General features: G+C 71.9%; 52 protein-coding genes and 1 pseudogene (2 of these 53 only partly in view). 26 read left to right on the top strand and 27 right to left on the bottom strand.

What is annotated here, in order from left to right:
- The 7 genes from PKE85_RS14155 to PKE85_RS14125 form a co-directional block, all read right to left on the bottom strand.
- Window positions 1-816, bottom strand: partial view of an alpha/beta hydrolase family protein gene (locus PKE85_RS14155; protein WP_271205410.1) — the 5' portion only. The gene continues 87 nt to the left of window position 1, outside the view; the window shows 816 of its 903 coding nt (coding positions 1-816); the start codon lies at window positions 814-816; the stop codon falls past the left edge of the window.
- A 254-nt stretch (window positions 817-1,070) separates the two neighbouring features.
- Window positions 1,071-2,669 (bottom strand): histidine kinase famiy protein, encoded by a 1,599-nt coding sequence (locus PKE85_RS14150; RefSeq protein WP_428981357.1) that lies wholly within the window; start codon window positions 2,667-2,669, stop codon window positions 1,071-1,073.
- A gap of 118 nt (window positions 2,670-2,787) precedes the next feature.
- Window positions 2,788-2,970, bottom strand: a complete 183-nt coding sequence (locus PKE85_RS14145; protein WP_271205409.1) for a hypothetical protein — start codon at window positions 2,968-2,970, stop codon at window positions 2,788-2,790.
- Window positions 2,971-3,063: 93 nt separating this feature from the next.
- Window positions 3,064-3,741 (bottom strand): alpha/beta hydrolase, encoded by a 678-nt coding sequence (locus PKE85_RS14140; protein ID WP_271205408.1) that lies wholly within the window; start codon window positions 3,739-3,741, stop codon window positions 3,064-3,066.
- 113 nt (window positions 3,742-3,854) lie between these two features.
- Window positions 3,855-5,105: a formyl-CoA transferase gene (gene frc / locus PKE85_RS14135; protein WP_271205407.1), complete on the bottom strand. Its 1,251-nt coding sequence runs from the start codon at window positions 5,103-5,105 to the stop codon at window positions 3,855-3,857.
- 85 nt (window positions 5,106-5,190) lie between these two features.
- Complete coding sequence (locus tag PKE85_RS14130) at window positions 5,191-5,634, bottom strand: PAS domain-containing protein (RefSeq protein ID WP_271205406.1); 444 nt, start codon at window positions 5,632-5,634, stop codon at window positions 5,191-5,193.
- A gap of 523 nt (window positions 5,635-6,157) precedes the next feature.
- Complete coding sequence (locus PKE85_RS14125; RefSeq protein ID WP_271205405.1) at window positions 6,158-8,047, bottom strand: propionyl-CoA synthetase; 1,890 nt, start codon at window positions 8,045-8,047, stop codon at window positions 6,158-6,160.
- 501 nt (window positions 8,048-8,548) lie between these two features.
- On the opposite strand from PKE85_RS14125, the gene cysD reads away from it, so the two are divergent.
- The 4 genes from cysD (at window position 8,549) to pgm (ending at window position 13,783) form a co-directional block, all read left to right on the top strand.
- A complete protein-coding gene (cysD, locus tag PKE85_RS14120; RefSeq protein ID WP_271205404.1) occupies window positions 8,549-9,457 on the top strand; it encodes a sulfate adenylyltransferase subunit CysD in 909 nt (302 codons plus the stop codon).
- Window positions 9,457-11,349 (top strand): sulfate adenylyltransferase subunit CysN, encoded by a 1,893-nt coding sequence (gene cysN / locus PKE85_RS14115; RefSeq protein ID WP_271205403.1) that lies wholly within the window; start codon window positions 9,457-9,459, stop codon window positions 11,347-11,349. The genes cysD and cysN overlap by 1 nt, the downstream gene beginning before the upstream one ends.
- Before the next feature lie 175 nt (window positions 11,350-11,524).
- Window positions 11,525-12,034 (top strand): retropepsin-like aspartic protease family protein, encoded by a 510-nt coding sequence (locus PKE85_RS14110; protein ID WP_271205402.1) that lies wholly within the window; start codon window positions 11,525-11,527, stop codon window positions 12,032-12,034.
- A gap of 99 nt (window positions 12,035-12,133) precedes the next feature.
- Window positions 12,134-13,783 carry a phosphoglucomutase (alpha-D-glucose-1,6-bisphosphate-dependent) gene (pgm, locus tag PKE85_RS14105; protein ID WP_271205401.1) on the top strand — a complete coding sequence of 550 codons (1,650 nt, stop codon included), beginning with the start codon at window positions 12,134-12,136 and terminating at the stop codon, window positions 13,781-13,783.
- Between the two features lie 150 nt (window positions 13,784-13,933).
- Here pgm and PKE85_RS14100 read toward each other — a convergent pair whose 3' ends face one another.
- Window positions 13,934-14,098 (bottom strand): hypothetical protein, encoded by a 165-nt coding sequence (locus PKE85_RS14100; protein ID WP_271205400.1) that lies wholly within the window; start codon window positions 14,096-14,098, stop codon window positions 13,934-13,936.
- Between the two features lie 66 nt (window positions 14,099-14,164).
- Here PKE85_RS14100 and PKE85_RS14095 point away from each other — a divergent pair, with 66 nt between their 5' ends.
- From PKE85_RS14095 to PKE85_RS14085, 3 genes are all read left to right on the top strand, one after another.
- Window positions 14,165-16,831 carry a GNAT family N-acetyltransferase gene (locus PKE85_RS14095; protein ID WP_271205399.1) on the top strand — a complete coding sequence of 889 codons (2,667 nt, stop codon included), beginning with the start codon at window positions 14,165-14,167 and terminating at the stop codon, window positions 16,829-16,831.
- Entirely contained in the window at window positions 16,828-17,781 is a 954-nt protein-coding gene (locus tag PKE85_RS14090) for a cupin-like domain-containing protein (RefSeq protein WP_271205398.1), read from the top strand. The genes PKE85_RS14095 and PKE85_RS14090 overlap by 4 nt, the downstream gene beginning before the upstream one ends.
- Window positions 17,782-17,862: 81 nt before the next feature.
- Complete coding sequence (locus PKE85_RS14085; protein WP_271205397.1) at window positions 17,863-19,512, top strand: cisplatin damage response ATP-dependent DNA ligase; 1,650 nt, start codon at window positions 17,863-17,865, stop codon at window positions 19,510-19,512.
- A gap of 6 nt (window positions 19,513-19,518) precedes the next feature.
- Here the strand turns inward: PKE85_RS14085 and PKE85_RS14080 are convergent, their stop codons facing one another.
- Window positions 19,519-20,148, bottom strand: coding sequence for a S24 family peptidase (locus tag PKE85_RS14080; RefSeq protein ID WP_271205396.1), 630 nt, complete (start codon window positions 20,146-20,148; stop codon window positions 19,519-19,521).
- Window positions 20,149-20,362: 214 nt separating this feature from the next.
- Here PKE85_RS14080 and PKE85_RS14075 point away from each other — a divergent pair, with 214 nt between their 5' ends.
- Window positions 20,363-20,728 (top strand): DUF952 domain-containing protein, encoded by a 366-nt coding sequence (locus PKE85_RS14075; RefSeq protein WP_271205395.1) that lies wholly within the window; start codon window positions 20,363-20,365, stop codon window positions 20,726-20,728.
- The gene (locus PKE85_RS14070) at window positions 20,725-21,816 is read left to right on the top strand and encodes a quinone-dependent dihydroorotate dehydrogenase (RefSeq protein ID WP_271205394.1); all 1,092 of its coding nucleotides are present in this window, start codon (window positions 20,725-20,727) and stop codon (window positions 21,814-21,816) included. The genes PKE85_RS14075 and PKE85_RS14070 overlap by 4 nt, the downstream gene beginning before the upstream one ends.
- Window positions 21,817-21,820: 4 nt before the next feature.
- Here the strand turns inward: PKE85_RS14070 and PKE85_RS14065 are convergent, their stop codons facing one another.
- From PKE85_RS14065 to PKE85_RS14045, 5 genes are all read right to left on the bottom strand, one after another.
- Window positions 21,821-22,237: a periplasmic heavy metal sensor gene (locus PKE85_RS14065; RefSeq protein WP_271205393.1), complete on the bottom strand. Its 417-nt coding sequence runs from the start codon at window positions 22,235-22,237 to the stop codon at window positions 21,821-21,823.
- Entirely contained in the window at window positions 22,237-22,662 is a 426-nt protein-coding gene (locus tag PKE85_RS14060; RefSeq protein ID WP_271205392.1) for a hypothetical protein, read from the bottom strand. Before PKE85_RS14060 ends, PKE85_RS14065 begins: the two co-directional genes overlap by 1 nt.
- Complete coding sequence (locus tag PKE85_RS14055; protein WP_271205391.1) at window positions 22,659-23,306, bottom strand: sigma-70 family RNA polymerase sigma factor; 648 nt, start codon at window positions 23,304-23,306, stop codon at window positions 22,659-22,661. Before PKE85_RS14055 ends, PKE85_RS14060 begins: the two co-directional genes overlap by 4 nt.
- Before the next feature lie 21 nt (window positions 23,307-23,327).
- Window positions 23,328-23,939, bottom strand: a complete 612-nt coding sequence (locus tag PKE85_RS14050) for an EF-hand domain-containing protein (protein ID WP_271205390.1) — start codon at window positions 23,937-23,939, stop codon at window positions 23,328-23,330.
- 86 nt (window positions 23,940-24,025) lie between these two features.
- The gene (locus PKE85_RS14045; protein WP_271205389.1) at window positions 24,026-24,679 is read right to left on the bottom strand and encodes a uracil-DNA glycosylase family protein; all 654 of its coding nucleotides are present in this window, start codon (window positions 24,677-24,679) and stop codon (window positions 24,026-24,028) included.
- Between the two features lie 71 nt (window positions 24,680-24,750).
- Between PKE85_RS14045 and PKE85_RS14040 the strand changes: the two genes are divergently transcribed.
- A complete protein-coding gene (locus PKE85_RS14040) occupies window positions 24,751-26,298 on the top strand; it encodes a sensor histidine kinase (RefSeq protein ID WP_271205388.1) in 1,548 nt (515 codons plus the stop codon).
- A 59-nt stretch (window positions 26,299-26,357) separates the two neighbouring features.
- Here PKE85_RS14040 and PKE85_RS14035 read toward each other — a convergent pair whose 3' ends face one another.
- Window positions 26,358-27,455 carry an extracellular catalytic domain type 1 short-chain-length polyhydroxyalkanoate depolymerase gene (locus PKE85_RS14035; RefSeq protein WP_271205387.1) on the bottom strand — a complete coding sequence of 366 codons (1,098 nt, stop codon included), beginning with the start codon at window positions 27,453-27,455 and terminating at the stop codon, window positions 26,358-26,360.
- Window positions 27,456-27,623: 168 nt separating this feature from the next.
- Here PKE85_RS14035 and PKE85_RS14030 point away from each other — a divergent pair, with 168 nt between their 5' ends.
- Entirely contained in the window at window positions 27,624-27,869 is a 246-nt protein-coding gene (locus PKE85_RS14030; RefSeq protein WP_271205386.1) for a DUF3297 family protein, read from the top strand.
- A 92-nt stretch (window positions 27,870-27,961) separates the two neighbouring features.
- On the opposite strand, the gene PKE85_RS14025 is transcribed toward PKE85_RS14030, so the two are convergent.
- Both PKE85_RS14025 and PKE85_RS14020 read right to left on the bottom strand, forming a co-directional pair.
- Entirely contained in the window at window positions 27,962-29,599 is a 1,638-nt protein-coding gene (locus PKE85_RS14025) for a glycoside hydrolase family 44 protein (protein WP_271205385.1), read from the bottom strand.
- Window positions 29,596-30,528 (bottom strand): glycosyltransferase family 2 protein, encoded by a 933-nt coding sequence (locus tag PKE85_RS14020; RefSeq protein ID WP_271205384.1) that lies wholly within the window; start codon window positions 30,526-30,528, stop codon window positions 29,596-29,598. Before PKE85_RS14020 ends, PKE85_RS14025 begins: the two co-directional genes overlap by 4 nt.
- Before the next feature lie 139 nt (window positions 30,529-30,667).
- Here PKE85_RS14020 and PKE85_RS14015 point away from each other — a divergent pair, with 139 nt between their 5' ends.
- The 6 genes from PKE85_RS14015 to queC all read left to right on the top strand — a co-directional run bounded on the left by PKE85_RS14015 (window position 30,668) and on the right by queC (window position 35,572).
- Entirely contained in the window at window positions 30,668-32,011 is a 1,344-nt protein-coding gene (locus tag PKE85_RS14015) for an O-antigen ligase family protein (RefSeq protein WP_271205383.1), read from the top strand.
- Window positions 32,004-32,780, top strand: a complete 777-nt coding sequence (locus PKE85_RS14010; protein WP_271205382.1) for a WecB/TagA/CpsF family glycosyltransferase — start codon at window positions 32,004-32,006, stop codon at window positions 32,778-32,780. Before PKE85_RS14015 ends, PKE85_RS14010 begins: the two co-directional genes overlap by 8 nt.
- Complete coding sequence (locus tag PKE85_RS14005) at window positions 32,777-33,745, top strand: glycosyltransferase family 2 protein (RefSeq protein ID WP_271205381.1); 969 nt, start codon at window positions 32,777-32,779, stop codon at window positions 33,743-33,745. The genes PKE85_RS14010 and PKE85_RS14005 overlap by 4 nt, the downstream gene beginning before the upstream one ends.
- Before the next feature lie 117 nt (window positions 33,746-33,862).
- Entirely contained in the window at window positions 33,863-34,495 is a 633-nt protein-coding gene (gene queE, locus PKE85_RS14000; RefSeq protein WP_271206067.1) for a 7-carboxy-7-deazaguanine synthase, read from the top strand.
- A 13-nt stretch (window positions 34,496-34,508) separates the two neighbouring features.
- The gene (gene queD, locus PKE85_RS13995; RefSeq protein WP_271205380.1) at window positions 34,509-34,865 is read left to right on the top strand and encodes a 6-carboxytetrahydropterin synthase QueD; all 357 of its coding nucleotides are present in this window, start codon (window positions 34,509-34,511) and stop codon (window positions 34,863-34,865) included.
- Window positions 34,862-35,572, top strand: a complete 711-nt coding sequence (gene queC, locus PKE85_RS13990; RefSeq protein WP_271205379.1) for a 7-cyano-7-deazaguanine synthase QueC — start codon at window positions 34,862-34,864, stop codon at window positions 35,570-35,572. Before queD ends, queC begins: the two co-directional genes overlap by 4 nt.
- 41 nt (window positions 35,573-35,613) lie before the next feature.
- Here queC and PKE85_RS13985 read toward each other — a convergent pair whose 3' ends face one another.
- The 4 genes from PKE85_RS13985 to PKE85_RS13970 all read right to left on the bottom strand — a co-directional run bounded on the left by PKE85_RS13985 (window position 35,614) and on the right by PKE85_RS13970 (window position 39,072).
- Window positions 35,614-36,417 carry an exodeoxyribonuclease III gene (locus PKE85_RS13985; RefSeq protein WP_271205378.1) on the bottom strand — a complete coding sequence of 268 codons (804 nt, stop codon included), beginning with the start codon at window positions 36,415-36,417 and terminating at the stop codon, window positions 35,614-35,616.
- 107 nt (window positions 36,418-36,524) lie between these two features.
- Complete coding sequence (locus PKE85_RS13980) at window positions 36,525-37,220, bottom strand: transglycosylase SLT domain-containing protein (protein ID WP_271205377.1); 696 nt, start codon at window positions 37,218-37,220, stop codon at window positions 36,525-36,527.
- 92 nt (window positions 37,221-37,312) lie between these two features.
- Window positions 37,313-38,449 carry a 3-dehydroquinate synthase gene (aroB, locus tag PKE85_RS13975; RefSeq protein ID WP_271205376.1) on the bottom strand — a complete coding sequence of 379 codons (1,137 nt, stop codon included), beginning with the start codon at window positions 38,447-38,449 and terminating at the stop codon, window positions 37,313-37,315.
- A complete protein-coding gene (locus PKE85_RS13970; RefSeq protein ID WP_271205375.1) occupies window positions 38,446-39,072 on the bottom strand; it encodes a shikimate kinase in 627 nt (208 codons plus the stop codon). The genes aroB and PKE85_RS13970 overlap by 4 nt, the downstream gene beginning before the upstream one ends.
- A 200-nt stretch (window positions 39,073-39,272) precedes the next feature.
- Here PKE85_RS13970 and PKE85_RS17720 point away from each other — a divergent pair.
- The 7 genes and pseudogenes from PKE85_RS17720 to PKE85_RS13935 all read left to right on the top strand — a co-directional run.
- Window positions 39,273-39,404 (top strand): annotated as a pseudogene (locus tag PKE85_RS17720) (histidine kinase); the annotation flags it as partial.
- A gap of 89 nt (window positions 39,405-39,493) precedes the next feature.
- On the top strand, window positions 39,494-40,429 hold the full coding sequence (locus PKE85_RS13960; protein WP_271205373.1) for a site-specific tyrosine recombinase XerD: 936 nt from the start codon (window positions 39,494-39,496) through the stop codon (window positions 40,427-40,429).
- 529 nt (window positions 40,430-40,958) lie between these two features.
- Window positions 40,959-41,912: an acetyl-CoA carboxylase carboxyltransferase subunit alpha gene (locus tag PKE85_RS13955; RefSeq protein ID WP_271205372.1), complete on the top strand. Its 954-nt coding sequence runs from the start codon at window positions 40,959-40,961 to the stop codon at window positions 41,910-41,912.
- 120 nt (window positions 41,913-42,032) lie between these two features.
- Entirely contained in the window at window positions 42,033-43,502 is a 1,470-nt protein-coding gene (locus tag PKE85_RS13950; RefSeq protein ID WP_271205371.1) for a L,D-transpeptidase family protein, read from the top strand.
- 237 nt (window positions 43,503-43,739) lie between these two features.
- Window positions 43,740-45,518, top strand: coding sequence for a GGDEF domain-containing protein (locus tag PKE85_RS13945; protein WP_271205370.1), 1,779 nt, complete (start codon window positions 43,740-43,742; stop codon window positions 45,516-45,518).
- Window positions 45,519-45,561: 43 nt separating this feature from the next.
- Window positions 45,562-46,257 (top strand): Crp/Fnr family transcriptional regulator, encoded by a 696-nt coding sequence (locus PKE85_RS13940; protein WP_271205369.1) that lies wholly within the window; start codon window positions 45,562-45,564, stop codon window positions 46,255-46,257.
- On the top strand, window positions 46,254-48,173 hold the full coding sequence (locus tag PKE85_RS13935) for a CHASE2 domain-containing protein (RefSeq protein WP_271205368.1): 1,920 nt from the start codon (window positions 46,254-46,256) through the stop codon (window positions 48,171-48,173). The genes PKE85_RS13940 and PKE85_RS13935 overlap by 4 nt, the downstream gene beginning before the upstream one ends.
- Before the next feature lie 4 nt (window positions 48,174-48,177).
- Here the strand turns inward: PKE85_RS13935 and PKE85_RS13930 are convergent, their stop codons facing one another.
- The 6 genes from PKE85_RS13930 to PKE85_RS13905 form a co-directional block, all read right to left on the bottom strand.
- Entirely contained in the window at window positions 48,178-48,807 is a 630-nt protein-coding gene (locus PKE85_RS13930; protein WP_271205367.1) for a FecR family protein, read from the bottom strand.
- A 33-nt stretch (window positions 48,808-48,840) separates the two neighbouring features.
- Window positions 48,841-49,653 (bottom strand): MBL fold metallo-hydrolase, encoded by an 813-nt coding sequence (locus PKE85_RS13925; RefSeq protein WP_271205366.1) that lies wholly within the window; start codon window positions 49,651-49,653, stop codon window positions 48,841-48,843.
- A gap of 144 nt (window positions 49,654-49,797) precedes the next feature.
- Complete coding sequence (locus PKE85_RS13920) at window positions 49,798-50,586, bottom strand: fumarylacetoacetate hydrolase family protein (RefSeq protein ID WP_271205365.1); 789 nt, start codon at window positions 50,584-50,586, stop codon at window positions 49,798-49,800.
- Window positions 50,579-51,610 carry a 2-dehydropantoate 2-reductase gene (locus tag PKE85_RS13915; RefSeq protein WP_271205364.1) on the bottom strand — a complete coding sequence of 344 codons (1,032 nt, stop codon included), beginning with the start codon at window positions 51,608-51,610 and terminating at the stop codon, window positions 50,579-50,581. The genes PKE85_RS13920 and PKE85_RS13915 overlap by 8 nt, the downstream gene beginning before the upstream one ends.
- A gap of 154 nt (window positions 51,611-51,764) precedes the next feature.
- Window positions 51,765-52,646, bottom strand: coding sequence for a succinate--CoA ligase subunit alpha (gene sucD / locus PKE85_RS13910; protein ID WP_271205363.1), 882 nt, complete (start codon window positions 52,644-52,646; stop codon window positions 51,765-51,767).
- A gap of 4 nt (window positions 52,647-52,650) precedes the next feature.
- A complete protein-coding gene (locus PKE85_RS13905) occupies window positions 52,651-53,823 on the bottom strand; it encodes a succinate--CoA ligase subunit beta (RefSeq protein WP_271205362.1) in 1,173 nt (390 codons plus the stop codon).
- 215 nt (window positions 53,824-54,038) lie between these two features.
- Between PKE85_RS13905 and dapD the strand changes: the two genes are divergently transcribed.
- Both dapD and dapE read left to right on the top strand, forming a co-directional pair.
- Window positions 54,039-54,881, top strand: coding sequence for a 2,3,4,5-tetrahydropyridine-2,6-dicarboxylate N-succinyltransferase (gene dapD / locus PKE85_RS13900; RefSeq protein WP_271205361.1), 843 nt, complete (start codon window positions 54,039-54,041; stop codon window positions 54,879-54,881).
- 158 nt (window positions 54,882-55,039) lie between these two features.
- A protein-coding gene (gene dapE, locus PKE85_RS13895) for a succinyl-diaminopimelate desuccinylase (protein ID WP_271206066.1) crosses the window boundary here: on the top strand, window positions 55,040-55,590 show its start. The gene runs 586 nt beyond the window's last position; the window shows 551 of its 1,137 coding nt (coding positions 1-551); the start codon lies at window positions 55,040-55,042; its stop codon lies beyond the right edge, outside the window.

Below are 55,590 nucleotides of genomic sequence, written 5' to 3'. Positions count from 1 at the left end.
CCAGAGCCTGTCCCGGAACCGGTCGTGGAAGAAGGCGAAATGGCCGATGGCGGCCGCGCCTGCGTCTTCCGGCGCGACGCGCAGATGCGCGCGCGGGCTGCGGCTGAAGTAGCCGAGCGCGCGCTCGATCGCCGCCGGCGTCCCGAATGGATCGTCCGTCAGGCTGATGGCGAGGATCGGGGCCGTGACCTCAGCGAAGCGGCCGGGCAGGTCCGAAGCGCCGGCGGGGTCGAGCCGGCGCTCGATCCGCGGCCCCATGCGCGCCCAGTCCAGCGCCACGCCCCGGGGCGTGTCCTCCATCCAGCCGAGCCGCCGCGCCGGCACATAACCGAGCGCCAGCGCCAGCGCCGGCATGGCCGCGTGCCAGCGGCGGACCATCGCGGCCCGCTCGCCCGCGGCGTAGTCGCGCCAGTAGGCGTATTGCGCGCCCACCGTCACGATGCGGCGGACGGCGCGGGCGCGGGGCGCAAGACCGATGGCGACGCCGCCGAAGGAGTGCCCGACCACATGGACCGGCCGGCCCGGCCCGAGCGCCATGGCGTGGCCGAGCGCGGCGTCCAGATCGAGCTCGCCCCACTCGCGCCAGCCGGCGCGGAAGCCCCGCAGGCGCGCCGGGCGCGACTGGCCCACGCCCCGATAATCGAAGGTCAGGACGTCGAAGCCGTGGTGGTGGAGATGGGCCGCGAAGCGCGCGTAGTAGCGGCAGCGCACGGAGGTCGCCGCGCTGACCACCACGATCGGGCGGTCCGCATCGGGGCCTGCCCGCCGCCACAGAAAGCCGCCGAGCTCCACGCCGTCCGCGGCTTCGAACCGCACGGCCTCTCCAGCCGCGGGCGCGCTCGCATCGTCAGGTCGGTCCATGAGGGGCGCGCGGTCTCCAGCGGCGTTTCGCAGGCCGCCGCGCCTCACAGCCTGTTTGGAAACTCGCGTTTGGCGTCATGCCCGAGCTTGCCTCGGGCATCCACGACTTGAACGCTCAAGAGCTTGCTCGGCGAAAAGTCATGCATACTCGCCTTCGGCGGGCCTGACGTGAGCTTCAACCCGCGTCGCGGCAATCTACAAACAGGCACTTAGCTCACGCCGGTGGGGCCGTCCAGAATCATGCGCACGCGCCGGGCGAGATCCGAGCGGCGGTAGGGCTTGTTGATGATCTCGAACTCCGGGCCGCCAACGTCGAGGCGCTCCAGCGACGCCTCGGCGTAGCCGGTGGTCAGCAGCACCTTGAGCTTCGGCTGCCGCTTGCGGGCCTCGCGGGCCAGCATGACGCCGTTCATGCCGCCGGGCATGATCAGGTCCGAGAACAGCAGGTCGAACCGGGGACCGCCGTCGATCAGCTCCAGCGCCTCGCGCCCGTTGCGGGCGGAATGCACCTCGTAGCCGAAATCCTCGAGGATCGAACGCGCCAGCTCCGACACGTCGTCCCGGTCCTCCACCAGAAGCACGCTCTCGCCGCCGGCGCGGTCCAAGGCCATGGGCGGCGCCGCGCGCTCCGGCGCCGCGATCTGGTCGGTGGCGGGAAAGAACAGCCGCACCGTGGTGCCGTGTCCGACCTCGCTGTAGATGCGCATGCCGCCGCCGGTCTGGCGCACGAAGCCATAGACCATGGAGAGGCCCAGTCCCGTCCCCTTGCCCTCGTCCTTGGTGGTGAAGAACGGCTCCATCACCTTCGACATCACGTCCGGCGCCATGCCGCAGCCGGTGTCGGTCACCGAGACGCACACATAGGCGCCCGGCTTCGGCAGCGAGAACACCGCCACGTCCTCCTGGGCGATCACGCGGTTTTCGGTCTCGATCACCAGACTGCCGCCGTCGGGCATGGCGTCGCGGGCGTTGATGAAGATGTTCAGCAGCGCCACCTCGGCCTGGGTCTGGTCGACCCGGCAGTTCTTGAGGTCGTCGGCGAGCCGTGTCGCGATCTCCACCGGTTCGCCCAAGGTCCGGCGGGCGAGATCGGTCAGGGTCTCGATCATGTTGTTGAAGTTGACCGGCCGCGCGTCCAGCCTCTGCTTGCGGGCGAAGGCCAGCAGCTGCTGGGTCAGCGTCGTCGCCCGGTCCGCGGCGGTGCGGATGTTGTTGAGCGCCCTGTCGAGGCGCGGATCGCCGTTGTCCCTGACCCGGTTCTCCGCCACGTCGAGATAGCCGACGATCACCTGCAGCAGGTTGTTGAAGTCGTGGGCGATGCCGCCGGTGAGCTGGCCCAACGCCTCCATCCGCTGCCCCTGCCGGAGCGCGTCCTCGGCGTCGCGCCGGCGCGACACGTCGAGCTGGGAGCCGAAGAAATACAGCAGCTCCCCGGATTTGCCGTAGACCGGGCTCACGAACAGCGCGTTCCAGAACGCGGAGCCGTCCTTGCGGTAGTTCAGGATCTCGACCGCCACGTTGCGGCGCTCGGCGATGGCGCGGCGCACCTCCGTCACCGTGTCGGGATTCGTGTCCGGCCCCTGCAGGAACCGGCAGTTGAAGCCCAGCAGGTCCTCCGACAGATAGCCCGTCATCTCGAGGAAGGCGGGATTGGCGAAGATGATCGGATTGTCAGGCTGGCGCGGGTCGGTGACGATCATCGGCATGCGGGTCGTCTTGACCGCCGCGAAGAAGATGTCGTCGTCGGCGTGGGCGAGGCCGGCGTGGTCGCTGGCCTGAGCGGCGTCGATCGGGAGCTTGGAGGGCAAAAGCTTAGGGTCCGGACTGTCACGGGCGGAACGGGCGAGGCGATGTCGGTCCGGGTCGTCCGCCGGCCGCGCGGAAGGTCCGCGGCCGGCGTTTCCGTCCCTCGCCTTCTGACGCGCGTCAGGCGCGCGCGAGCTCCTCCAGTTCGTCGACGGTCAGCTCCCAGCCGTCGTCCGCGGCGATGCGGATCGCGGCCGGATCGGCCCCGGACAGGGCCTGCGCCACGAAGAGGGCGTCGATCACGGAGGGCGCGGTCGTCGTCACCGGCCCGTCTTCAGCCTCAGAAATCACCGTGTAGGGCATCTGGCGTCTCCCATGCTGTCCCGCGGCGACGGCGAAGATCGCCCGCTGCGGCGAGGGGTAAAACCGCCAATGACGCCAGAAGGTTCCGGCGGCTCACTCGCCGAAGAACGCCGCCGCCCGCTCGGCCATGTCCTCGCGCCAGGCGTGGGGGCCGTCATGCTCCACATAGGTCAGGTCGTAGCCCGCCTCGCGCAGCCTGGCGGCGTGGACGCGGGCGCTGCGGTCGATGGGGATCTGCTCGTCCCGTGTTCCGTGCGACAGGAAGATGCGCGGCGCGCCGGCCTGGAGCTGCACCGACATGAAGCCGGCCGAGGACACGACCATGTGCGTCACGATGTGGCCGTTGGTCAGCCCGAGCGAGAGCGTGTAGCTGCCGCCGTCCGAATGGCCGGCGAAGGCCATGCGGCTCGGGTCCAGCATGAAGCGGCAGGCGACCTCGGTCAGCGCCCGGTCGAGCCGCTCCCGGTCGGGGCCGTTGCCGGCGATCACGATGTCCCAGGTGGGGAACAGCGACTGGGGGACCAGCAGCAGGAAGCCGCGCTCCAGCGCGCGCCGCTCCATCATGGGCAGGATCTTCTCCGCCGAGCCGCCGCCGCCGTGGAACAGCGTCATCAGCGGGGTCGGCCGGCGCGGGTCCACCTGCGGCGGGACCACGAGCAGGGCGTCGCGCTGCTCGAACAGGCCGAGCGGATGGCGGCCGGGCGGCAAGGGCGCAAGCGTCGGCAGGCGATGCTGGAAGTCGAGCCGGCCGGCGAGATGCGGATCGATCACGGCGATCCTCCTTGGGCCTTGGAAGACGGGGCGCCCCCCGAAACGCAGACGGCGCGCCACGAGGGCGCGCCGTCCACGGATCTCGGAAGGCTGTCGGGGGCTTCCGGGAAGGATCAGACGGCGCGCGCCTGATGCAGCCGCTCGATCTGCTGGTCGGTGTAGCCGAGGTCCTTGAGCACCTCGTCGGTGTGCTCGCCGAGCAGCGGCGAGGCCTTCACGTCCACCTTCAGGTCCGAGAACTTGATCGGGCTGCCGACGGTCAGATACTTGCCGAGCTTCGGATGATCGACCTCGACCACGGTGCCGCTCTTGCGGAGCGACTCGTCGTTCGCGATCTCCTTCATGGACAGCACCGGCGAGCACGGGATGTCGAACTTGCGCAGGATGTCCACCGCCTCGAACTTGGTCTTGTCCTTCAGCCAGTCCTCGATCGTGGCGAAGATGTCCATGATCTTGTCCTGGCGGGCGCGGGCGGTGTTGTAGGCGGGATCGTCGATCCACTCCTCCTTGCCGAGCGCCTTGCAGATCGGGGCCCAGGCGTGGCCCTGGATGGTGAAGTAGATGTAGGCGTTGGGATCGGTCTCCCAGCCCTTGCACTTCAGCACCCAGCCCGGCTGGCCGCCGCCGCCGGCGTTGCCGCCGCGGGGCACCACGTCCGAGAACTCGCCATGCGGGTACTGCGGGTACTCCTCCAGATAGCCGAGGGCGTCGAGGCGCTGCTGGTCGCGCAGCTTGACGCGGCAGAGGTTCAGCACCGAATCCTGCATGGACACGGCCACCTTCTGGCCCTTGCCGGTCTTGTTCTTCTGGTGCAGCGCCGTGAGGATGCCGATCGCGAGATGCATGCCGGTGTTGCTGTCGCCGAGCGCCGCCGCGGAGACGGTGGGGGGGCCGTCCCAGAAGCCGGTGGTGGAGGCCGCGCCGCCGGCGCACTGGGCCACGTTCTCGTAGACCTTCAGGTCTTCGTAGTGATGGCCGTCCGAGAAGCCCTTCACCGAGGCGAGGATCATGCCCGGGTTGAGCTCCTGGATGCGCGCCCAGGAGAAGCCCATGCGGTCCAGCGCGCCGGGGCCGAAGTTCTCGACCATGACGTCGGATTCCTTGATCAGCTTCTCAAGGACTTCCTTGCCTTCCGGGGTCTTGGTGTCGAGCGTCAGCGAGCGCTTGTTGGAGTTCAGCATCGTGAAGTACAGCGCGTCGGCGTCGTCCACATGGCGAAGCTGCGAGCGGGTCACGTCGCCGGCGCCGGGGCGTTCGACCTTGATCACGTCGGCGCCGAACCAGGCGAGAAGCTGCGTGCACGCCGGGCCAGCCTGCACATGCGTGAAGTCGATGATCTTGATGCCTTCGAGCGGCTGGGTCATGTGAGCTTCCTTCCCTTAAAAGGATGTCTTGTTTTTCTTCATCCCGCGCCGCGTTTGTTTTTTTGTGCGACGGAGACGTATGCGTTCAGCTCGCCGTTTCGCGGGCGACCTGAGATTCCAGCTCCGCCAACCGGCGGCGAAGCGCGATCTGTTCGTTCCAGTTCTCGGTCTCGTCCCGGATGACGGCGGAGACGCCGGCGACCTTGCGGGCTTCGTCGAACAGAAGCCCGACGGTGAACGAAATCGACAGCTTGCGGCCGTCCTTGTGCAGCGCGGGCACCTTCAGCACGTCCGCGCCGTAGCGGGTGACGCCCGTGCGCATGGTCTCGGCGTAGCCCGCCCAGTGCCGCGCCCGGTGACGCTCCGGCGTGATCAGGTCCAGCGACCGACCCAGCGCCTCGGCCGCGCTGAAGCCGAAGATGCGCTCCGCCGCGTGGTTCCACACGGTGATCGCGCCCTCCGGATCGGAGACCACGATGGCGTCGCCGGCGCTGGCGACGATCTGGGCGTAGTCGACGGGATGCGGCATGGATGGACGACTTCGGTGACGCGCCGGAAAGCGCGGACGACGTTCGGCGATCGGCGGTGAAGCGCGTGTCGCCTGCGGAACGAAGGTTCGTTGCTCCTCTCAAGGCTTCGCAGTGGACGTCGGCTCCGGCTGCGGAAGGCGGTGAAGCCCAAGCGCCGGAGGCTAGTGGCATTTGGTATGCCACATTCCGGCGCACGTCAAGACAGAACGTCGCAGGGGGCGCGACCATCCGTCTCTGGCCGCGCGGCCGTTCCGCCGCCGGAAAACCTGCCCTGAACCGGAAAACCAGACCGTCGACGCCGCGGCGTCCACCGGCTCGCGGGCACGGCCCGGCGCCAAAAAAAGAACCCGCCGCCGCGAGATGCGGCCGGCGGGTTTCAGGTGATGATCGAGGGGATCGATCTGCGGGGCACCCTAGCACCCGCTTATTTGCAGTGCACCATGCCAAAATAACGCACGCTGCCATGCCTTATTCGTGGGCACAAAATGGGGATGCCCGCTCGGCAGTCCGCGAAACGTGCGCTCACCGCCGGGCGGCGATGGCCTCGCCGATCTCGTCGAGGGCGGCGGGGTCCTCGATGGTGGCGGGCATGGTCCAGCTTTCGCCGTCGGCGATCTTCTGGATGGTGCCGCGCAGGATCTTGCCGGAGCGGGTCTTGGGCAGGCGCTTCACGGTCAGAGCCAGCTTGAACGCCGCCACCGGGCCGATGCGGTCCCGCACCAGCTGCACGATCTCGCGCTCGATCTCCGCCGTCGGGCGCTCAACGCCGCTCTTCAGCACCACGAAGCCGGTGGGCGACTGGCCTTTAAGCTTGTCGGCGACGCCGACCACGGCGCATTCGGCCACGTCCGGATGGCTCGCGATCACCTCCTCCATGCCGCCGGTGGAGAGCCGGTGGCCGGCGACGTTGATGATGTCGTCGGTGCGGGCCATGAAGAACACATAGCCGTCCTCGTCCATGTAGCCGGCGTCCGAGGTCTGGTAGTAGCCGGGGAAGCCCGAGAGGTAGCTCTCGCGGAAGCGCTCGTCGGCGTTCCACAGCGTGGGCAGGCAGCCGGGCGGCAGCGGCAGCCTGATGACGATGTTGCCGAGTTCGCCGGGCCCGGCCTCATGGCCCTCGTCGCTCAGCACCCGCACGTCGTAGCCGGGCATGGGCACGGTCGGCGAGCCGAGCTTCACCGGAAGCCGCTCGATCCCGATCGGGTTGGCCACGATCGGCCAGCCGGTCTCGGTCTGCCAGCAGTTGTCGATCACCGGCACGCCGAGCAGCTTCGCCGCCCATTCGATGCTGGGCGGGTCCGCCCGCTCGCCGGCGAGGAACAGCGCCCTCAGGCTGGAGAGGTCGTAATTCGCGGCCTCCCGGCCCTCCGGGTCCTCCTTGCGGATGGCGCGCAGCGCGGTCGGCGCGGTGAACAGCGTCACCACGCCATAATCCGCGATCACCCGCCAGAACGCGCCCGCGTCCGGCGTGCCCACCGGCTTGCCCTCGTAGAGCACGGTGGTCGCGCCGATGAGGAGCGGCGCATAGACGATGTAGGAGTGCCCCACCACCCAGCCGATGTCGGAGGCGCAGAAGAAGGCCTCGCCGGGCTTCACGCCGTAGACCGCGGTCATGGACCAGGCGAGAGCCGTGAGGTAGCCGCCGGTGTCGCGCACCACGCCCTTCGGCGTGCCGGTGGTGCCGGAGGTGTAGAGGATGTAGAGCGGATCTGTGGCGGCGACGGGCGCGCAGTCCGTGGTCCGGCCGTCCGCCGCGGCGCGCAGGGCCGCCCAGTCATGGTCGCGGCCGGGCGTCATCTCCGCTGCAAGCTCCGGCCGCTGCAGCAGGATGACCGCCTCGGGCTTGTGGGAGGAGGAGTCGATCGCCTGATCCAGCAGCGGCTTGTAGGCCACCTTGCGGGAGGGCTCCACGCCGCAGGAGGCGGCGAGCACCACCTTCGGTCGGGCGTCGTCGATGCGCTTGGCGAGTTCGTTGGCCGCAAAGCCGCCGAACACCACCGAATGGATCGCCCCGAGCCGCGCGCAGGCGTACATGCCCACCACCGCCTCCGGGATCATGGGCATGTAGATGACGACGCGGTCGCCCTTCGCCACGCCGAAATCCTGCAGCACGGCGGCGAAGGCGGAGACCTCGTCGCGCAGGGCCGCATAGCTGTAGCTGCGCTTCGATCCGGTGACCGGGCTGTCGTAGATCAGCGCCGTGCGGTCGCCGAGGCCCGCCGCCACATGCCGGTCGAGCGCGTTGTGGCAGGCGTTGACCACGCCGTCCGGGAACCAGCGGCCATAGGCGCCCTGCTCGGGATCGAAGGCGCGGGTGGGCGGCTCGAACCAGTCCACGGCCCTGGCGGCGTCGAGCCAGAAGGCCTCCCGGTCTTCGAGCGAGGCGGCGTGAAGATCGCGGTAGCGGGTCATGAGCGAGCGTCTCCCTCGACGGCTTTTCGGGGCGGCTTCTCGCGGCCGCTCCTGTTTCGCCACATGTAGCGCCGCTGAAGGCGCGCGTCACCGCTCGTGAAACCCCGGAGGCGCATCCTGAAAAAACAGAAGGGCCGCCCTCACGGACGGCCCTTCCCATCACCCAGCGCGGTCACTGAGACCGCGACCCCCTGAAATCAGGCGCGCAGTCCAGCCGAAGCAGGGATGCAGGTCGCGGCGCTCTCCGAGCGCTGATCATGATGATGAGACACTGGATCACCTCCTTTCGGTTCGTTGACGACGACTCAGAGTATGGGGCCGCCGCGCGGGCGCCGCAAGATGAGGCGCGCCCACGAAACGGGCTTTTCACGTCCGCCGGCTCTGAACCGGCGCCAGGCGCGCGCAGGCCGCCCTTGCGGCGGGACCGCAAAAGGTTTATCGCCTCCGGACTGTAACTCACGAGATATAACAATAGTATCTCGTTGAATATGGACGAACATCATGTCCAACGGTCTGTTGACCCATCTCCGCCGCCTTGAGGCGGAGTCGATCCAGATCATCCGCGAGGTCGCCTCCGAGTTCCGCAATCCGGTCATGCTCTATTCGATCGGCAAGGACTCCTCGGTGATGCTGCATCTGGCGATGAAGGCGTTCTATCCGGCCAAGCCGCCGTTCCCGCTGCTCCATGTGGACACCACCTGGAAGTTCCGGGAGATGATCCAGTTCCGCGACGAGACCGCGAAGCGGCTCGGCCTCGACCTGATCGTGCATGTGAACGAGGACGGCGTGCGCCGCGGCGTGTCGCCGGTGGCCTCAGGCTCCAGCGTCCACACCCAGGTGATGAAGACCGAGGGACTGCGGCAGGCGCTCGACAAATACGGTTTCGACGCGGCCTTCGGCGGCGCCCGGCGCGACGAGGAGAAGAGCCGCGCCAAGGAGCGCGTGTTCTCCTTCCGCACGGCGAACCACGGCTGGGATCCGCGCAACCAGCGCCCGGAGCTCTGGCGGCTCTACAACACCCGCGTGAAGGCCGGCGAGTCGATCCGCGTCTTCCCGCTGTCGAACTGGACCGAACTCGACGTGTGGCAGTACGTGGCGGCGGAGAACATCCCCGTGGTGCCGCTCTACTTCGCAAAGGACCGCCCGGTGCTGCGCCGCGACGGCGCGCTGATCATGCGCGACGACGAGCGGCTGCCGCTCCTTCCGGGCGAAGTCCCGGAGCTGCGCCGGGTGCGCTTCCGCACGCTCGGCTGCTACCCGCTGACCGGCGCCATCGACAGCGACGCCGAGACGCTGGACGACATCATCTCGGAGATGCTGGCCTCCACCACCTCCGAACGCCAGGGCCGCCTGATCGACAGCGACGAGGCCGGCTCCATGGAGAAGAAGAAACGCGAGGGGTACTTCTGATGCACGCGCCCCTGACCACAGCGGAACTGGCCGGCGCCGCCGCCGAGAAGACGCTGCTGCGCTTCCTCACCTGCGGCTCCGTGGACGACGGCAAGTCGACCCTGATCGGCCGCCTGCTCTACGACACCAAGCTGGTGTTCGACGACCAGCTCGCCGCGCTCGAGAAGGACAGCCGCAAGCACGGCACCACCGGCGAGGCCATCGACCTCGCCCTGCTGGTGGACGGGCTGGAGGCCGAGCGCGAGCAGGGCATCACCATCGACGTGGCCTACCGCTACTTCGCCACCGCGAAGCGCACCTTCATCGTGGCCGACACCCCCGGCCACGAGCAGTACACCCGCAACATGGCCACCGGCGCCTCCAACGCCGACCTCGCCGTCATCCTGATCGACGCCCGCAAGGGCGTGCTGACCCAGACCAAGCGCCACAGCTTCATCTGCTCGCTGCTCGGCATCCGCCACGTGGCGCTGGCGGTGAACAAGATCGATCTGGTGGACTACTCGGAAAGCCGTTTCCGGGAGATCGAGGCGGAGTACCGCGCCTTCGCCGCCCCGCTCGGCTTCGAGACCATCACGCCGATCCCGCTGTCCGCCCGCGACGGCGACAACGTCACCGCCCCCTCCCCCCGCCTCGCCTGGCACAAAGGCCCGACCCTGCTCGCCCATCTCGAAGAGATCGACGTGGAGACGGATCTGGAGGCGAAGCCGTTCCGCTTCCCCGTGCAGTGGGTGAACCGGCCGAACCTCGACTTCCGCGGCTTCGCCGGCACCATCGCCAGCGGCACGGTGCGCCCCGGCGACGAAGTGGTGGTGGCCGCCTCCGGCAAGACCAGCCGGGTGGCGCGCATCGTCACCATGGACGGGGATCTCGCCTCCGCCTCCGCCGGCGACAGCGTGACGCTGACGCTCGAGGACGAGGTGGACATCGCCCGCGGCGACCTGCTGGCGCGGCCCGCCGAGCGCCCGGAAGTCTCCAACCAGTTCGCCGCCCGGCTGATCTGGATGCAGGACGAGCGCCTGCTGCCCGGCCGCTCCTACCTGATCAAGCTCGCGACCCGCACCGTCCCGGCGACGGTGACCTCGCTCAAGCACAAGATCGACGTCAACACGCTGGAGAAGCTCGCCGCCCGGACGCTCGGCCTCAACGAGATCGCCGAGGTCAATGTGGAGACCGGCGCGCCCATCGCCTTCGACCCTTACGCGGACAACCGCGAGACCGGCGCCTTCATCGTCATCGACCGCGAGACCAACGCCACCGCCGGCGCCGGCATGGTGCAGCATGGGCTGCGCCGCGCCACCAACATCCACCGCCACGCCTCCGCCGTGGACCGGGCGGCGCGGGCGCGGCTGAAGAACCAGAAGCCGGCCATCGTGTGGTTCACGGGCCTGTCGGCGTCGGGCAAGTCCACCATCGCGAACCTCGTCGAGGCGAAGCTCGCGGCGCGGGGGCAGCACACCATGCTGCTCGACGGCGACAACGTGCGCTTCGGCCTGAACAAGGACCTCGGCTTCACCGACGCCGACCGGGTGGAGAACGTGCGCCGCATCGGCGAGGTGGCCAAGCTGTTCACAGACGCCGGCGTGATCGCGCTGTGCTCGTTCATCTCGCCGTTCGAATCCGAGCGCCGCATGGTGCGCGACCTGGTGGGCGCCGGCGAGTTCATCGAGGCGTTCGTGGACACGCCGCTCGAAACCTGCATCGCCCGCGACCCGAAGGGGCTCTACAAGCGGGCGCTCGCCGGCGAGATCCCGAACTTCACCGGCGTGTCCTCGCCCTACGAGGCGCCGCAGGCGGCGGAGCTGGTTCTTCCGACCACGGACGCCTCGGTGGACGAGCTCGCCGACCGGGTGATCGCGGAGCTGGAGAGGCGCGGGCTGATCGACGCCGTCTGACCCTGCCGGGGCCGGGGCCGCTCGCGCGCCGGCCCCGGCCTCCCTCCCGAACCATGGTGACGCGGCGTTCACCATGCCGCGCGACGGCGCACGGCGGAGCGCCGGGCCTTAACGCCGCCGTCACCCGACGGGCGCCATGCTGCGCGGCGAACGGGGCGCAGGAGGCGGGGCGAAGGTGCTGAAGACGCTTGTGGTCGTCGCCGCGGCCGTCATCGGCGCGGCTGCGCTCGCGCCGCAGCTGCTGCAGCGCGCGGTCGAGCGCGAGGCGCCGCCCGCCCTCGCGGCCAAGACGCTGAAGCCCTCCCCGGACGCCGGCCGCACGGTCACTCTTCTCGCAGGGCCGGACGGCCATTTCCGCACCGAGGCCATGATCGGCGGCCGGCGCGCGCCCATGCTGGTGGACACCGGCGCCACCGTGGTCGCGTTCTCCTACGAGACCGGCCGCGACCTGGGTCTGATCTCCGGCGGCGACCGCTTCGACCTCCCGGTCGCGACCGCCAACGGATCGGTCGGCGCGCGGCAGGTGACGGCGCCCGAAATCCGCATCGGCTCCATCAGCGTGACGAACGTCCCGGCCGTGGTGCTCGCCCCCGGCGCCATGGACGGCAACCTGCTCGGCATGAGCTTCCTCAGCCGGCTGAAGCGGATGGAATCCACCCGCGACCGGCTGGTGCTGGAGCGCTGACCGTCATCATACCGCAGCGCAATGGCTGACCGGCACGGATCGCGCGCTATACTCCGCGCGCCTCATTCCCGGCGATTGCGGGTTCAACCGGAGAGTTTCATGGCTGACGTGAGCGAGTTCGCAGGCAAGCTGGCCGATCCTTCGCGCCTGACGAACATTCCCCGGCTGCTGACCGAGTATTTCACCAGCCGCCCGGACATGTCGGTCCCGGCGCAGCGCGTCGCCTTCGGCACCTCGGGCCATCGCGGCACCGCCTTCGACTCCGTCTTCACCGAGACCCACATCCTCGCCATCGCGCAGGCGATCTGCCTCTACCGCGCCAAGGCGGGAATCGACGGACCGCTGTTTCTCGGCAAGGACACCCACGCGCTGTCGGAGGCCGCCTTCGCCACCGCGGTGGAGGTGTTCGCCGCCAACGGCGTCGAGCTGGTGATCGACGACAAGCTCGGCTACACGCCGACCCCGGTCATCAGCCACGCCATCCTCACCTACAACCGGGGCCGGACGGGCGGCTTCGCGGACGGCATCGCCATCACGCCGTCGCACAACCCCGCCGAGGACGGCGGCTTCAAGTACAACCCGCCGAACGGCGGCCCGGCGGACACCGACGTCACCGGCTGGATGGAGAAGACCGCCAACGCCCTGATCGAGGACGGCCTCAGGGACGTGAAACGGATCCCGCTGCAGCGGGCGATGAAGGCGCCGAACGTGCGCCGCTACGACTTCACCACGCCTTACGTGGCCGATCTCGAAAACGTGCTCGACCTGGAGGCGATCCGGTCGTCCGGCCTGCGCATCGGCGTCGATCCGCTCGGCGGCGCCGGCCTGCCCTACTGGGCGCCGATCGCCGAGCGCTACGGGCTCGACCTCACGGTGCTGAACACGGCGGTGGACCCCACCTTCCGCTTCATGACCGCGGACTGGGACGGCAAGCTGCGCATGGACTGCTCCTCGCCCTGGGCCATGGCGCCGCTGATCGGGCTGAAGGACCGGTTCGACATCGCCTTCGCCAACGACCCGGACGCCGACCGCCACGGCATCGTCACCCCCACCGCCGGGCTGATGAACCCGAACCACTACCTCACCGCCTCCATCGCCTATCTCTACAGGCACCGGCCGGGCTGGAAGGGGACGCCCGCCATCGGCAAGACCATCGTGTCGAGCTCCAGCGTGGACCGGGTGGCGGCGAAGCTCGGCCTCAGCGTCATGGAGGTGCCGGTCGGCTTCAAATGGTTCGTGGACGGGCTGATCGCGGGCGATCTCGGCTTCGTGGGCGAGGAGAGCGCCGGCGCGAGCTTCCTGCGCAAGACCGGCGAGGTCTGGACCACGGACAAGGACGGCGTCATCCCCGCGCTGCTCGCCGCCGAAATGACGGCGGTGACGGGCAAGGACCCCGGCGAACTCTACGCCGACCTGACCGCCGAGATCGGCGCGCCGATCTACGCCCGCGTGGACGCGGCGGCGACGCCCGAGCAGAAGGCGGTGCTGAAGAAGCTTTCCGCCGACCAGATCCCCGGCGACACGCTGGCCGGCGAGCCGATCCTTGACCGGCTGACCCACGCCCCCGGCAACGGCGCAGCCTTCGGCGGCGTCAAGGTGACCACCGAGAACGGCTGGTTCGCCGCCCGGCCGTCCGGCACGGAGAACGTCTACAAGATCTATGCCGAGAGCTTCATCGACGAGGCCCACCTGCAGCGCATCCAGGCGGAGGCGAAGGAGATCGTCTCGGCGGCTCTGGGCGCGGGCTGAACCGGCGTCTTTCGTCGAGCGGGCGGAACCAGGTCCTATTCCCCATCGTTTCCATGCTGAACGACAACGATTGGGAGGCGATCTCGATGCTTAAGGGCGGACTGTTGTGGCTGATCGGCATTCCGATCCCGATCATCCTGATCCTCTGGCTCACCGGCTTCCTGAGCTGACCGTAGTCGCCGCCGTACAGCCGGCGGCGATGGGAAGCGGATCAAAGCGCGCGGCGTTGGAGCGTTCGGCTCCGGCGCCGCGCGCTTCGCGTTTGCGCGGCGCGACGAACGACGTCGAAATGCTGTGATCGACGCCATTCTTCATTTACGATCTTCCCGAACCCATCTTTAAAGGCGCGCAGGTTACATCCCCGATCCGACAGGATGGGACATGACCAAGATGCCGACTGACGCCAGCGCGCCTTTTGATCAGGCGTCGTCCGCCCGGCCCCAGGCCGCGGGGTCGGCGGCGGCGCACGTCTCGGCCCGGCTGAAAAAGCTGCTGGCCGACCGCTCCGACACCGCCGTGGCCCAGAAGGTGGCCGGCGGCGCGTTCCTGTTCCGGGTCGGCAACGCCGGCATCGCCTTCGCGTCGCAGATCCTGCTGGCGCGCTGGATGGGCGAGAACGAGTACGGCGTCTACGTCTATGTCTGGACCTGGGTGCTGCTGCTCGGCGGCGTCACCAGCCTCGGCCTCGCCTCCTCGCCCCAGCGCTTCATTCCCGAATACGCCGACGCCGGCCGCCTGGCGCTGCTGCGCGGCTTCCTGCTCGGCAGCCGGCTGCTGTCGATCCTGTTCGCGACCACGGTCACCGCCATCGGGCTGCTGGGCCTGTGGCTGTTCGGCGACCATCTCGCCAACTGGGCGGTGGTGCCGCTCTATCTGGCGCTGATCTGCGTGCCCATGTACGTGCTGACCGACGTGCAGGACGGCATCGCGCGCTCCTACAACTGGATCGACGTGGCGCTGGCCCCCGCCTATCTGGTGCGGCCGCTGCTGATCCTGCTGCTGCTCGGAATCCTGAGCTACGCCCACTACGAGGCGACGGCCGTCACCGCCATGGCGGCCACCATCATCGCCACCTGGCTCACCGCCATCGCCCAGCTCGTGATGCTGGAGCGCCGGCTCGCCCGCAAGGCGCCCGCCGGCCCCCGCGCCTACGACATGTCCGGCTGGATGAAGGTGTCGCTGCCGATCTTCATGGTGGAGGGCTTCTACCTGCTGCTGGCCTACACCGACGTGCTGGTGCTGTCGGTGTTCGTGGAGCCGCACCATGTGGGCGTCTACTACGCGGCGGTGAAGGTGATGTCGCTGGTCGCCTTCGTGTCGTTCTCGGTCTCGGCGGCGGTGGCGCACCGCTTCACGGAATATTCCGTCACCGGCGACCGCGAACGGCTGGAGAAGATGGTGCGCGACGCCGCGCGCTGGACCTTCTGGCCCTCGCTGTTCGGCTGCGCGGCGCTGCTCGCGCTCGGCTGGCCGATCCTGTGGCTGTTCGGCGCGGCCTTCACCGAGGGCTATCCGCTGCTGTTCGTGATCGCGATCGGCCTGCTCGCCCGCGCCACCGTCGGCCCGCTGGAGCGCCTGCTGAACATGCTCGGCCAGCAGAACATCTGCGCGGCGGTCTATGGCGGCGCTTTCCTTCTGAATCTCTGCCTCGCCTTCGCGCTGATCCCGCACTTCGGCGTCATGGGCGCCGCCATGGCGACCTCCGCCACGCTGACGATCGAATCCGTCATCCTGTTCATCGTCACCCGCCGCCGGCTCGGCCTCGGCGCGCTGCCCTGGGGCCGCGGTCCCGGCGGCGCGCCCCGGCCGGAGCATCTGACCAGCGACGCCGTGACCGACGCGGTGGCGCTGCCCTTCGGGGCCGGCCTCGGCGGCGCCGGCGCCCTACCCGCGGCCGACGACGACGCGCCGCTGGTGGAGCTGCTCGACGCCGACGGCATGGAGGCGCGGCTGCCTGAATGGCGCGCGCTGGTGGCGCGGTCGCTGGAGCCGAACCCGTTCTGCGAGCCGGACTTCGCGCTCGCCGCCATGCGCCGCTGCGGGCCCCTGTCCAAGACCCGCTTCGTCGCCGCCTGGGCTGCGGACGAACATGGCGACCACCGTCTGGTGGCGCTCGCCGCCGTGGAGCCCCGGCTCGCGCCGGCGCCCTTCACGCTGTGGAGCTCGACCCACTGGGGCTTCTTCGGCGCGCTCGGGCTGCCGCTGCTGGACCGCGACCGCCCGGTCGAGGCGGCGGACGCCCTGTTCCGGGGCCTCGCGGCCTCCGGCCATCGCCTGTTCCAGTTCCGCTTCCTGCCGGAGGGGGGCCCCACCGCCGCCGCCCTCCGCTCGACGCTCGCGACCTCGGGACGCGCCATGGCGCGCGTCGACCACCACGCCCGGGCGCTGCTGGAGACGGAGCTGACCGCCGAGGCCTATCTCACCCAGTCGCTGTCGGCGAAGAAGCTGAAGGAGCTGCGCCGCCAGTTCCGCCGCCTGTCCGACGAGGCCCCGGCGAGCTACGTCGAAAGCCGCGGCGCGGACGCCGCCGACGCCTTCGACCGCTTCGTGGAGCTGGAGGCCTCCGGCTGGAAGGGCGAGCGCCGCAGCGCGCTGCGCGACAACCCGGAGCAGCTCGCCTTCGTGCGGGAGATGCTGCTGGCGCGGGCCCTGACCGGCGGCGCGCGGGTGCTGGAGCTGCGCGTCGGCGAGCGGACCATCGCCTGCGGCCTGATCCTGATCAGCGGCGGCCGCGCCTGGTTCTACAAGGTGGCCTATGACGAGGGCTTCGCCCGCTGCTCCCCCGGCGTTCAGCTCACCCTCGAGCTGACCCGACGCATGATCGAGGACCCGGAGATCCGCTCCGTGGACAGCACCTCGGTCGCCAACCATCCCATGATCGACCACATCTGGCGCGAGCGTCTCGTCGTCGCCGACTGGGTGGTCGCCACACGGCCGGGCCCCGCGACGATCCATCTCGCCGCGGCCGTGCGCGCCGAACGTCTCCGCGACCAGGCCCATGTCGCGCTCCGCAAGCTGTACCACCGCGTGAAGGGAACCTCACGATGACCGCTACGCTTCGCGCCTCCGCGACCGACATCGCCACGCGCTATCCTCTCCGCCACTTCCCCATCGAGCACGACCTCGCCGGCCACCCGCTGCTGCAGCTTCCGCGCCTGATCGAGCTGACGAAGCAGCTCGAGAAGGACCGGATCGAATACAATTCCGGCAAGCTGCAGCCGAACCAGAAGCCCGAGACCACGCCGCTGGTCGACCTGCCGCCGGAAGAGGTGGTGGCCAAGATCGAGTCCGCCGGGGCCTGGATCGTGCTGAAGCGCGTGGAGAGCGTGCCGGAGTACAAGGCCATGCTGGAGCAGGCGCTGGGCTCGATCGCCAGGCAGTTCGGCTTCGACAGCCTCGACAGCGCCAACTTCAGGGACATCGAAGGCTACATCTTCGTGTCCTCGGCCAATTCCGTGACGCCGTTCCACTGCGACAACGAAGACAATTTCTTCGTGCAGCTGCGCGGGCCGAAGTTCTTCCACCTGTTCGACAACGAGGACCGGTCGCTGGTGTCCGAGGAGGCGCTGGAGAGCGCGCCCTCCAAGCACCGCAACCTGCCCTACGAGCCCCGTTTCGAGGAGCGCGCCACCGTCTACGACCTGAAGCCGGGACAGGGTGTGTTCGTGCCCTATCAGGTCCCCCACTGGGTCCGCACCGGCGACGACTACTCCATCTCCATGGCCATCACCTGGCGCTCCAAGGCGGTGGTGCGGCAGAACAAGCTGATCTTCATGAACGCCTGGCTGCGGGAGAAGGGCTTCCCCCAGGCCGCGCCCGGCCGGAAGCCGGCGCTCGACGGGCTGAAGGTGGCCGCCTACACCGCCATGCGCTCGGCGCTGGAGCCTCTGCGCCGCAGCGAGCGCATGCGCCGCCTGCTGCGCTCGGTCGTGTTCGGCAAGAAGGCCAACTACTACTACGAGGCCCAGAAGGCGGCCGAGCAGAAGAAGGCGGCCTGAGGCGGCCCTTCCGCCGGGGGCCCTGCGCCCCATGTTGAAGCCTGCGGCGCGTCGATCGCCCCGCAGGCTTCAAGGGCCCGCATGAACCGCTTCGCCTTCCTGCTCGACCGCCTGTCCTACGAGCCGCGCCGCAACGCCAAGCTGCGGCTGATGACGGAGTATTTCCGCGCCGCGCCGGACCCCGAGCGCGGCTACGCGCTGGCGGCGCTGACCGGGGCGCTGACCTTCCGCCACGCCAAGGCCGGGCTGATCCGCGGCCTGATCGCCGAGCGCGCCGACCCGGTGCTGTTCGGCCTGTCCTACGACTATGTGGGCGATCTGGCCGAGACCGTCGCCCTGATGTGGCCCGGCGACCAGCGCGCCAACCGGACGCCGCCGCTGTCGGAGATCGTCGAGGGGCTGGCGGGCGCCGCCAAGCTCGACCTGCCCAAGCGGCTGGCGCTGTGGCTCGACGCGCTGGACGAGACCGGCCGCTGGGCCCTGCTCAAGCTCATCACCGGCTCGCTGCGCATCGGCGCCTCCGCCCGGCTCGCCAAGACCGCGGTGGCGGCGCTGGGCGACCATGCGACGCCGGACGACGTGGAGCAGGTCTGGCCCGGCCTCGCGCCGCCCTATGAGGCGCTGTTCGCCTGGGCGGAAGGAACCGGCCCCCGCCCCGCCGCCACCGACCCGGCGCCGTTCCGCCCGCCCATGCTGGCCCACCCGCTGGAGGACGCCGATTTCCGCGCCTTCGATCCCGCCGCGTTCGTCGCCGAATGGAAATGGGACGGCATCCGGGTGCAGGCCTCCGCCGGCCGCGACGGCGACGGCCGCCACGTGGCGCGGCTGTGGAGCCGCTCGGGCGAGGACGTCTCCGCCGCCTTCCCCGACCTGATCGAGGCGCTGACCTTCGACGGCGCGGTGGACGGGGAGCTGCTGATCCTGCGCGACGGCCGGGTGCAGAGCTTCAACGTGCTGCAGCAGCGGCTGAACCGCAAAAGCGTCACTCCGAAGCTCACCGCCGAGTTCCCGGCCCACATCCGCGTCTACGACCTGCTGGCGGAGAACGGCGAGGACCTGCGCGAGCTGCCCTTCGCGGAGCGTCGCCGCAGGCTGGAGGCGTTCGTGGTCCGCCAGGCCAGCCCGCGCATGGACCTGTCGCCGCTGGTCGCCTTCGGGGACTGGGACGGGCTCGCCGCGGCGCGGCTCGACCCGGCCGCCGCCGGCGCCGGCGCGGACGCCGCCGCGGTGGAGGGCCTGATGGTGAAGCGGCGCGACAGCCCTTACGTGGTCGGTCGCCCCAAGGGCCTGTGGTTCAAGTGGAAGCACGACCCCATGACCGTGGACGCGGTGCTGATGTACGCCCAGCGCGGCCACGGCAAGCGCTCGTCGTTCTATTCGGACTACACCTTCGGAGTCTGGACCGAGGACGCGGAGGGGCCGCGGCTCACCCCCGTCGGCAAGGCCTATTTCGGCTTCACCGACGAGGAGTTGGCCCAGCTCGACCGCTTCGTGCGCAAGAACACCGTCAACCGCTTCGGCCCGGTGCGCGAGGTGGCGCACACGGAGACCGTCGGCCTCGTGCTGGAGATCGCCTTCGAGGGCATCGCCCGTTCGGCCCGGCACAAGTCCGGCGTCGCCATGCGGTTTCCGCGCGTGGCCCGCATCCGCTGGGACAAGCCGCCGGGCGAGGCCGACCGGCTGGAGGCGCTGGAGAGGCTGATCGCCGAGCGCGAAGCGGCGGCGGGATGAGCGCCGCTACTGGCTGGCCCAGACGATGCGCGCCATCCACGCCACATGGGCGGTGGGAATGGAGCGGTCGGGGTGCGCCGGGTTGAGCGAGCGCAGCTCCACATGCTTGGCGGTGCTGCGGGCGAGCTCCTTGGCCAGCACCTCGCCCTCGGTGGTGCGCACCACCACCCGGTCGCCGCGCCGCACGGCGGCCCCCGGCGTCACCAGCACCACGTCGCCGTCGCGGAACACCGGCTCCATGCTGTCGCCCTGGATTTCCAGCGCGTAGACGCTTTCGCCGTCCACGTCCGGAAACTCGATCTCGTCCCAGCCCTGCCCCGTGGGCAGGCCGGCGTCGTCGAAATAGCCGCCCTCGCCGGCCTGCGCGAGGCCGATCAGCGGAATGTGCTTCTGGCGGCGGGGAGCGCCGTCGGTCAGGATGGTCATGAAGCTGTCGAGGTCGGTCGCGGTGGCGTCCAGCGCCTTGGCGAGCGACTCCGTCGAGGGCCAGCGGGGCCGTCCGTCCGCCGCCACGCGCTTGGAGCGGTTGAACGTCGTCGGGTCGAGCCCCGCCTTGCGCGCGAGCCCGGACGCCGACAGGCCGTTCCTGGCCGCCAGCGCATCGATCGCGGACCAGATCTGTCCGTGGCCGAGCATCCCATGTCTCCCGCTATCCGGAGGGCGAGGAAAGCGCCCAATTAGGAATTAGTACCTCATGGCGGTTTTGTCCATGGGCTTGAGGCCGTCAGCTCGCCGGCTCTTGCCCCGGACGCTCCGGACACGTAAGCCGGCTTGCGGGCCACATGCCAGAAACGCGGCGATTAGGCATGCGTTCCGCGCAACGCCGCTCGACGAACGGACGAAGGATCGGATGGGCTCGACGCTGATCTACAAGATCGTGGATGCGGACGCCTGGTCGGAGGCCGAGCGCGCCGGCCGCTTCGATGGCGCGCCGGTGGACCTGAGCGACGGCTACATCCACTTCTCCACCGCCCCCCAGGCGGCGGAGACCGCCGCGAAGCATTTCGCCGGACGGACGAACCTGCTGCTGGTCGCGATCGAGGCGGGGGCGCTGGGCGAGGCGCTGCGCTGGGAGCCCTCCCGCGGAGGCGCGCTGTTCCCGCACCTCTACGCCCCGCTTCCGCTGACCGCCGTGCGCTGGACCGCGCCGCTGCCGCTCGGGCCGGACGGCGCGCATGTCTTCCCCTCAGACTTTTCCGCCGGAGACGCCCCGTGATCCAGCCGTTCTGGCCGCTGATCCGCGGCGCGCTCTCCGTTCTTGACGCCGAGACCGCCCATCTCGCCACCCTGAAGGCGCTGGAGATGGCGCCGCCGCCGCGCGCGCCTGCGCCCGACCCGCGCCTCGCCACCCGCGCCTTCGGGCTCGACTTTCCGAACCCCGTCGGCCTCGCCGCCGGCTTCGACAAGGACGCCCGCGTGCCGGACGCCATGCTCGGCCTCGGCTTCGGCTTCGTGGAGATCGGTTCGGTCACGCCGCGCCCCCAGGCGGGCAATCCCCGCCCCCGGGTGTTCCGGCTGCCCGAGAACCGCGGCGTCATCAACCGCATGGGCTTCAACAACGACGGCCACGCCGCCGCGCTCGAGCGGCTGACGCGCCGCGCGGGACGGCCGGGGCTGGTGGCCGTGAACGTGGGCGCCAACAAGGACGCCGCCGACCGCGCGGCGGACTACGCCCAAGGCATCTCGACCTTCGCGGCCCACGCCGCCTTCTTCGTCATCAACGTGTCCTCGCCCAACACGCCGGGCCTGCGCGACCTGCAGGCCAAGGCGGCGCTGGACGACCTCGCCGCCCGCGCGCTCGACGCCCGCGACGCCGCCACGGCGGGCGGCATGCCGCGCCGCCCGGTGCTGCTGAAGATCGCGCCCGATCTCGACCTCGCCGGCCTCGACGACGTGGTCGCGGTGGCGGAGGCCCGCGGGCTCGACGGGCTGGTGGTCTCCAACACCACGCTCGCCCGCCCGCCGCATCTGAAGGGCGCGGCCAGAGCCGAGAGCGGCGGCCTCAGCGGCGCGCCGCTGTTCCGCCGCGCCACCTGGATGCTGGCGGAGACGCGGCTGCGGGTCGGCGACCGGCTGCCGCTGGTGGGCGTCGGCGGGATCGCCTCGGGCGAGGACGCGGTGGCGAAGATCCGGGCCGGCGCCACGCTGGTGGAGCTTTACAGCGCGCTCGCCTTCGAGGGGCCGGGTCTGCTGACCCGCATCCTGTCGGCGCTGTCGGCGGCGGCCGCCGCGGAAGGCGGCTCGCTCGCGCCGCTGAAAGGCCGGGACGCTGAAGCCATCGCGGCCGCGGGGCCCGGCGTCTGACCGTTCAGTCCCGGTCGTTCTTGATCACCTTGGCCCGCTCCTCCGCCGGCACGTCGGGCATGGCGTCCGCGATCGCGCCGTGCAGCACGCTCTGGAACGCGTCGGCCTTGGCGCGGGCGACGCGGAACGCCTCCGCCACCACGGCGGGATCCACCGGATCGGCGGCCATGGCGGCGCGGGACGCCTTGCGGGCGCCCTGCATCTCGGCCAGCGCCGCGCCGAGCTCGGCCCGCCGCTGCTCGAGCCGGCCGCGGATGGCGTCGCCCACCGCGTCCGGGTAGCGCCCGGCGACGAAGGCGATGGCCCCGTCCACGGTGCGGCCGGGCCTCGGCCGGTCATGGGCCATCAGGAACCCCGCGCCGACCAGATTGACCGTCACCGACAGGGCGAGCGCCGCATAGAGCCAGCGGGGCCGCGCCATCACAGCCCCCCGTCGATCAGCGAGACTTCGAAGGCGGCGCTGAAGTCGGGCGTCGCGGCGTCCACCGGGCCGACCACGGCGCCGAGCCACAGTCCGACCGCCACCGCCGCCGCGCCGAAGCCGGCGCCGGCGAGGCCGAACCGGCCGGGGCTGTCCGCGAGCCAGCGCTCCCGCGCCCGGCGGCGGTCGTCGAGCGCGGCGTTGAGCCGGAGGGCGAGGCCGGGCGCCGGGGCGGCCTCCGCCGCCTGCGCCACCGCGTCGTCCAGCCGCCGCGCGGCCGCGAACCGCGCCCGCGCCTCAGCCGACGCCTCAAGCAGCCGCTCCGCGGCCTGGGCCTCCGCCGCCGGCCAGCGGGAGAGATCCGCGCCGCGGGCGTGAAGCGCCGCATCGAAGGCCTCGCATGTCATCGCGTCACGGGTCGTCATCTCGCGCTCTCCTCGCGCGCCGCCTGCCGGGCGCGCAGCGTGCGCCGGGCCCGGACGAGCATGGATTCCACCGCCTTCTCGCTGGCGCCCAGCGTGGCGGCGATCTCGGCGTTGGACCGCTCGCCGTCCGCCGCCAGCAGCAGCGCGGCGCGCTGGCGGGCGGGCAGCGCCAGAATGTCGGCGCGCACCGCGGCGATCTCCCCCCTGGCCTCCGCCTCCCGCGCCGGACCGGGATCGTCGGCGGGCGGATCGAAAAGGTCGGCGAAGGGCAGGAACCGGCGGATGCGCTTGCGCCGGTCGTGGTCGACGCAAAGATTCACCACCACCCGGTGCAGCCAGGTGGAGAACCGCGCGCCGCCCGGCGCCCAGCGGTCGGCGGACCGCCACACCCGCCAGAACGCCTCCTGCACGATGTCCTCCGCCTCGGCCGCCGAGCCGGTGAAGCGGTGCGCCACCGCCTGGGCGCGGGGCCCATGGCGGGCCACGAGCCGGGCGAAGGCGCGCTGGTCGCCTCCGCCCGCCCGCGCCATCAGGGCGTCGTCGTCAGGCTCCATGTCCGGGGCCGGCCGCAGATCCACCACGGACGCGAGGCCCGGCGCCGCGGCGGCGGCGCGGGGCGGCCGCGCGGACGCGAGCGCCGTCATGTCCGCGCCCCCGCCGCCGGATCAGTTGGCGTCCTCGTCCGCGCCGTCATCCGCGCCGTCGTCGGCGTGCTTGTGGTCGCCGCCCTTCTTGTCGTGGGCGTGGTCGTGGTCGCCATGGTCGTCATGCTTGCCGCCTTTGGCGCCGCGCTCCTTCATCTTGGCGACGAACGCCGCCATCTCGTCCTTGGACACCTTGCCGTCCTTGTCCGCGTCGGCGCGGTCGAACCAGGGCGCGGAGCGGGCCATGAACTCCTCGCGGGTGATCTTGCCGTCCTTGTCCTTGTCCATGCGGTCGAACATCTTCACCGCCCGGTCGCCGCCCTTGCCCTTGCGGCCCTTCTCCTCGGCGCGCTTTTTCATGGCCTCGGCGTGGGCCTCGATCTCGGCCTTGTCGATCGCGCCGTCCTTGTTGGCGTCGATGCGATCGAACATCTTGGCGCGCACGGCCTGCGCCTCCTCGCGGCTCAGTGCGCCGTCCTTGTCGGCGTCGAGCCTTTCGAAACGCTTGGTCAGCATCTCGGCGCGCTTTTCGATCCGCTGCTCGCGGGTCATGTCGTCTTTGGGCGCCGCTACGGCTGCGAGCGGAGCCAGGGCGACGGTCGCGGCGAGCGCGGCGGCGACGATGGACTTCATGTGTGCTCTCCTTGGTTGCGCGTCTTGAAGCGCGCCCCTCTCAAGCGTTGTCACGCAGGATAACGTTCCGCCCTGCGCGGGCGCGATCACGAATCCAGCATCTCGCGCGTCAGGGCGCGAAGCGCAGGCTCCAGCTCGGCCTCGAACCACGGATTGCGCCTGAGCCAGGCGTTGTTGCGCCACGACGGATGCGGCAGCGGCAGCACGCGCGGACGGACCGGACGATCCAGAATCCGCCGCCAGTCCGCCACCGCCTCCGTGAGCGACGCGCCGGCGTCCGGGCCAAGATGCCAGAGCTGCGCCGGCCGGCCGATGGCGAGCAGCATCTCCACCTTCGGCAGCGCCTCGAACAGCCTCGCCCGCCAGGCCGGCGCGCATTCCCGTCTCGGAGGCAGGTCCGCGCCGCGGGCGTCCTGCCCGGGAAAGCAGAAACCCATGGGCAGCACGGCGACGCGCGTCTCGTCGTAGAACTCGTCGTCGGTCACGCCCATCCAGCGCCGGAGCCGCACGCCGGACGGATCGCTGAACGGCACGCCGCTCGCATGAACCCGCGTTCCCGGCGCCTGGCCGCAGACCGCAAGCCGCGCCGAAACCGACGCCCGCGCCACCGGCCGGGGCTCGTGCGGCAGCGGGCGCCGGAGCGGCCGGTCGCGGCAGATGCGGCAGGCGCGGATCTCCGCCAGCAGCGTCGCGAGGCGCTCCGCGTCCGAAGCGGCGCAATCGAGCGGTCCCGTCAGCACCGTCTTAAGCCTTTCCGTCCCATGGTCGCCGCTGGTGAAGACGCCGTGCGGGGCGGGTGACGCAGGTGGACATGTTGGATCTTCCGGCCGGAACCGGCCCGGACGGACAACCGGCCGAACGGACGCCGGACCGGCGCCGCTCGGTCGCCGCCAAGGTGCGCTCCGAGCGCGAGCGCCTGACCTCCACCTCCGGCTCCCGCCACGCCTTCGACCACGAACTGCTGCGCAGCTATGCGCTCAACCGCGCATCCGCCGCGCCGGCGGTGGCGACGCTCGCGGTCCTCATCGCGGCGGCCACCACGCTCTGGACCCCGCTGGCGGTGGCCGGGGCCTGGCTCGCCGGGGCGCTTGCAGGCCAAACTCTGGTGTATGCGGCCGCCCGCCGCTTCCTGCGCCACGGAGAAGAGGACGCCGACGCCCGCCGCTGGAGCGGGCGGTTCGCGACGGCCGAGGCGCTGAACGCGCTCGCCTGGGGCGTGATCGCCTTCGCGCTCGCCGGCCAGCACGAGGCGTCCTCGGTCATGGCGCTGTTCGTGATGCTGGTGGGCGTCGCCATCGCCGCCATGCTGACCGCGAGCGCGCCGGCCGCGGTGGTCGCCGCGACGCTGCCCATCGCCGGCATGGTGTCCGGCGCCTACGCCTTCGAGGACGGCCCCGGCGCCAAGGCCGTGGTCGCCATGACGGTGGCGGCGGAGATCTACTTCCTGCTGCTGAGCCGCAAGCTCTACCGCAACACGCTGGAGGCGCTGGAGTTCCGCGCCGAGAAGGACGCCCTGATCGGCGAGCTGGAGCAGGCCAAGGCCAACTCCGACGAGGCGCGCCGGCGGGCGGAGGAGGCGAACCTCGCCAAGTCCCGCTTCCTCGCCACCATGAGCCACGAGCTGCGCACGCCGCTGAACGCCATCCTCGGCTTCTCGGAGGTGATGAAGGCGGAGGTGTTCGGCGCCCATGCGGTGCCGACCTACAAGGAATACGCCGGCGACATCCACCAGAGCGGGCAGCACCTGCTGGAGCTGATCAACGAGATTCTCGACCTCTCGCGCATCGAGGCCGGGCGCTACGAGATGCACGAGGAGAGCGTGAGGCTGGCTCATGTGGTGGAGGACTGCCATCACCTGCTGAAGCTCCGCGCCAAGAACCGCGGCGTGGTCATCCGCGAACTCTACCAGCACGGCCTGCCGCCGCTGTGGGCCGACGAGCGCGCGCTGCGGCAGATCACGCTCAACCTGCTGTCGAACGCCATCAAGTTCACGCCGCCGGGCGGCGTCGTCACCCTCAAGGTGGGATGGACCGCCTCCGGCGGCCAGTACCTGAGCGTCTCGGACACCGGGCCGGGCATCCCTGAAAACGAGATCCCCACGGTGCTGGCCTCGTTCGGCCAGGGCACGCTCGCCATCAAGACCGCCGAGCAGGGCGCGGGCCTCGGCCTGCCGATCGTGAAGGGCCTCGTGGATCTGCACGGCGGCGGCTTCGCGCTGAACAGCACCCTGCGGGAGGGCACCGAGGTGATCGTCACCCTGCCCGCGAGCCGCGTGATGGACGCGCTGCCGCCGCTCCGGCGCACGGAGGCGGAGGCGGAGCGCCGGGCGTCCCCGCCGGAGGCGCGCCGCGCGGGCTGACGTCGGAACATCCGGCCCGTCCGGCGCACGCCGCCAAAAGCCACAGTCCAGACAGGCGCCTAGCGGATCACGCCCACGGCCCTGAGCGCCCTGGTCACGGCCGCCTTGATGGCGCGCCGCGTCCCGCCGCTCGTCGGCCGGGCGGCGGGAGGCGCCGTCCGCGCGGGTTTCGGCGTGGGGGAGGCCCGCGGCCGCCGGAGCGCCTCAAGGCGCGTCAGCCCCCAGAACGCGAGGGTCTCGAGCGCCTGCGACACGCCCACGTCGAGCATGTAGGGCGCCGCGACCTCGCCTTCGGCGCCGTCGAGCGGCGCGCCGTGGCCCATGCCGGCGATCCGGATCTCCTCCACCGCGCCGTCGCCCCACCTCCGCCGGGTCACGTTTCCGCGCCGCTCCTCGCGCAGGCTGGCGGGCGACAACGCGTGCAGGTCGGTCCATTGCCGGACCAGCGCCTCGGCGTTGGCCGGGTTCACGGTCTCGTCCGCCTCGCCCTGCCAGATCATCACCCGCGGCCATGGGCCGGCGTGACCGGAGGCGGCGCGCACGCGGTCCCCCCAGTCGGAGGCCGAACGCTCCACGCCCTTGCCCATGGCGGCGAAGGCTTCGCCCACGCCGCCGGCCGCGCCATAGGGCAGCCCCGCCACGATGGAGCCGGCGGCGAACACCTCCGGATAGGTCGCGAGCAGGGCGCAGGCCATGGCGCCGCCCGCCGACAGGCCGGTGACGAACACGCGCCGGCGGTCGAGGGCGTGCGTCGTCGCCAGGGCCTCGATCATGGCGCGGATCGAGGCCGCCTCGCCCTTGCCGCGGGTCACGTCGTCCGGCCTGAACCACGAGAAGCAGAGCTTCGGATTGTTCGACCGCCGCTGCTCGGGGCACAGCAGCGCGAAACCGTAAGCGTCCGCGAGCGCGGTCCAGCGCGCGGACGACTGGTAGCCGCCGGCCAGCTGGGTGCAGCCGTGCAACGCCACGACCAGCGGCGCGCCCGGTTTCAACCCCTTCGGAACGTAGGCCTTCATGGCCAGCCGTCCCGGGTTGTCGCCGAAATCGCGCATCTCGGTCAGGCCGGCGTCTTCGCTCGCGCCCCCGGCGCCGGCGGAGCGGTCGGACCACAGATCGAAACTCGGCAGATCGAAACCGGGCGCGCCGAAGCGGAACATGGCTTGGCCTCCTGTCGGGGCGGCTGCGCCGCCGAAGAAATATGCTGCAACGCAATATAATCCGGAAAAAGGCGGCGTCAGGGCCATCGCGGCATGGCCGTTCCGTTCGGAGCGCGGAGCCGATATGGTCCGCGGCCGTTTCGACCCCTTCACTCGGGAGCTTCGCCCATGACCGACACCCCTCCGGATCGCCTGTCCGTGCACCCGGACAGCCCCCATTACGACGAGGCGGCGCTGACGCGCGGCGTCGGCATCCGCTTCAAGGGCGTCGAGAAGACCAATGTGGAGGAGTATTCGGTGGCCGAGGGCTGGATCCGCGTGGCCGCCGGCGGCGCCAAGGACCGTTTCGGCAACCCCATGACGCTGAAGCTGAAAGGGCCGGTGGAGCCCTACTACCGCGACGACGACGCCTGACGTCCCGTTAGGAATCTGCGGCGGCGGGCGATCCGACCCCCGACTTCAGCCCCGCGAAAGCGCGGGTCGCGGGCAGCCCGAGCCTGGCCCGCTCAATCGAACGCGAAGCGGCGGGCGGAGCGGGGCGGCAGGGTCATGCGCCACAGGCCGGCGCCGTCGCTCGTGGGCGTGGCGTTCGCCACGGGCCCGGTCTCCGTCTGGGCGGCGTCGAAGCCGAGAACGGCGCGGGCGCGCCTCGGACGGCCGGAGGCGAAGCGCAGGGTGATCTCGGCGGCCGCCTCCGCGCCGTTGACGGCGACGAGCCGCGCCGGGCCCGCGTCCCCTGAACCTGCGGCGTAGGCCGCCAGCCTCGGCGTCGTCCCCTGCACCTCATAGGACCGGTCGCCGAAGCCGCCCGCCCCGGCCGCGTCGCCGGCGCGGTAAAGGCGGTAGGCCTCGCCCAGCGATCCGCCGAGCGCGCCCCAGTGGCAGGCGAGAAACACGTCCGACGCGCCGAATCGGCCGAGCGCGTCGGCGAGCGCCAGCCCCGAGGCCGTCAGCCGGCCGCCGCCATAGTTGAATTCGGTGACCGCGACCTTCGTGCCCGGAAACCAGCGCGCCGCGATCCGGTGCAGGCTCGGCAGCAGCGGCAGCGTCACCGCGTCGTCGTCCTCGTCGTTCACCTGCAGCGTGTCGGTGACCCAGCTCCGCTCCCGGAAGCCGCGCTCGGTGAGCGAGCGGGGCGCGTCCAGAAGCGCCGGCGCGAGCGCGGTGTCCTCGGCGCCCAAAAGCTCCCCCGCCACCGAATAGGGGTACCAGTGCACGTCGAGCACATCGAGCAGGCGCGTGCCGGCCTCCTCGGAGGCGCGACGGAAGGCGTCGAGATAGGCGGCGAGGAAGCTGCCGAACCGGCGGTGGGCGCGCCAGTCCGGCGCGTTCTGGAAGCTGGCGAACTCGGTCGCGCCCCAGCTCGCGGGGCCGAACACCAGCGCGTCCGGGTCGATGGCCTTGACGGTCTTCGCCGCCGCGACCGAGCGCGCGATCAGCTCCGCGATCCTCGGCTTCGCCCGCACGACGCGCGGGTGGGTCTCGGGCCACAGGCCGGGCTCGTTGTCGAGGGCGTAGGCGAAGATCCCGCCCGCGTCGCCGGCCCCGCCATAGGCCTCCTTCAGCCGGGCGAGCAGATGGGGCGCGTCGCAGACGGACGGGTCGATGGCGGCGTCGGCGGGCGTGCGGCCCTCCCAGCGCACCGGCTTGAAGCGGCGCGAGGGCGCGGCCTCGCTTTCGGGCACGTCGCCGTCGCCGTCCGCCGCCACGTAGCCCGCGAGCGGCAGCGTCACCAGGCTTTTCGCCCCCATGGCGAGCGACGCGCGGTGCATGACGTCGATCACGGCGGCGGGACGGCTGCGGTCCGCCTCGTCCATGCGCAGCGCGTCGGGCAGGAACGGCAGGTTGGCGTGGCGCCAGTCCTTGCCGGCGTTGGAGACATTGGTCGCCCAGTCGTAGGTGGTCATGAGGTTGCCGCCGAGGCGGCGCGCCGTGACGCCGGCCGCGCGGTCGAGCTCCGCCGACAGCGGCCCGCCCTCCATGGCGCCGATCTCGTTCGAGCCGTAGAGGAGCGGGCTGATGGGCCGCCACGGCAGGTCGTCGCGCACGACGAGATCGGCGCGCTCGCCGGCGCGGGCGAGCGCGGGGACGAGGCTAAGCGCCGCGCCGCCCGCGAGCGCCGCCCGCCGGGTGAGCGTGGTCATGAGACCAGACCCGATCCGTACAGCGCGGGCCGGAAGCGGCGCATCCACAGCACCTTGCCGAGCCCGCCCATGGCGGTCGCCCGCGCCTTTTCCGAGCGCGCGGCGTCGATGGGCTTCAACACCAGCGCCAGCGCGCCGAAGCCCGCCGCCTGGCCCACGCCCACCGCCATCCAGAGCAGGATGTGCCCCCACTGGGGCGGCTCCAGCATGTGATGCACGAAGCTGCGCACCTGCCCGCTCAGGAACTTGCGCTTGCGCACATAGGCCCAGGTCAGGCGGCGGGGCGGGGTCCACTCGATCACGCTCGCCTGCGCCGCCCAGGCGAATTTCCGCCCGGAAAGCCTGAGGCGCTTGATCAGCAGGCTGTCCTCGCCGCCGCTCTCGTTGAGCGTGACGTCGAACGGCGCGTCGCCCTCAAGGCAGCGGGCGCGGCGGAACATGGAGTTGTTGGTGCCGAGATAGGCGGAAAGATCCGTGATGTCGCCCCCGTCGGGCCGGGCGATCCGGCGCTCGAAATAGGGCGTGAACGGACCCATTTCCGCGCCGCCCTCCGCGCGGGCCTCCACCGGGCCGAAGCTCGCATCCGCATTGGCGGCGATCGCGGCGGCGAGATGATTCGCCAGCCAGCGGGGCGAGGCCTCCTGATCGTCGTCGAGGAAGGCGATCCAGTATCCCGTCGCCGCGGCGACGCCGGCGTTGCGGGCGTTGGCGACGCCGGGCCGGGGCGCCGCCACATAGCGCACCCGGACGCCGGGATTGGCGGCGTAACGCTCCACCAGCGCGCGGGCGTCGCCGGCGGCGGAGTTGTCCACCACCACCACCTCCAGCGCCTGCGCGTCCACGCCTCCCTGAGCCAGCGCGCTTTCGAGCGCGCGCCTCAGCGGCTCCGGCCGCGTCAGCGTCGGTATGACGATCGAAACCGTGGTCATGGCGCTCCCGGAGGCCTTGGGGCTTCTAACTGCGGCCGCGTCACTTTAATTTGGAATTAAAGCGCCTTGCGGCCTAGTGCGGCGAAAGCCGCGTCCGCGCGGGCGCTTGTCCTGCGGCCCCGACCGCCCGGAGCACCGCATGCCGCACGCCGCCCTTTCCGCGAATCTGACCGCGCCGGCCACGCCGCGCGCGGCGGCCTCGTGGGCGGCCGGGCTGCACGCGATCCTGCTGCATCTGTTCCTGCTCTATGTGTTCATCGGCGCCCAGCCGTTTCAGGATCCCTCCGCCGCCCAGCGCGTGGAGGGCAACGTCGTCGACCGCTTCGGCGTGCTGGCGCTGTTCGGCCTGGCGCTCATGGTCCTCGCCCTCAACTGGCGGCGGCTCCCGGCGCTCGCTCCCGGACTGGCGGGGCTCGGCGCCCTCGTGGCGATCTGCCTCGCGAGCGTGGTCTGGTCGGATTTTCCCGACCTCACCATCCGGCGGGCGCTGCTGCTCACCTTCCTCACCGTCATCGCCGCCGCCTGCGCGTCGGGCCTGCGCAGCCTGCGCCAGTTCCACACCGCGCTGTTCGCGGTCACCGCGACGGTGATCGCGCTGAACGTCGTCGGCTCCGCGCTGATGCCCGGCTTCGCCGTGACCGACCTTGGCCTCCGAGGCATGTACTCCCAGAAGAACGTGGCCGGCATCGCGGCCATGATCGCGGCTGTGACGGCGGCGACCTGGACGCTCGGCTGCGTCCGCGCCCGCCACGCGGCGCTCGGCCTGCTGGCGCTGGCGCTGGCGCTGGCCTTCCTCGTGCTGACCCGCAGCAAGACCTCGATCGCGCTGACCGGGCTCGCGCTGGCGGGAATCGCCGCCTTCGCCCTGACCGAGAAGCTCGGGCCGCGCTTCGCCCTGCTGCTGGGCGCGGCCGCCGCCTTCGGCCTCTGCGCGCTGCTCGCCGCCTTCGCGGCCTACGGCTTCGATCCGGTCGCCTTCTCCGCCGCCTTCACCGGCGACGCCTCCTTCACCGGCCGGGACGAGCTGTGGGCCTTCGCGCTGAAGGCGGCGCAGGAGCGGTTCTGGCTCGGCCACGGCTACGGCGCCTTCTGGGACGTGGGCCCCGACAACGATCCCTTGAACCGGATCGACCCCGGCACCTGGCTCGGCGACGTGGAGGTCGGCACCATCAACCAGGCCCACAACGGCTATCTGGAGCTGTGGCTCCACATCGGCCTGCCCGCGGTGGTGCTGGCGGCCATCGTGGTGGCCACGGGCATGGCGGCCGGCCTCGCCGGCGCGGCCTCCGCGCAGGCGCCCCGTCCCGAGCGCGCGGCGCTCGGCCTCATCGGGACGGTGCTCGCGCTTCACCTGCTGCACAACCTGACCGAGGCGACCCTGTTCGTGCGCGGCATTCCCTTCTGCAACGTGGCGATCCTGTGCATCGCCGCCCTCTCCTGCCGACGGGCGCTCGCTCGGGAAGGACGCCTCTCCCATGGCTGAGCCGGACCTGCCCCCCGCGCCGGCGCCCCGCCTGCGGTTCCTCGGCGTGGACTACCACCGCCTGACGCCGGACGAAGCGCTCGACGCCGTGCTGGCGCGGCCGGCGGACGCGGCCTTCGCCCCGCTGGTGACGCCCAACGCCGCCCATGTGGCGCGCATCGCCGAGGGCGGCGCGCAGGCCGAGCCGTACCGCAACGCGTGGCTGTGCCTGAACGACAGCCGGGTGGTGGAGCTGCTGGCGAAGACCCGCGGCCTCGACCTGCCCTCCGTCCCCGGCTCCGATCTGGTGGCGCGGCTCCTGTCCGATCCCCGCTTCGACCGCGCCGCCCCGCTGCTGCTGGTGGGCGGCGACTCGGCGCTGTTCCAGGCGCTGGCGGCGAAAGCCGGGCTCACCGCCGCGGACCATTACGAAGCCCCCATGGGGCTGCTCACCAACCGGGACGCCTTCGAGGCCACGGTCGCGGCGGTCGAGGCCCATCCGGCGCGCTTCACGCTGCTCGCGGTCGGCTCGCCCCAGCAGGAGAAGCTCGCGGAGGCGCTGCGCCGGCGCGGCGTGGCCCGTGGCGTCGGCCTGTGCATCGGCGCGAGCGTGGAGTTTTTCGTCGGCCGCCGGCCGCGCGCGCCACGCTGGATGTCCCGCGCCGGGCTCGAATGGCTGTTCCGTCTCTCCACCGAACCGCGCCGGATGTGGCGGCGCTACGTGATCGAGAGCCCGCGCATCCTGCTGCTTTATCTCCGCGACCTTCGACGGCGGAGCGACGCCCCGTGACGGCCACGCCCCTCGCCCCGCCCGCCGACCTCGCGCTGGTGATCTGCACCTACCATCGCCCGGAGCCGCTCAAGCTGGCGCTTGCGAGCGCGCTCCGGCAGCGCGCGCCCGAGGGCAAGCGTTTCGCGATCGTGGTGGTGGACAACAGCGACGAGGGTTCGGCCGAAAGCGTCGTGGCGGCCCATGCGGGCGGCGACGTGCCCGTGGTCTACGCGCAGGCGCATCCGCCGAACATCTCGGTCGCCCGCAACGCCGGCCTGATGGCGGCCGCGGCCTCGCCGCTGATCGCCTTCATCGACGACGACCAGGAGATGGCGGACGGCTGGCTCGCCGCCATGCTGGACGGCGCGCGCCGCCACCCGCAGGACGTGTTCGTGGGGCCGATGATCGGCGTGTTCGAGGCGCCGGACAAGGCGACGCCCGCCATGCGCAGCCTGTTCTCCCGCGACACGGGCGCGCCGGACGGGGCCGAGCTGTTCGCCATGGGGCCGAAGAAGACCGCGAACGTGATCCTCTCCACCGCCAATTCGCTGTTCCGGCGCGACGCGCTTGAGGGCCTGAGCTTCGATCCCGCCTTCGGCCATGCGGGCGGCGAGGACTACGACCTGTTCTGCCGGCTGCAGGCGGCCGGCCGGCGCATCGGCTGGCTCTCCGGCCCCCGCGTGACCGAGCATGTGCCGGCGGCGCGCTGCGACGCGGCCTATATGCGGCGGCGGGTCTACGCCGGCGGGCAGGCCTACGCCGCGGCGGTGTCCAAGGCCAGCGCCTCGCCCCGCGCCACCCGGTGGCGGGTGCGCGCCCTCGCCGCGGCGCAGACGGCGGCGCTGGCGGCGCTGGCGCCGATCATGCTCCTGAAGGGGCGCGAGGCCTTCGCCGATCACACCGTGCGCATGGCGGGGGTGCTGGGGAAGCTCTCCCTCGGCGGCCTGTATCCGGTCTATCGGGAGGCGGACGCCGGGCGTTGAGCGCGATTTCGCCTGCGGACCGCGACAGCGCCGGCGCAAGAAGGTATTGACGGCCCGCCTCCCCCGCGCCCCGCATGCGGCGGGGCGGGCGCCCGCATGTCCAGCGCGATCCGGTCCATGAGCTACGCGGTCAAGGAACTCTTCAAGACGCTGCAGGGCGAGGGCGCGCAGGCGGGCCGCGCCTCGGTGTTCTGCCGCTTCACGGGCTGCAACCTGTGGAGCGGGCGGGAAGCCGACCGCGACCGCGCGGTCTGCCGCTTCTGCGACACCGATTTCGTCGGGACCGACGGCGACGGCGGCGGCCGCTTCGCCGACGCCGAGAGCCTCGCCGCCGCCATCGCCGCCGCCTGGGACGGCGCGCCCGGCCCGCGCTACGTGGTGTTCACCGGCGGCGAGCCGCTGCTGCAGCTCGACGCGGCGCTGACCGCCGCGGTGCGCGCCCGGGGCTTCGAGGTGGCGGTGGAGACCAACGGCACGCAGGCGCGCCCTGAGGGCGTGGACTGGCTCTGCGTCAGCCCCAAGGCCGGCGCGCCGCTGGCGCTCGACGGCGGCGACGAGCTGAAGCTGGTCTATCCGCAGGCGGGGCTCGATCCGTCGGAGTTCGAGCGGCTCGACTTCCGGCATTTCTTCCTCCAGCCCATGGACGGGCCGGAGCAGGCGAAGAACGTGCAGGCGGCCATCGCCTACTGTCTCGCCCATCCCCGCTGGCGTCTGAGCGTCCAGACCCACAAGATCATCGGCATTCGTTGAGAGATCGAGACCCATGAGGATCGTTCAGGCCTTCACCTTCGAGGCCGCCCACCGGCTGCCCAACGTGCCGCCCACCCACCGCTGCCACCGCATGCACGGCCATTCCTACCGGGTGGAGCTGACGCTCGAGGGCCCGATCGACCCGACGACCGGCTTCGTGGTGGACTTCTTCGACGTGGAGGCCGCCTTCGGCCCGGTGCTGAAGCGTCTCGACCACCACACGCTGAACGAGATCGAGGGGCTCGAGAACCCGACCGCCGAGCTGATCGCCCTGTGGATCTGGGACCGGGTGAAGCCCGATCTGCCGCTGCTCGCCCAGGTGAAGGTGTTCGAGACCCCGTTCTGCTGGGCGGAGCACGACGGCGCATGACCGCGCCCGCCGACGACGGCGCGCTGGTGCTGTTCTCCGGCGGGCAGGACAGCGCCACCTGCCTCGCCTGGGCGCTCGACCGTTTCGCCCGGGTGGAGACGCTGGGCTTCGACTACGGCCAGCGCCACCGGGTGGAGCTCGACCAGCGGGCCACGCTCCGGTCGGGCCTCGCCGCGCTGAACCCGACATGGGCGGAGCGGCTCGGCGAGGACCACACGCTGGCGCTGCCGGTGCTGGGCGAACTGTCCGAGACCGCGCTCACCCGCGACGTGGCGATCGCGGCCGAGGCGGACGGCCTGCCCAACACCTTCGTGCCGGGCCGCAACCTGCTGTTCCTCACCTTCGCGGCGGCGCTCGCCTGGCGGCGGGGCCTGAGGCGCATCGTGGGCGGCATGTGCGAGACCGACTTCTCCGGCTATCCCGACTGCCGCGACGACGCCATCAAGGCGCTGCAGGTGGCGCTCAACCTCGGCATGGACCGCCGTTTCGTGCTGGAGACGCCGCTGATGTGGCGCGACAAGGCCGAAACCTGGGGCCTCGCCGAGAGCCTCGGCGGCGCGGCGCTGGTCGGCCTCATCGTCGAGGAGAGCCACACCTGCTATCTGGGCGAACGCGGCAGGCGCCACGCCTGGGGCTACGGCTGCGGCGCCTGCCCCGCCTGCGACCTGCGCGCCAAGGGGTGGCTGAGCTACGAAGCGGCGCGCTGAGCGCCTGTGCGCCGTCTCCCCGTCCCCGAGGGCGCCCTGCGTCATCCCAGCGTGACGATCACCGGAACGTGGTCGGAGGGGCGGTCCCAGCCGCGGGCGAAGCGCAGCGTCTCCACGGCGGTGGAGCGTTCGGCCACGTCCGCGCTCATCCACACATGGTCGAGCCGTCTGCCGCGGTCGGCGGCGTCCCAGTCCGCGGCGCGGTAGCTCCACCAGGAAAAGAGCTTCTCCGGGTGCGGGACATGCCGGCGCACCGCGTCCACCCAGCGGCCGGCCGCGCGCATGGCGTCGAGCCCCTCCGTCTCGATCGGCGTGTGGCTGACGATCTTCAGAAGCTGCTTGTGGTTCCAGACGTCTTCGGGCGCAGGCGCGATGTTGAGGTCGCCGACCAGAATCCGCCCCGGCGCGTCCGCGATCCGCGCCGACCAGTCCGTCAGCTCCTTCAGGAACTGCAGCTTGTGGGCGAACTTCGGGTTGACGATGGGGTCCGGTTCGTCGCCGCCGGCGGGGACATAGAAGTTGTGCAGCGTCACGCCCTCCAGCGGGCCGGCCGCGAAGGTGGTGGCCAGATGGCGGGCGTCGTCCTTGTCGGCGAAGCGCTCCTTGGCGGTGGTGACGAAGGGGAAGCGCGAGAAGGTGGCGACGCCGTGGTAGCCCTTCTGCCCGTGCATGGCGACGTGCTCGAAGCCCATCTTGCGCACGTCCGACAGCGGGAACTTGTCGTCGGGGCACTTGGTCTCCTGCAGGCAGAGCACGTCGATGGCGCGCTCGGACACGAGGCGCTCCACGAGCCCCATGCGCAGGCGCACGGAGTTGATGTTCCAGGTGGCGATGCGGACGGGCATGGGCGGAGATCGCGAGGCTTGCGGCGGGAGGCCCGCTTGTAGCGGCCCCGCGTCGAAACCAAAAGGCGACGCCTGTCCGGTCGGGACCGTTTTTCCGGCCCCTCCCGTCACCCGCCGCGGGCGAGCCGGACCTTGCGGCGGGCGTCGATCTTGGCCTCCAGCGCCTTGATGCGCTTTTCATGCGCGGCCCAGAACCTTGCGTTGTCCTGCGCGCTGTGGCGGCCGGGCCGCCAGCCGAGATAGGCGCCCTTGCGGCCGCCGCCGGCGCGCCGGGGCGCGTCGTCGCCGGGGAGCGCGCGGATCGCCACGCTCTCGGGCGCGGCGCCGTCGGCGAGCGGCGAGCCCAATGTTGCGAGATAGGCCCTGGCGCGGCGGCAGTACTCCACCGACAGCGGCGACATGGTCTCGGCCCGGTGGCCGGCGCGGTATTTCATCAGCGCCCGGCACAGGTCGCCGTCCGCGAGCCGCCACGCCTCGGCCAGATAGCGCACCGCGTAGCGGGCGTTGGTCTTCGGGTCGAACAGGCCGAGCGCGCCGCCGCCATGGCCGAGCATGGCCGCGGTCTCGGGCCGGATCTGCATCAGGCCGATCTCGCCCACGCCGCCGACCGCGCCCGGATCGTAGCCGCTTTCGATGTGGGCCACCGCGTCCGCCACCTCCGGCGGCAGGCCGCGCGCCGCGGCCTCGGCGCGCACGATCGCGGCGTAGTCCGGGCGCGACGGCGCGGGCGCAGGCTGTTCCGCGCGGCAGGGCAGGACGCCCAGCACGAAAGCGAGCGCGATGAGGGCGCGCCTGAGCGCCATGGGCAGGTTCCCCCGCGGGTCCGTTCGGGACGAAAGCGAATTATCGCCCGGGGGACTTTAAGAACCGGTGACGGCGGGATCGCGGCGCGCGGTCAGGCGAGTTCGGTCTTCAGGAAGGCGAGCGCCTTGTCCGCGTCCACGTCCTTCGCAACGAAGCTCCGGCCGACGCCCCGCGCCAGGATGAAGGTGAGCCTTCCGCCGGACACCTTCTTGTCCTGCCGCATGTGCTCCAGCAGCGTGTCGGCGTCCGAGACGCCGCCGGGGACCGCCTTGGGCGAGGTGGGCAGGCCGACCGCCTGCAGGTGGCGCTCCACCCGGCGGGCGTCGTCCGGCGCGCACAGGCCGAGCGCCGCCGAGAAGCGGAACGCCATGGCCATGCCGATGGCGACGCCCTCGCCATGCACCAGCCGCGAGCCGTCATAGGCTACGTCCGCCTCCAGAGCATGGCCGAAGGTGTGGCCGAGGTTGAGCAGCGCCCGGTCGCCGTGCTCGTGCTCGTCCCGGGCCACGATGGCGGCCTTGGAGCGGCAGCTCGCCGCGATCGCCTCGATCCGCGCCGGGCCGCCGGCGAAGATCTCCTCCCACGACCGCTCCAGCCAGCCGAACAGGGCCTCGTCGTCGATCAGGCCGTATTTCGCCACCTCGGCGTAGCCGGCGCGGAACTCGCGCGGCGGCAGGGTGTCGAGCGTGTCCACGTCCGCCAGCACCAGGCTCGGCTGGTGGAAGGCGCCGATCAGGTTCTTGCCGTAGCGGGAGTTGACGCCGGTCTTGCCGCCGACCGAACTGTCCACCTGGGCGAGCAGGCTGGTGGGCGCCTGCAGGCAGCGCACCCCACGCCGCAGGATCGCGGCGGCGAAGCCGGCGAGATCGCCCACCACGCCGCCGCCGAGCGCCAGCACCAGATCGCCGCGCTCGATGCGGGCGGCGATGAGCTGGTCCGTCACCTCGGCCAGCGTCGACATGCATTTGGAGGCCTCGCCCGCCGCCACCGTGACGGCCCGGGCGTCGAGCCCGGCGTCGGCGAGGGCGCCGAGCGCGGTGGGCAGATGGGCCTTCGCCACGTTCTCGTCCGTCACCACCGCCACCTTGCGGGCGCCAAGCGCCCTGGCGCGGGCGCCCGCCTCGCGCAGGACGCCATGGCCGATGACGATGTCATAGGCGCGGTCGCCCAGCGCCACGCGCACGACGGCGCCGTCGGTCGCCTGCGGGCTGAGAGCGGCGTCGGTCATGGCTGGGCGTCCTTGTTCTGCGCAGGCTGCAGGCCGAGCCGGCCCTCCAGCGCCGCGATCACGTCGGCGATGACGTGCTCGTGCGGCGCGTCCCGGGAGATGACGGTGAGGTCGGCCAGCCCGTAGACCGGATAACGCGCCTCCACCAGCGCGCGCAGCGCCGCCTCGGGGTCGGCGGTGGCGAGCAGCGGCCGGTTGGAGCGCTTGCGCACCCGCTTCAGCAGCACGTCCACCTCCGCCTTGAGCCAGATGGAGACGCCGCCCCGCGCGATGCGGGCGCGGGTGTCGGGGTCGAGCCAGGCGCCGCCGCCGGTGGCGAGCACCCGGGGGCCGTCCTCCAGCAGCCGGGCGATCACCTTGGCCTCGCGGGCGCGGAAATAGGCCTCGCCATGGGTGGCGAAGATCTCGGGGATGGTCATGCCTCCGGCCGCGGCCTCGATCTCGTTGTCGGCGTCCACGAACGGCAGGTCGAGCGCCGCCGCGAGCCGCCGGCCGACGGAGGATTTCCCCGCCCCCATCATGCCGACCAGGACGACGGCGCGGGGCCCGAGCGCCGCCCGCAGCCGCGCCGTCCGCTTCGCCTGCCCCTCGTCCGGGCTCAGATGTTCCGTCGCCGCGCTCACCCGATCCTCCGCCGCCCCAACGGGCGGGCCTCGACGCCTCAAGGTCCCGTTCGCGCCCCGGCCGGAACCGGACCCGCGCGCGAACGGCGCGCAAACTAGTCCTAAAGGTTCGGCTGGCACAACCTAAGCCGTTGCCGTCCGGCGCGGGGCGTGGTCTCCTGAGACGGGCGGCCGCTGTTCCGGCGACACGAGAGGTCGCGATGCCGAGCCTGATGCGCTTTCTGACCGTCATGGGCGTGCTCGCCGCGCTCGGCTTCGGCGCAGTCTATGCGCTCGCCACCTTCGTGACGCCGCGCCCGCGGGAGATGACGGTCACCATCCCGGTCGACCGTCTGCGCGCCCAGCCGGCGCAGGCCCGGGCGCCCGAGCCCGACGGCGGCCCCCACGCCACCGCCTCCGCCGGCGAACGGTCCGCCACGCCGTGACCGCCGCGGACCGGCGCCATGTGGAGGCCTTCCTCGACATGGCGAGCGCGGAGCGCGGCGCGGCCGCCAACACCCGCGCGGCCTACGAGCGCGACCTGACCGACTATTGCGCCTTCCTCGCCGCGCGGGGCGAGGACGCGCTGACCGCCGGCGCGGGCGACGCGCGCGCCTATCTCGCGGACCTTGCGGCGCGCGGCTTCAAGGCCTCGTCCTCGGCGCGGAAGCTGTCGGCGCTGCGGCAGTTCCACAAGTTCCTCTACGCCGACGGGCTGCGGGGAGACGACCCCACCGCCACGCTCGAAGGCCCCCGCCGGGGCCGCCCGCTGCCGAAGCTGCTCGCCGTGGACGAGATGGAGCGGCTGATCGCGGCCGCGGCCGATCCCGGGCCGGAGCCGACGCCCCGGGCGCGCCTCGCAGCCGCCCGGCTCGCCTGCCTGCTGGAGCTCGCCTACGCCACGGGCCTGCGCGTGTCCGAGCTGATGGCGCTGCCGCGCTCGGCGGCGAAGCCCGGCGCCGCCGCGGTGATGGTGAAGGGCAAGGGCGGCCGCGAGCGGCTCGCGCCGCTGACGCCTGTCGCCAAGGCCGCCATGGCCGCCTATCTGGAGGCGCTCGCCGCCTGCGGCCGGGAGGCGTCGGGGCCGTGGCTGTTCCCCGCGGCAGGCGAAAGCGGACATCTCAGCCGCCAGGTCTTCGCCCGCGACCTGAAGGCCGCCGCGCTGCGCGCCGGGATTCCGGCGGCAAGGGTCAGCCCCCACGTGCTGCGCCACGCCTTCGCCAGCCATCTGGTGCAGAACGGGGCCGACCTGCGCTCGGTGCAGCAGCTGCTCGGCCACGCGGACATCGCCACCACCCAGATCTACACCCATGTGCTGGACGAGCGCGCCCGCGCCATGGTGCGCGACCTGCACCCGCTCGGCGACGCGCCGGAATAATCTTTAATGGATGTATACGAGTGAGATTCGCAGCGAAAACAAGCCAAAAAGAAGAATATAGAAATATAATCATAGAATGGTCGGAGTGGAGAGAATTTCCAGATCCTCGAATTTTTGGAGTATTAATCGCGCCCATTGGCCCTGGATGCTATGAACTAAGGTTGAAGAGTACGCAGCAGCTTATCCTTTTTGGAATGTCAGGGCATGTCGCCACTCGACTTTCTTCTCTCCTGCCCAAGCCGCTCGGATGCGGAGCTCGGAACAACTCCGCCAAACGGGATTACGTTTTGGAGCGACTTTTCGACGTGGAGTACCGGACGATCGCCTCGGCAAGCCGCGCGGAAGCCTCCAAAATCGAACGTGGGTTCGATCGGGGCCTTTATCTCTTTCCTACGTGATCGAGCTTTGGGCTGATCCGTTATCGAGGCTCCCAGCCTTGACTTTCGTCGGTCGCCCAAACCAAGTTGCGCCCGCTCCGCATGGACCAGCGCCCCTTATCCTCCGGCGCCTGCGGCGCGGAGCGGAGCCCATGAAGAGCTATCTCGATTTCGAAAAGCCCGTCGCCGAACTTCAGGCCAAGATCCTCGAGCTGCGCGCGCTGGGCGAGAACGGCGACGCGGTGGGGATCGACGAGGAGGTCAACCGGCTCGAGGCCAAGTCGCTGCAGGCTCTGAAGGAGCTCTACGCCGGCCTGACGCCGTGGCAGAAGGCGCTGGTCGCCCGCCATCCGAACCGCCCGCATTTCCAGGACTTCGCCGCCGGTCTGGTGGAGGACTTCACGCCGCTCGCCGGCGACCGCAAGTTCTCCGAGGACGAGGCCATCATGGGCGGCCCGGCCCGCTTCCGCGGCCAGCCCATCATGCTGATCGGCCAGGAGAAGGGCGCGGACACCGCAAGCCGCCTGAAGCACAATTTCGGCATGGCGCGGCCCGAAGGCTACCGCAAGGCGGTGCGCCTGATGGAGCTGGCCGATCGCTTCAACCTTCCGGTCGTGGCGCTGGTGGACACCGCCGGCGCCTTTCCCGGCATCGAGGCGGAGGAGCGCGGCCAGGCCGAGGCCATCGCCCGCTCCACCGAGGCCTGCCTCAACCTCACGACGCCCAACGTGGCGGTCGTGATCGGCGAGGGCGGCTCCGGCGGCGCCATCGCCATCGCCACCGCCAATGTGGTGCTGATGCTGGAGCACGCGATCTACAGCGTCATCTCGCCGGAAGGCGCCGCCTCGATCCTGTGGCGCGACGCCGCCAAGGCGCAGGACGCCGCCACCAACATGAAGATCACCTCCGCCGACCTGATGCGCCTCGGCGTGATCGACGGCGTGATCCCGGAGCCGCTCGGCGGCGCCCATCGCGACCCCGACACGGTGATCGCGGCCACCGGCGACGCCATCGCCAACGCGCTCGGGCGCTTCGCGGGCCTGTCGCCGCGGGAGGTGCGGGAGGACCGCCGGGCCAAGTTCCTGGCGATCGGCCGCACGCTCTGACGCGCCCGCTGCGCCTGCGCCTGGCGCGTGACGCGGGAGCGGGGCCGTGGTAACGTTGAGGTAAGGGTACCTGGCGTTAAGTCGGCTCACGTGTCCGTCGTCGCCTTTGGGGAGGCATCCATGTCCGCACATCGCGCCAGCGTCGCAGGCATCGTCGCCGCGGCCGCTCTGACGCTCGCCGGATGTCAGAAGGACGAGAATGCGGTCACCGCCCGCAGCGTCCAGCCCCTGTCGATCGAGACCGTCTCCCTGATGCAGGAGAAGGGGATGTCGCCCTCCGATCCGATCCTGATGCGGATCTACAAGGAGGACTCGAAGGCGGAGATCTGGAAGAAGCGCAAGTCGGACGGCCGCTACGCCCTGCTGAAGAGCTACGACATCTGCCGCTTCTCCGGGAAGCTTGGCCCCAAGGTCAAGGAAGGCGACAAGCAGGCGCCGGAAGGGTTCTATTCGGTGGCGCCGGGGCAGATGAACCCGCGCTCCAGCTATTACCTGTCGTTCAACATCGGGTTTCCCAACAAGTATGATCAGGCGCTCGGCCGCACCGGCCAGCATCTGATGGTCCACGGCGACTGCCTGTCCGCCGGCTGCTACGCCATGACCGACGCCCAAATGGCGGAGATCTACGCGCTGGCGCGCGAGGCGTTCCGGGGTGGCCAGAAGGCGTTCCAGGTTCAGGCCCTGCCGTTCCGCATGACGGCGGAGAACATGGCGCGCCGCCGCTCCGACAAGAACATCGCGTTCTGGCGCAACCTGAAGGAAGGCTCCGACCACTTCGAGGTGACGAAGCTGGAGCCGAAGGTGGACGCCTGCGGCAAGAAGTACGTCTTCAACGCCTCCGCCGGCGCGCTGTCGAGCTTCAACGCCTCCTCGGCCTGCCCGAGCTATGCGGTGCAGCCGGAGATCGCCAGGGCGGTGGCCGCCAAGCGCCGGGCCGACGAGGCGGTGATCGCCGCCCTGTCCAAGTCCACCGAGCCCGCGCCGGAGTACGTCGCCCAGAACGGCCGTCTGCGCCGCACGCTGGACCAGCCGGTGATCCAGGTCGCCGCGGTTCCCGCCGCGCCCGCGGCCGTGGCCTACGCCCCCGCGGCGGAGGGCGCGGCGCTGCCCGCCGCGGCGCCGGTGGCGATGAAGTCCGAAGGCCGGCTGTTCAGCCGCATGTTCCGGGACGACGAGCCGGAGACCCGCGCCGCGCCGGCCGCCGTGGCCGCGGCCCCTGCGCCGGCCAACGCGGCGGTCGCCGCCGCGGCTCCGGTTCCGCCGGTCCGCGCCGCCGCCCCCGCCCGCCGCGAAGTGGCGCCGCAGCCGCCCGTTCTGGCCTCGAGCGTCGCCGAGCCCGCCGCCACGGCCTCGGTCAAGCCGGCGCGCAACGGTTTCGGCGGCTGGATGAAGAGCGTCGGCGGACTGTTCGGCGGCGAGGACAAGGCCGGAGCCGCTGAGGCCCCCGCCGCCGCGCCGGTGACGCCCGCGTCCGCGCCGGCTGACGCCGCGCCGCCCAAGCGGGACCGCTCGGCCCGCATGCCTGACGCCTTCCGCCCGTCGTCGAAGGTCGACCCGCGCGTCACTTCGGCCTTCGCCGCCTTCGACTGAAGCGGCGGATCGCTTCGGCGGGCCGCGTGACGCCGTCGTCCGTAGGGACGTCGGGGACGGGCGCGCCGTCGGGGCGGCGACGCCGTGGCGGGCGAACGGTCGCTAAATATTGTCATAAGATGAAATTCTGCAGGCCGCGCGTTTTCCGTTCCTCCGTGTCCGAAGGCGCGCTATGAGCTGAGTCTCAAGCAGCGGAGCGTGCAGAGACGCGCAGCGCCGGCGGAGGATTTACAGGGCGTGTCCGCGCGACATCTCGAGCGCCGACTTCGCTTCGCGGCCGGCGCGGCCGTGATCTGCGTCGCCGTTCTGGCGGGACTGCTTGTCGGCCGCGTCTATCAGGATTTTCAACTGGCCCAGACGGGGAGCGCGGCGCTCGCCACGTTCCGCACCGTGCTGGATCTCTCGAACGCCGTCGCGGCGGAGCGCGGACCGGCCAACGCCGCCATGGCCCTGCGCGTCGAGGATGCGCAGGCCTCCGCCGCTCTGGTCGCCGCCCGGCGGACCGTCGATCAGGTTGCCATGACGGCCGGCGGCCTGGTCGCGGCCTCCGTCCTGCCCGGCGCGGCGACGACCGCCGAAGCCACGTTCGAGGTGCTGCTGGAACGGGCCAAGGCCCGTCTCGCGGTGGCGCGAAGCGAGGTGGACCGGGTGCGCGAACTGCCGTTCGAGCATCGGACGCTCGGGGACATCGAGGGCGCGATCACCGCCATGTTCCACGCCTCCGACATGCATCGGGAGCTGGTGCGCTGGAAGGCGGCGCAGTTGGCGCGCAACGATCCGGATCTCGCCTCCGCGGCGCAGGCCGGGCGGGTGCTGGCCGAATTCCGCGATCACGCCGGGCGGGTCGGCTCCAACATCATCGCTCCGCTGGCGCTGAACCAGGCCATGCCGATGACGAACCTGCTCGCGGCCCGCCAGACCATTGGCCACATCAGCGGGCTGTGGAGCCTGTTCGAAGGCATGGCGGGCGGCCCGTTCCGGGACGAGCGGCTGAACGGGCTCATCCACGAGACCGAGCAGGTGTTTCTGCGCGAAGGGCTCGGTCTGGTGGAGACGACCATCGGTGAAGGCCGTTCGTCCGGCCAGTACAGCCTGAGCGCGGCGGAGTTCACCCAGCGTTTCGTCGCGACCTTTCAGCCGGTGCTGCAGTTGCAGCGGGCGATGCTTGCGGCCTCGGAGGCCAGACTGGCGAAGCGGCGGGACGACGCCCTGTTCGCGCTTCTTGGCGCCGTCGCCGCCGCTCTCGCGCTGATCGGCGTCGTCATCCTCGTCGTGCTGTATGCGGAGCGTCGGGTGTTCGCGCCCCTGATGCGGGCGCGGCGCGAGGTGATCGCGCTCGCGGGCGAGGCGGACGCATCGCCCTGGACCGGCGGCGCTCCCGGCGAGTTCGGCGGGCTGTTCGACGCCATCGACGTGCTGCGCGAGCGCCTGCGCCTGCGGGACGAGATGACCGTGGATCTCCAGCGGCAGGCTTCGACCGACGCGCTGACGGGCGTGCTGAACCGGGGCGGCCTGGAGGCCTTCGTCGCTCGGATGGAGCGGGATCGCCGCCGCATGCCGGTGGCGATCCTGATCCTGTTCGACGTGGACAACTTCAAGGCCGTCAACGACCGGCACGGCCACCCCGCGGGCGATGAGGTCATTCGCCACGTGGCGCGCCGTGCGCAGGAGCTGACGCATGGGCGCGATCTGGTGGCGCGCTTCGGCGGCGACGAGTTCGCCATCCTGACCGAGGAGCGTTCCGTGGAGGAGACGGCGGCCCTCGCCGAGACCCTGCGCCGCGCGCTGGCGGCGGAGCCCGTCGCGCTCCCCGACGGCGCCGGCTTTCTCTCCGTCACGGCGAGCTTCGGGGTGGCGAGCGGCGCGCGGGACTGGCGCGAGCTGACGACGCTTGCGGACAACGCGCTTTACGCCGCGAAGGCGGGCGGCCGCGACGCCGTGAGCGTGGCGCCGGGACCCGTGGCTCATCTGTCCCGGCACGCGGGCGGCTTGAACCCCATCGACGGCGTGGCGTAGGTCTTGATCTCCGCGCGGACGCCGCGCGGCGGGGGAGCGGACCATGGCTGCGACGGCGGCCGCCGACCGGATCGGCGGGCTTGATCTTTTCGCCGGCGCGCGCCCGGAGGACGTGGCGGCGCTCGCCGCCGCCGCCCGGCCGCGCCGTTTCTCCGCCGGCGCGACGCTGTTCCAGCGCGGCGATGCGGGCGCCGAGATGTTCATCGTCCTTGAGGGGCGCATCCGGCTCTCGGTGCTGTCCGCGGAGGGCCGCGAGCTGTCGCTGCGCCATGCGGAAACCGGCGCGCTCATCGGCGAAATGGCCGCGCTCGACGGCGGCGCGCGGTCGGCGGACGCGACCGCCGTCACCGAGGCCCGCGTTCTGGCGCTGGCGCGCGCCGACATGGACCGGCTTCTCGCCGAGCGCCCGTCGCTGGCCCGCGCGGTCGTCCGCTTCCTGTGCCGGCGCCTGCGCGACACCACCGACCAGATGGAGTCGATCGCGCTCTACCGGCTGGAGCCGCGCCTCGCCCGCTTCCTGCTGGCGCTCGCCCGCGCCGACGTGGAGGCCGGCCGCCGGACGGCGCGGCTGGAGCTGGCGCTGAACCAGAGCGAGATCGCCGACATGCTGGGCGCCTCGCGCCCCAAGCTCAACGGCGCGCTCGCGGCGCTGGAGGCCGCCGGCGCGGTGGCGCGGGAGGGGCGCGCGCTGCGGCTTCAGGTCGACACGCTGACCGCGATCGCGGACGGCGGGGCGTGAGAGGCCGCTGGCGCGCGGGTCTGGCCGGGCTTGCGCTCGCCGGCCTCGCGGCGCTGGCCGCCGCCGTCGACGGCGGAGGCGCGGTCGCCGCGCTGCGCGAGCGGGCGCTGGACGCCGCGCTGGCCTGGGCGCCGCTCCCGGCGAGCGCCGCCGTGACGGTGGTCGACATCGACCAGGCGAGCCTCGCGGCGGAAGGGCCGTGGCCCTGGCCCCGCGACCGGCTGGCGGCGCTGGCGGAGCGGGTGGCCGACGGCGCGCCGGCCGCGCTCGCGCTCGACATCCTGCTGGAGGGACCGGACCGCAGCGCGCCCGAGGCGCTCGCCCGCGCGCTCGCCGCCCGCTCCGGCGACGCGGACGCGGTAACGGCCGTGGCGCGCCTGCCCGATCCCGACGCCCGGCTCGCCGCGGCGCTGGCGCGGGCGCCGACCGCGCTCGCCGCGCTGCTCGGGCCGGCGTCCGGCGACGCGGCCCCGCCGGCGCCGGTCGCGCTGTCGGGGCCGCCGCCCGCGCTCGCGCCCTGGCGGGCGGAGGGCGCCGCGCTGCCCTTCCCGCCGCTGCGCCGGCGGGCCAGCGAGGTGGCCGTGGCGTCGCTGTCGGCCGATGGCGACGGCGTGCTGCGCCGGGCGCCGCTGTTCGCGCTGGCCGGAGAACAGCCGCTGGCGGGTCTCGCCGCCGCCGCCGTGCGTCTGCGGGAAGGCGCGGCGCTCTATGTGCTGGACGGCGGCGCGGGCCGACTCAGGGTCGGCGGCGTGTCGGCGCCGCTCATCGCGGAGGCGAGCCTCCGCTTCCGCGCCACCAGCCCTGACCGCTGGCGGGGGCGCAGCGTCTCCGCCGCCGACGTGCTGGCCGGACGGGCGCCGTCGGCGGGCTTCGCGGGGCGGATCGTGCTGATCGGCGGTTCCGCGCCCGCGCTCGGCGCTTTGCGCCGCACGGCGGCGAGCGCCATCGCGCCCTCGGTCCAGATCCACGCGGACGCGGTGGAGACGCTGCTGTCGGGCGCCGCGCCGGTGCGGCCCGATGGCGCCGGGCGGGTGGAGGCGGCGGGCGCCGTCCTCCTCGCCCTCGCCGCCGCGGCGGCGGGCGCGCTGGCGGGGCCGGCGCTCGCGGCTGTGGCGGCGGTCGGCCTCGCCGGACTGTGGGCGGCCGGGGCGCTCGCCGCGCTGTTCGGCTTCGGCCTCGCGCTCGATCCCGCTTCGTCGGCGCTCGCCGCCCTGCTGTCCGGCGGCGGCGCGGGACTGGTCGCGGCGGTGGACGCCCGCCGGAAGGCGGCGGCGCTGCGCCGCCGGTTCGAAAGCCATCTCGCCCCGGCGGTGGTGGAGCGCATCGCCCGCAACCCGGAGCTCCTGAAGCTCGCGGGCGAGCGCCGGGAGGTGACGGCGCTGTTCACCGACGTGGAGGGCTTCACCGCCTTCGCCGAAGCGCATCCGGCCGAGGCGGTGGTCGGCGCGCTCGACCGCTACTTCGACGGCGTCACCGCCATCGTCACCGCCCATGGCGGCATGGTGGACAAGCTGGTGGGCGACGCGGCGCACGCGCTGTTCAACGCGCCGCTCGATCTGGAGAACCACGCCGGGCAGGCGGTGCGGGCGGCGCTCGCCATCGCCGCCTTCGGTGAGGCGTTCCGCGCCGCGCCGGACATGGCGGCGCTGGGCTTCGGCCGCACCCGCGTCGGGGTCGAGACCGGGCTCGCAGTGGTGGGCGACGTGGGCTCCCGCGCCAAGCTGGACTACACCGCCCATGGCGGCGCGGTGAACACGGCGGCGCGGCTCGAAGCCCTGAACAAGCAGCTCGGAACGGCGGTCTGCGTCGGCCCCGCCGCCCGCGCCCGCGTGTCCGCCGTGGCGTTCCGGGCCCATGGCGCGGTGGAGCTGCGCGGGCTCGGCCGGATCGAGGTCTACGAACCGCTGCCCGGCTGAGGCGTCAGCCGAGCACGGAGGCCAGCGCCTCATCGATCCGGACCTTGCCCCATGGCTTGACGTCGGAGGGGGCGGCGCCGCGGCGGGGAATGTCCACGCCCTCGCCCGCCCCGAGCCGCCGGGTGACGCCCGCCGCCGACACGGTGACCGCGCCCCGCGCCACGAACACGCCGAACACGCCCCTGCTCGGCCCCGCGAAGAAGCGGGTGCCGCGCACGCCGATCAGCCCGAAGGCGGAGCGCACCTCGATGTCGGTCTTGGGCAGGCCCTCCGCCCGGTCGAACACCAGCGCGCCGGCGCCGAGCCGGAGATCGCCGCCCGCCGCCGCCACGAAACGGTCGATGGTGAGCCGGGCCTCCGGGCCGAGATAGACCCTGGAGCCGCTCTGGAGCGCGAGCGCGGCGCGGGAGGCGGCCTCGGTCCACACCGTGTCGCCCAGCAGCACCTCGGAGCGCATGGCGAGACGGCGCACCCGGTTGCGCTCGGCAAAGGCGCCGCCTTCAAGCTCCGCCACCTCGCCCACGGGCCCCGCCCCGGCGAGCGCCGCGCCGGGGCACGCCGCGGCGCCCGCCAGCGCCAGCAGCGCCGCGCGCCGGCCGACGCCCCGGCCGGATGATGTCGCGCCTGTGGTCATGGTCGTCTCCCCCGTCCTGTTTTCTTCCGCATATCACAGATCGAGCGTCTGCCCGGCGCGGGCCACCAGGGTTCCGGGCAGCGTCTCCGCCGCCTGATGGGCCAGCCGGTCGAGCTGGTCGTCGCCGGCCTCCGGATGGTGGTGGAACAGCGCCAACCGCCGCGCCTCGGCCCGGCGCGCGGCGAGCGCCGCCGCGCCCCAGCTCGAATGGCCGTGGCGCCCGCGCGGGGCCGCCTCGGGCAGCGTGGCGTCGTGGATCAGCAGGTCGCAGCCGGCGGCGAAATGGGCGAGCGTGCGGTCGGTCTGCGCGTCGCCCGCCTCGTGGTCGGGGACATAGACCAGACTGCGGCCGTCGAAGTCGATCCGCCAGGCCAGCGCGCCGCCGTCATGGGCGGCGCCGGCGCAGGACACGACCACGCCCTCCGCCGGCTCGAACACCGCGCCCGGCGCGGCGTGCAGATCCACGATCCGGGCGACGAGCGCCTCCGGCCCCACGGGAAAGAACGGCCGCCGCATCAGCTCCGCCGCGAGCCGCGCCACTCCGCCTTCCACCGGCGACAGCGCGAGGATGCGCGCCTCCGCTTGGCGGAACGGGGCGAAGAACGGCAGCCCCATCACATGGTCGTAGTGGGCGTGGCTGAGCAGCAGCGTGAGCGGCGCCGGAGGCCGGTCGGCGAGCGCGAGGCCAAGGCGCCGGGCGCCGCCGCCCAGATCGAGCGCGAGGCGATGATCGCCGCAGACCACTTCCACGCAGGAGGTGTCGCCGCCGTAGCGGACGGTGGTCCCGTCCATGGCGGGGGCGCTGCCCCGCACGCCCCAGAACGTCGCCGTGAATCGCCGCGCCATGCTCCGCCCGCCTCGTGATCGTCGGGAGGGAGCATGGCGGTTGGCGGGCTGGGGCGCTGTTCCCGGCGTGACAGGCGGACAACGCCGGGATCAGCGGTTCCCGTCGCGCCCGCGCCGGAGCGCGGACGAGAGGGGCGTTTGGCCTCAGGCGAGGAAGGTGTTCTTCAGCACGCCCACGCCGTCGATGATGACCTCGACCACGTTCTCGGGGTCCTTCATGGCGCCGACGCCGGTGGAGGTGCCGCAGGCGATCAGGTCGCCCGGCTCCAGCGTCATGTCATGGGACAGGCGCGAGACCAGATCCGCCGGCAGGAAGAACATGTCGTTCACCGGGTAGTTCTGGCGCTCGGAGCCGTTCAGCACCGTGCGGATGGCGAGCGTCGCCGGGTCGAGCCCGGTGGCGACCGCGGGGCCGAAGGCGCCGAAGCCGTCGAAGCTCTTGGAGCGGGCCCACTGGGCGAAGGACGGGTCCTTGTCGATCAGCTCGCCGGCGGTGATGTCGTTGACGCAGGTGTAGCCGAAGATGCCGGCCTCGGCCTCCTCGACGCTCGCGTCCTTCAGCCGCTTGCCGATGACGATGCCGAGCTCGCCCTCGAAGGCGACCCGGCCGGCGTAGGACTTCGGCCGCCTCACCACCGCGCCCGGGCCGACCACGGAGGACGGCGCCTTCAGCAGGTAGAGCGGCTCCTCCGGCGGGTCCTGGTTCAGCTTGGCGGCGAGACCCTTCAGGTTCTTCCACAGCGCGATGATCTTGGACGGCGCGGTCGGCGCCAGCAGCTCGGTCCCGGCGAGGGGAAGGGTCTCGCCGGTCGGCTGCGGGCGGTCGAACATGTCGCCCGCATGGACCACGATCGCGTCGCCGTCGAGACGGCCGAAGCCGGCCGCCTCCCCGCGCGCGAAGCGGACCCAGAGCTCCTTGGGCGCGTCAGCCATTGGCGACCTTCGGCTCCGGCTGGGCCTCGACCACGGCTTCGGGGAAGGTCGGGTAGACGCCGAGCGAGCGGCCCATCTGCTGGGTCAGGCCGAGCACGGTGTCGATGAAGGGCGTCTCCACCTTGGCGAGGCGGCCCATCTCCTGCACGGCGGTCAACAGCGCGTCGAGCTCGATCGCCTTGCCGGCCTCCACGTCCTGCAGCATGGAGGTGCGGTGCGCGCCCACGCGGGCGGCGCCGTTGATGCGGCGCTCCACGTCCACCTTGAAGGTGGCGCCGAAGGTCTCGCCGATCTGCTGGGCCTCCAGCATCATCTTCTTGGCGAGCGGACGGGTGCCGGGATCGGTCGCCACGATGTCGAGGGTGGCGCGGGTGAGCGCGGAGATCGGGTTGAAGCACAGGTTGCCCCACAGCTTCAGCCAGATGTCGTCGCGGATGTCGTCGTAGACGCGGGCCTTGAGGCCGGAGGCGTTGATGGCGTCCGCGAGCCTGGTCAGGCGCTCGGTCTTCTGTCGGCTGGGCTCGCCCAGGCCGAAGGTGTCGCCGTAGATGTGCTTGATGACGCCCGGCTCGGTGATCTCGGTGGCCGGATAGACCGTGCCGCCGATGACGCGCTCGGGGCCGATGGCCTTCCACTGGCGGTCGCCCGGATCGACGCTCTGAAGGCGCAGGTCGGCGTGCTCGCCTTCGAGGCCGTGGAAGTACCACCACGGCACGCCGTTCTGCATGGTGACGACCGCGGTGTGGTCGCCCAGCAGCGGCGCCATGTCCTCGGCGGACTCCCACGCCTGATGCGCCTTGAGGCCGTTGATCACATAGTCCTGCGGGCCGAGTTCGGCGGCGTGCTTGGTCGCCGGCATCTCGGCGTGCAGCTCCTGCCCGTCGATCAGCAACTTGAGGCCGCGCTGCTTGATCGCCTCCAGATGGGGCCCGCGCGCGATCAGGGACACGTCCACGCCCGAGCGTTTCAGCATGACGGCCATGTAGCCGCCGATCGCGCCGGCCCCGTAGATGCAGATCTTCATCGCCTCAGTCCCCTTTCCTAAAACGTTTCAGGGCGCGGCTGTCGGCGTGCCGACGGCTGCGCTTTCGGATCGAAACGAAGGCCGGCGCTGGTTCGCGCCGGCCTTCGGCAGATGTTCCCCGCACGTCCCGGCGGCCGCCGGAACGCCTGTGAAATCAGTGCGTCCGCGCCAGAGCGTCCGCGATGGTCCGGCCCACGAGGTCGGCGCTCGGAGCGACGCGCACGCCGGCCTTCTCCAGCGCCCGCGTCTTGGCGGCGGCCGCCGCCGCGCCGTTCAGCGCCAGCGCGCCCGCGTGGCCCATGCGACGCTCCGCGGGCGCATGGGCGCCCACGATCAGCGCCACGATCGGCTTCGAAGGCTTCGCGCCGGCCACGAACTCCGCGACCTCCTGCTCCTCGGTCCCGCCGATCTCGCCGATCAGCACGACGCCGCGGGTGTCGGGGTCCGCCAGGAACAGCTCCAGACATTCGCGCATGGACAGTCCATGCACCGGATCGCCGCCTACGCCAACCGTGGTCGATTGTCCGAGCCCCGCCGCGGTGATCTGCGCCACCACCTCGGAGGTGAGCGAGGCGGAGCGCGACGCCACGCCGACCACGCCGGGCCGCTCGCCGCCCGTGGCCATCACGCCGAGCTTGGACAGGCCCGGCGACAGCACGCCCTGGCTGTTGGCGCCCACAAGCGTGGTGCGCGAGCCTTTGAGCGCCTCGCGCACCCGCACCATGTCGAGCACGGGCACCCGCTCGGTGACGGCGACCACCAGCGGGATCTCGGCCTCGATCGCCTCCAGCATGGCGGCGCCGGCGGAGGCCGGCGGCACGAACACGATGCTGGCGTCGGCGCCGGTCGCCTCCTTCGCGGCGCGCACGCCGTCGAACACCGGCAGGTTGAGGTGGGAGCGTCCGCCCTTGCCCGGACGCACGCCCGCCACCACCCGGGAGCCGTACTCCATCATCTGGGTGGTGTGGTGGGTGCCGGCCCAGCCGGTCATGCCCTGGACCAGGATGCGGGTGTCGGCGTTCAGAAGAATCGCCATGGCGTCAGGCCCTCCCGGCCGCGACGGCGACCGCCCGGCGGGCGGCGGCGCCCATGTCGGGCTCCTCCATCACCGCGCAGCCGAAATTGGCGAAGCGGGAGCGGGCGAACTCCGCGTTCAGCCCCGCGAGCCGCGCCACCACCGGCAGCTTGCGGCCCGAGCGGCGGAGGGCGACGCCGAGCCCTTCGGCGATGGTGTCGCAGGACTGCATGCCGCCGCCGTGCACGTTCACCAGCAGCGTCCGGATCGCCGGGTTGTCCAGCAGCAGCGCGAAGCCGTGGGCGATGTCGAGGCTGGTGGCGGTGGTGCGGATGTCCATGAAGTTGGCGGCCCGGCCGCCCGCGGCCGTCACCATGTCGAGGGTGGCGAGGCCGAGCCCGGCGCCGTTCGACACCAGGCCGATGTCGCCGTCGAGCTGCACGAAGTTGAGCTGGTCCCGATGGGCGGACAGCCGCTCCCGGTCGGCCTCGTCCTCGTCGCGCAGGGAGGCGAGGTCGCCGTGGCGGAACAGGGCGTTGTCGTCCAGCGTCATCTTGACGTCGAGCGCGAGGACGTCGCCCTCGGCGGTCACCGCCAGCGGGTTGATCTCGATCAGGCTGGCGTCCAGTTCCACGAAGGCCCGGCGCAGCCCCTTCACCAGCGCGGCGACCTTGCGGGCCGGCTCGCCCTCCAGCCCCACGCGGCCGAGCAGCGCCACGATCTCCGCCTCGTCCGGCTCGGCGGAGACGGACAGCGCCAGCCGTTCGCGGGTCAGCGTCCCGGCGCGCTCCCGCGCCTCGATGTCCTCGCCGCCGGGAGAGGCCGCCAGCAGGGTGAGCGCGCCCAGTTCGTGATCCACCAGCAGCGCGAGATAGAGCGTGCGCTCGGCGCGCACCGCCTCCTCCACATAGACCCGGCGCACGGTGAGGCCGCGGCCGTCGGTCTGGGCGGTGGCGAGCTTCTGGCCGAGCAGGGCTTCGGCGGCGGAGCGGACCATGGACGGCCCGTGCGCCATGCGCACGCCGCCGGCGGCGCCCCGGGCGCCCGCCTGGATCTGCGCCTTGACCGCGAGCGGCGCGACGCCGAGGTCGCGCGCCACGCTTTCGGCCTCGGCCGGCGTCACGGCGACGGCGCCGCGCGGCGCCGTCAGGCCGTAGTCCGCCAGCAGCCGCTTCGCCTGGAATTCATGCAGTCTCATGCCCGAGACCCTTTCGACGTTTCCTCAGGCGCCCGCTCCCTGCCGTCGCCGCATTGGTATAAGCGATGCCACCGCTTGCCTATTGGCACAAAGATGCACGGCGCCGCACCCGTCATGTTCGGGACATGACGCCGCCGTGGCCGATTGACACGGCGGACGCCGCGCCTCAAACGTCCCGCGACCTTAAAGACGACGTCTCCCGGAGACCAGACATCATGACCCACGCCGACATCGCCGCCGTCATCGAGGACGCCTGGGAGAAGCGCGCCGAGATCGGGGTTTCGACCACGGGGCGGGTGCGCGAGGCGGTGGAGCAGGCGCTGTCGGCGCTCGATTCCGGCGCGCTGCGGGTGGCGACGCCGGAGAACGGCGCCTGGACCGTTCACCAGTGGGTGAAGAAGGCGGTGCTGCTGTCGTTCCGCCTCAACGACATGGCGCGCATCTCCGGCGGCCCCGGCGGCGCGGCGTGGTGGGACAAGGTGCCCTCCAAGTTCGACGCCTGGGGCGACGAGCAGTTCAGGGCGGCCGGCTTCCGCGCCGTGCCGGGCGCCATCGTGCGCCGCTCCGCCTATGTGGCGCCGGGCGTGGTGCTGATGCCGTCCTTCGTGAACCTCGGCGCCTATGTGGACACCGGAACCATGGTGGACACCTGGGTGACGGTGGGCTCCTGCGCCCAGATCGGCAAGAACGTGCATCTCTCCGGCGGCGTCGGCATCGGCGGCGTGCTGGAGCCGCTGCAGGCCGGTCCGGTCATCATCGAGGACGACTGCTTCATCGGCGCCCGCTCCGAGGTCGTGGAGGGCGTGATCGTGCGCAAGGGCGCCGTGCTCTCCATGGGCGTGTTCATCTCCGCCACCACCAAGATCATCGACCGCGCCACCGGCGAGGTGTTCGTTGGCGAGGTGCCGGAGTATTCCGTGGTGGTGCCGGGCTCGCTGCCGGGCAAGCCGCTGCCGGACGGGACGCCCGGTCCGTCGCTCTACTGCGCCGTGATCGTGAAGCGCGTCGACGCCCAGACCCGCGCCAAGACCGCCATCAACGAGCTGCTCAGGGACTGAGGCCGAAGGCCCCTCACCCGGCCCTGCGGGCCGACCTCTCCCCGCCGGGGAGAGGTTAAGATGCGGCGCCGCCCTCCACCTCTCCCCGGCGGGGAGAGGTCGACATCGCGAAGCGATGGCGGGTGAGGGAGCGCGTCCCGGGAGACAGCGCGATGATCATCGACCCCAAGGACCCCGTGGCCGTCGCCCAGGCGCTGATCCGCTGCGAAAGCGTGACCCCGGCCGAGGGCGGCGCGCAGGCGCTGCTGGAGAGCCTGCTCGCGCCGCTGGGCTTTGCGGTCGCGCGTCCGACCTTCTCCGAGCCGGACACACCGGACGTGGCCAATCTCTACGCCCGGCGGGGCGAAGGCCCGGCCTTCGTCTTCGCCGGCCACACCGACGTGGTGCCGCCCGGCGACCTCGCCCGCTGGCGCGAGGGGCCGTTCTCGGGCGTGATCGTGGACGGCGAGCTGCACGGTCGCGGCGCGGTGGACATGAAGGGCGCCGTCGCCTGCATGGTGGCGGCGGTCGCCCGCCGTCCCGAGGCCGCGCCGGTCGCCTTCCTGATCACCGGCGACGAGGAAGGCCCCTCCATCAACGGCACCTCCAAGCTGCTGGAGTGGGCGGCCGGGCGCGGCGAGCGCTTCTCCGCCTGCCTGCTGGGCGAGCCCACCAACCCCGAGGCGCTCGGCGACGTGGCCAAGATCGGCCGCCGGGGCAGCCTGTCCGC

The sequence above is a fragment of the Methylopila jiangsuensis genome (assembly GCF_027922305.1).
In the GTDB taxonomy this organism is placed as follows: domain Bacteria; phylum Pseudomonadota; class Alphaproteobacteria; order Rhizobiales; family Methylopilaceae; genus Methylopila; species Methylopila jiangsuensis.
Note: the sequence above shows the minus strand (reverse complement) of the source record. Positions and strands in the feature narration are given on the sequence as shown.

Coding starts and splice junctions, on each gene's coding strand:
- PKE85_RS13950 (WP_271205371.1), top strand. CDS start 42,033: ATGTCCGCACATCGCGCCAGCGTCGCAGGCATCGTCGCCGCGGCCGCT.
- PKE85_RS14040 (WP_271205388.1), top strand. CDS start 24,751: ATGTTGGATCTTCCGGCCGGAACCGGCCCGGACGGACAACCGGCCGAA.
- PKE85_RS14095 (WP_271205399.1), top strand. CDS start 14,165: ATGACCAAGATGCCGACTGACGCCAGCGCGCCTTTTGATCAGGCGTCG.
- sucD (WP_271205363.1), bottom strand. CDS start 52,646: ATGGCGATTCTTCTGAACGCCGACACCCGCATCCTGGTCCAGGGCATG.
- PKE85_RS14125 (WP_271205405.1), bottom strand. CDS start 8,047: ATGACCCGCTACCGCGATCTTCACGCCGCCTCGCTCGAAGACCGGGAG.
- PKE85_RS14050 (WP_271205390.1), bottom strand. CDS start 23,939: ATGAAGTCCATCGTCGCCGCCGCGCTCGCCGCGACCGTCGCCCTGGCT.
- PKE85_RS14010 (WP_271205382.1), top strand. CDS start 32,004: ATGGCTGAGCCGGACCTGCCCCCCGCGCCGGCGCCCCGCCTGCGGTTC.
- frc (WP_271205407.1), bottom strand. CDS start 5,105: ATGACCCAGCCGCTCGAAGGCATCAAGATCATCGACTTCACGCATGTG.
- PKE85_RS13920 (WP_271205365.1), bottom strand. CDS start 50,586: ATGGCTGACGCGCCCAAGGAGCTCTGGGTCCGCTTCGCGCGCGGGGAG.
- cysN (WP_271205403.1), top strand. CDS start 9,457: ATGCACGCGCCCCTGACCACAGCGGAACTGGCCGGCGCCGCCGCCGAG.
- queD (WP_271205380.1), top strand. CDS start 34,509: ATGAGGATCGTTCAGGCCTTCACCTTCGAGGCCGCCCACCGGCTGCCC.
- PKE85_RS13955 (WP_271205372.1), top strand. CDS start 40,959: ATGAAGAGCTATCTCGATTTCGAAAAGCCCGTCGCCGAACTTCAGGCC.
- PKE85_RS13940 (WP_271205369.1), top strand. CDS start 45,562: ATGGCTGCGACGGCGGCCGCCGACCGGATCGGCGGGCTTGATCTTTTC.
- pgm (WP_271205401.1), top strand. CDS start 12,134: ATGGCTGACGTGAGCGAGTTCGCAGGCAAGCTGGCCGATCCTTCGCGC.
- PKE85_RS13905 (WP_271205362.1), bottom strand. CDS start 53,823: ATGAGACTGCATGAATTCCAGGCGAAGCGGCTGCTGGCGGACTACGGC.
- PKE85_RS14035 (WP_271205387.1), bottom strand. CDS start 27,455: ATGTTCCGCTTCGGCGCGCCCGGTTTCGATCTGCCGAGTTTCGATCTG.
- PKE85_RS13985 (WP_271205378.1), bottom strand. CDS start 36,417: ATGCCCGTCCGCATCGCCACCTGGAACATCAACTCCGTGCGCCTGCGC.
- cysD (WP_271205404.1), top strand. CDS start 8,549: ATGTCCAACGGTCTGTTGACCCATCTCCGCCGCCTTGAGGCGGAGTCG.
- PKE85_RS14145 (WP_271205409.1), bottom strand. CDS start 2,970: ATGCCCTACACGGTGATTTCTGAGGCTGAAGACGGGCCGGTGACGACG.
- PKE85_RS14090 (WP_271205398.1), top strand. CDS start 16,828: ATGACCGCTACGCTTCGCGCCTCCGCGACCGACATCGCCACGCGCTAT.
- PKE85_RS14085 (WP_271205397.1), top strand. CDS start 17,863: ATGAACCGCTTCGCCTTCCTGCTCGACCGCCTGTCCTACGAGCCGCGC.
- queC (WP_271205379.1), top strand. CDS start 34,862: ATGACCGCGCCCGCCGACGACGGCGCGCTGGTGCTGTTCTCCGGCGGG.
- queE (WP_271206067.1), top strand. CDS start 33,863: ATGAGCTACGCGGTCAAGGAACTCTTCAAGACGCTGCAGGGCGAGGGC.
- PKE85_RS13980 (WP_271205377.1), bottom strand. CDS start 37,220: ATGGCGCTCAGGCGCGCCCTCATCGCGCTCGCTTTCGTGCTGGGCGTC.
- PKE85_RS14030 (WP_271205386.1), top strand. CDS start 27,624: ATGACCGACACCCCTCCGGATCGCCTGTCCGTGCACCCGGACAGCCCC.
- dapD (WP_271205361.1), top strand. CDS start 54,039: ATGACCCACGCCGACATCGCCGCCGTCATCGAGGACGCCTGGGAGAAG.
- aroB (WP_271205376.1), bottom strand. CDS start 38,449: ATGACCGACGCCGCTCTCAGCCCGCAGGCGACCGACGGCGCCGTCGTG.
- PKE85_RS14015 (WP_271205383.1), top strand. CDS start 30,668: ATGCCGCACGCCGCCCTTTCCGCGAATCTGACCGCGCCGGCCACGCCG.
- PKE85_RS13925 (WP_271205366.1), bottom strand. CDS start 49,653: ATGGCGCGGCGATTCACGGCGACGTTCTGGGGCGTGCGGGGCAGCGCC.
- PKE85_RS14060 (WP_271205392.1), bottom strand. CDS start 22,662: ATGACGACCCGTGACGCGATGACATGCGAGGCCTTCGATGCGGCGCTT.
- PKE85_RS14075 (WP_271205395.1), top strand. CDS start 20,363: ATGGGCTCGACGCTGATCTACAAGATCGTGGATGCGGACGCCTGGTCG.
- PKE85_RS14025 (WP_271205385.1), bottom strand. CDS start 29,599: ATGACCACGCTCACCCGGCGGGCGGCGCTCGCGGGCGGCGCGGCGCTT.
- PKE85_RS13915 (WP_271205364.1), bottom strand. CDS start 51,610: ATGAAGATCTGCATCTACGGGGCCGGCGCGATCGGCGGCTACATGGCC.
- PKE85_RS14065 (WP_271205393.1), bottom strand. CDS start 22,237: ATGGCGCGGCCCCGCTGGCTCTATGCGGCGCTCGCCCTGTCGGTGACG.
- PKE85_RS14080 (WP_271205396.1), bottom strand. CDS start 20,148: ATGCTCGGCCACGGACAGATCTGGTCCGCGATCGATGCGCTGGCGGCC.
- PKE85_RS14055 (WP_271205391.1), bottom strand. CDS start 23,306: ATGACGGCGCTCGCGTCCGCGCGGCCGCCCCGCGCCGCCGCCGCGGCG.
- PKE85_RS14100 (WP_271205400.1), bottom strand. CDS start 14,098: ATGAAGAATGGCGTCGATCACAGCATTTCGACGTCGTTCGTCGCGCCG.
- PKE85_RS13930 (WP_271205367.1), bottom strand. CDS start 48,807: ATGACCACAGGCGCGACATCATCCGGCCGGGGCGTCGGCCGGCGCGCG.
- PKE85_RS14020 (WP_271205384.1), bottom strand. CDS start 30,528: ATGACCACGGTTTCGATCGTCATACCGACGCTGACGCGGCCGGAGCCG.
- PKE85_RS14130 (WP_271205406.1), bottom strand. CDS start 5,634: ATGCCGCATCCCGTCGACTACGCCCAGATCGTCGCCAGCGCCGGCGAC.